Origin of the sequence: Arsenicicoccus bolidensis DSM 15745, from assembly GCF_000426385.1 — a bacterium.
Classification (GTDB): domain Bacteria; phylum Actinomycetota; class Actinomycetes; order Actinomycetales; family Dermatophilaceae; genus Arsenicicoccus; species Arsenicicoccus bolidensis.
This window is the reverse complement of record NZ_AUFG01000025.1, coordinates 1-55948: the sequence shown is the minus strand read 5'-3', so window position 1 is coordinate 55948 and position 55948 is coordinate 1. Positions and strand designations below refer to the sequence as shown.

49 protein-coding genes and 3 pseudogenes are annotated in these 55948 nt (G+C 70.4%); 36 read left to right on the top strand and 16 right to left on the bottom strand.

What is annotated here, in order from left to right; genetic code table 11:
- On the top strand, positions 1-193 hold a 193-nt coding region (locus K313_RS0113480; RefSeq protein ID WP_029212043.1), incomplete at its 5' end, for a 50S ribosomal L9 C-terminal domain-containing protein.
- 346 nt (positions 194-539) lie between these two features.
- Here K313_RS0113480 and K313_RS0113475 read toward each other — a convergent pair.
- The gene (locus tag K313_RS0113475; RefSeq protein WP_029212042.1) at positions 540-1280 is read right to left on the bottom strand and encodes a GntR family transcriptional regulator; all 741 of its coding nucleotides are present in this window, start codon (positions 1278-1280) and stop codon (positions 540-542) included.
- Between the two features lie 170 nt (positions 1281-1450).
- Between K313_RS0113475 and K313_RS0113470 the strand changes: the two genes are divergently transcribed.
- From K313_RS0113470 to K313_RS0113460, 3 genes are read left to right on the top strand one after another with little or no spacing between them, the layout of a single operon-like run.
- Positions 1451-2518, top strand: coding sequence for a transaldolase family protein (locus tag K313_RS0113470; protein WP_019286878.1), 1068 nt, complete (start codon positions 1451-1453; stop codon positions 2516-2518).
- Positions 2519-2543: 25 nt separating this feature from the next.
- On the top strand, positions 2544-4505 hold the full coding sequence (gene iolD, locus K313_RS0113465; RefSeq protein WP_029212041.1) for a 3D-(3,5/4)-trihydroxycyclohexane-1,2-dione acylhydrolase (decyclizing): 1962 nt from the start codon (positions 2544-2546) through the stop codon (positions 4503-4505).
- Between the two features lie 17 nt (positions 4506-4522).
- Positions 4523-5257, top strand: coding sequence for a sulfite exporter TauE/SafE family protein (locus K313_RS0113460; protein WP_029212040.1), 735 nt, complete (start codon positions 4523-4525; stop codon positions 5255-5257).
- Between the two features lie 188 nt (positions 5258-5445).
- On the opposite strand, the gene K313_RS0113455 is transcribed toward K313_RS0113460, so the two are convergent.
- Positions 5446-6438: a sugar phosphate isomerase/epimerase family protein gene (locus K313_RS0113455; protein WP_205621869.1), complete on the bottom strand. Its 993-nt coding sequence runs from the start codon at positions 6436-6438 to the stop codon at positions 5446-5448.
- 2 nt (positions 6439-6440) lie between these two features.
- Positions 6441-7661 carry a Gfo/Idh/MocA family protein gene (locus K313_RS0113450; protein ID WP_029212038.1) on the bottom strand — a complete coding sequence of 407 codons (1221 nt, stop codon included), beginning with the start codon at positions 7659-7661 and terminating at the stop codon, positions 6441-6443.
- Between the two features lie 122 nt (positions 7662-7783).
- On the opposite strand from K313_RS0113450, the gene K313_RS0113445 reads away from it, so the two are divergent.
- Positions 7784-8770 carry a LacI family DNA-binding transcriptional regulator gene (locus K313_RS0113445; RefSeq protein ID WP_029212037.1) on the top strand — a complete coding sequence of 329 codons (987 nt, stop codon included), beginning with the start codon at positions 7784-7786 and terminating at the stop codon, positions 8768-8770.
- A gap of 143 nt (positions 8771-8913) precedes the next feature.
- On the opposite strand, the gene K313_RS0113440 is transcribed toward K313_RS0113445, so the two are convergent.
- The gene (locus K313_RS0113440) at positions 8914-10251 is read right to left on the bottom strand and encodes a 6-phospho-beta-glucosidase (protein ID WP_029212036.1); all 1338 of its coding nucleotides are present in this window, start codon (positions 10249-10251) and stop codon (positions 8914-8916) included.
- Positions 10248-11012 carry a DeoR/GlpR family DNA-binding transcription regulator gene (locus tag K313_RS0113435; protein WP_029212035.1) on the bottom strand — a complete coding sequence of 255 codons (765 nt, stop codon included), beginning with the start codon at positions 11010-11012 and terminating at the stop codon, positions 10248-10250. Before K313_RS0113435 ends, K313_RS0113440 begins: the two co-directional genes overlap by 4 nt.
- A 155-nt stretch (positions 11013-11167) precedes the next feature.
- Between K313_RS0113435 and K313_RS0113430 the strand changes: the two genes are divergently transcribed.
- The 8 genes from K313_RS0113430 (at position 11168) to K313_RS23600 (ending at position 19562) form a co-directional block, all read left to right on the top strand.
- The gene (locus tag K313_RS0113430) at positions 11168-12286 is read left to right on the top strand and encodes a carbohydrate kinase family protein (protein ID WP_029212034.1); all 1119 of its coding nucleotides are present in this window, start codon (positions 11168-11170) and stop codon (positions 12284-12286) included.
- A 25-nt stretch (positions 12287-12311) separates the two neighbouring features.
- Complete coding sequence (locus tag K313_RS0113425; protein ID WP_029212033.1) at positions 12312-13673, top strand: extracellular solute-binding protein; 1362 nt, start codon at positions 12312-12314, stop codon at positions 13671-13673.
- Positions 13674-13676: 3 nt separating this feature from the next.
- On the top strand, positions 13677-14594 hold the full coding sequence (locus K313_RS0113420; protein WP_029212032.1) for a carbohydrate ABC transporter permease: 918 nt from the start codon (positions 13677-13679) through the stop codon (positions 14592-14594).
- Positions 14591-15391: a carbohydrate ABC transporter permease gene (locus tag K313_RS0113415; protein ID WP_029212031.1), complete on the top strand. Its 801-nt coding sequence runs from the start codon at positions 14591-14593 to the stop codon at positions 15389-15391. Before K313_RS0113420 ends, K313_RS0113415 begins: the two co-directional genes overlap by 4 nt.
- A gap of 30 nt (positions 15392-15421) precedes the next feature.
- On the top strand, positions 15422-18262 hold the full coding sequence (locus K313_RS0113410) for a sugar-binding protein (protein WP_029212030.1): 2841 nt from the start codon (positions 15422-15424) through the stop codon (positions 18260-18262).
- A 182-nt stretch (positions 18263-18444) separates the two neighbouring features.
- A complete protein-coding gene (locus K313_RS0113405) occupies positions 18445-18714 on the top strand; it encodes a hypothetical protein (protein ID WP_156911399.1) in 270 nt (89 codons plus the stop codon).
- 50 nt (positions 18715-18764) lie between these two features.
- Positions 18765-19265: a MucR family transcriptional regulator gene (locus tag K313_RS24900; RefSeq protein WP_084412836.1), complete on the top strand. Its 501-nt coding sequence runs from the start codon at positions 18765-18767 to the stop codon at positions 19263-19265.
- Positions 19266-19403: 138 nt separating this feature from the next.
- Positions 19404-19562: a hypothetical protein gene (locus K313_RS23600; RefSeq protein ID WP_156911397.1), complete on the top strand. Its 159-nt coding sequence runs from the start codon at positions 19404-19406 to the stop codon at positions 19560-19562.
- A 559-nt stretch (positions 19563-20121) separates the two neighbouring features.
- Here K313_RS23600 and K313_RS23115 read toward each other — a convergent pair.
- Together K313_RS23115 and K313_RS23595 are read right to left on the bottom strand one after the other, a co-directional pair.
- Positions 20122-20346, bottom strand: a pseudogene (locus K313_RS23115) (integrase core domain-containing protein); the annotation flags it as partial.
- A gap of 196 nt (positions 20347-20542) precedes the next feature.
- Positions 20543-20863: pseudogene (locus K313_RS23595) on the bottom strand (transposase); the annotation flags it as partial.
- Between the two features lie 814 nt (positions 20864-21677).
- Between K313_RS23595 and K313_RS0113375 the strand changes: the two are divergent.
- Positions 21678-23315 carry an IS1634 family transposase gene (locus K313_RS0113375; protein ID WP_029212027.1) on the top strand — a complete coding sequence of 546 codons (1638 nt, stop codon included), beginning with the start codon at positions 21678-21680 and terminating at the stop codon, positions 23313-23315.
- 517 nt (positions 23316-23832) lie between these two features.
- Positions 23833-24027 carry a transcriptional regulator gene (locus tag K313_RS24265; RefSeq protein ID WP_205621868.1) on the top strand — a complete coding sequence of 65 codons (195 nt, stop codon included), beginning with the start codon at positions 23833-23835 and terminating at the stop codon, positions 24025-24027.
- Positions 24028-24043: 16 nt separating this feature from the next.
- Here the strand turns inward: K313_RS24265 and K313_RS0113365 are convergent, their stop codons facing one another.
- Positions 24044-24784 carry a GntR family transcriptional regulator gene (locus tag K313_RS0113365; protein ID WP_029212025.1) on the bottom strand — a complete coding sequence of 247 codons (741 nt, stop codon included), beginning with the start codon at positions 24782-24784 and terminating at the stop codon, positions 24044-24046.
- A 144-nt stretch (positions 24785-24928) separates the two neighbouring features.
- Here K313_RS0113365 and iolC point away from each other — a divergent pair, with 144 nt between their 5' ends.
- The 4 genes from iolC to K313_RS0113345 all read left to right on the top strand — a co-directional run bounded on the left by iolC (position 24929) and on the right by K313_RS0113345 (position 29414).
- A complete protein-coding gene (gene iolC, locus K313_RS0113360; protein ID WP_029212024.1) occupies positions 24929-25939 on the top strand; it encodes a 5-dehydro-2-deoxygluconokinase in 1011 nt (336 codons plus the stop codon).
- The gene (locus K313_RS0113355) at positions 25939-26901 is read left to right on the top strand and encodes a Cgl0159 family (beta/alpha)8-fold protein (RefSeq protein ID WP_029212023.1); all 963 of its coding nucleotides are present in this window, start codon (positions 25939-25941) and stop codon (positions 26899-26901) included. Before iolC ends, K313_RS0113355 begins: the two co-directional genes overlap by 1 nt.
- Entirely contained in the window at positions 26898-27794 is an 897-nt protein-coding gene (gene iolB / locus K313_RS0113350; protein ID WP_029212022.1) for a 5-deoxy-glucuronate isomerase, read from the top strand. The genes K313_RS0113355 and iolB overlap by 4 nt, the downstream gene beginning before the upstream one ends.
- A gap of 120 nt (positions 27795-27914) precedes the next feature.
- Positions 27915-29414 (top strand): CoA-acylating methylmalonate-semialdehyde dehydrogenase, encoded by a 1500-nt coding sequence (locus K313_RS0113345; RefSeq protein ID WP_029212021.1) that lies wholly within the window; start codon positions 27915-27917, stop codon positions 29412-29414.
- A 612-nt stretch (positions 29415-30026) separates the two neighbouring features.
- Here K313_RS0113345 and K313_RS0113340 read toward each other — a convergent pair.
- Positions 30027-30896 (bottom strand): TIM barrel protein, encoded by an 870-nt coding sequence (locus K313_RS0113340; RefSeq protein WP_029212020.1) that lies wholly within the window; start codon positions 30894-30896, stop codon positions 30027-30029.
- Between the two features lie 367 nt (positions 30897-31263).
- Here K313_RS0113340 and K313_RS0113335 point away from each other — a divergent pair, with 367 nt between their 5' ends.
- From K313_RS0113335 to K313_RS0113320, 4 genes are all read left to right on the top strand, one after another.
- Positions 31264-32214, top strand: coding sequence for a TIM barrel protein (locus K313_RS0113335; protein WP_029212019.1), 951 nt, complete (start codon positions 31264-31266; stop codon positions 32212-32214).
- A gap of 70 nt (positions 32215-32284) precedes the next feature.
- A complete protein-coding gene (locus K313_RS0113330) occupies positions 32285-33289 on the top strand; it encodes a Gfo/Idh/MocA family protein (RefSeq protein ID WP_029212018.1) in 1005 nt (334 codons plus the stop codon).
- 44 nt (positions 33290-33333) lie between these two features.
- Positions 33334-34200, top strand: coding sequence for a sugar phosphate isomerase/epimerase family protein (locus tag K313_RS0113325; RefSeq protein WP_029212017.1), 867 nt, complete (start codon positions 33334-33336; stop codon positions 34198-34200).
- Positions 34197-35453, top strand: coding sequence for a Gfo/Idh/MocA family protein (locus K313_RS0113320; RefSeq protein WP_029212016.1), 1257 nt, complete (start codon positions 34197-34199; stop codon positions 35451-35453). The genes K313_RS0113325 and K313_RS0113320 overlap by 4 nt, the downstream gene beginning before the upstream one ends.
- Positions 35454-35565: 112 nt before the next feature.
- Here the strand turns inward: K313_RS0113320 and K313_RS0113315 are convergent, their stop codons facing one another.
- Together K313_RS0113315 and K313_RS0113310 are read right to left on the bottom strand one after the other, a co-directional pair.
- Positions 35566-35787 carry a hypothetical protein gene (locus K313_RS0113315; RefSeq protein WP_019286848.1) on the bottom strand — a complete coding sequence of 74 codons (222 nt, stop codon included), beginning with the start codon at positions 35785-35787 and terminating at the stop codon, positions 35566-35568.
- Positions 35788-35931: 144 nt separating this feature from the next.
- A complete protein-coding gene (locus tag K313_RS0113310; protein WP_019286847.1) occupies positions 35932-36153 on the bottom strand; it encodes a hypothetical protein in 222 nt (73 codons plus the stop codon).
- A 286-nt stretch (positions 36154-36439) separates the two neighbouring features.
- On the opposite strand from K313_RS0113310, the gene K313_RS0113305 reads away from it, so the two are divergent.
- The 4 genes from K313_RS0113305 to K313_RS0113290 all read left to right on the top strand — a co-directional run bounded on the left by K313_RS0113305 (position 36440) and on the right by K313_RS0113290 (position 39719).
- Positions 36440-36628, top strand: a complete 189-nt coding sequence (locus tag K313_RS0113305) for a hypothetical protein (RefSeq protein WP_029212015.1) — start codon at positions 36440-36442, stop codon at positions 36626-36628.
- Between the two features lie 141 nt (positions 36629-36769).
- The gene (locus K313_RS0113300) at positions 36770-37756 is read left to right on the top strand and encodes a substrate-binding domain-containing protein (RefSeq protein ID WP_034253185.1); all 987 of its coding nucleotides are present in this window, start codon (positions 36770-36772) and stop codon (positions 37754-37756) included.
- Positions 37757-37758: 2 nt separating this feature from the next.
- Positions 37759-38832 (top strand): ABC transporter permease, encoded by a 1074-nt coding sequence (locus K313_RS0113295; RefSeq protein WP_029212013.1) that lies wholly within the window; start codon positions 37759-37761, stop codon positions 38830-38832.
- The gene (locus K313_RS0113290) at positions 38829-39719 is read left to right on the top strand and encodes an ATP-binding cassette domain-containing protein (protein WP_029212012.1); all 891 of its coding nucleotides are present in this window, start codon (positions 38829-38831) and stop codon (positions 39717-39719) included. Before K313_RS0113295 ends, K313_RS0113290 begins: the two co-directional genes overlap by 4 nt.
- A gap of 123 nt (positions 39720-39842) precedes the next feature.
- Here the strand turns inward: K313_RS0113290 and K313_RS0113285 are convergent, their stop codons facing one another.
- Positions 39843-40661, bottom strand: coding sequence for a TIM barrel protein (locus tag K313_RS0113285; protein ID WP_029212011.1), 819 nt, complete (start codon positions 40659-40661; stop codon positions 39843-39845).
- Between the two features lie 117 nt (positions 40662-40778).
- Between K313_RS0113285 and K313_RS21105 the strand changes: the two genes are divergently transcribed.
- Positions 40779-42236 (top strand): sugar porter family MFS transporter, encoded by a 1458-nt coding sequence (locus K313_RS21105; RefSeq protein WP_240483981.1) that lies wholly within the window; start codon positions 40779-40781, stop codon positions 42234-42236.
- 664 nt (positions 42237-42900) lie between these two features.
- Here K313_RS21105 and K313_RS0113275 read toward each other — a convergent pair.
- Both K313_RS0113275 and K313_RS0113270 read right to left on the bottom strand, forming a co-directional pair.
- A complete protein-coding gene (locus K313_RS0113275; protein WP_029212010.1) occupies positions 42901-43686 on the bottom strand; it encodes an SDR family oxidoreductase in 786 nt (261 codons plus the stop codon).
- Positions 43686-44921 (bottom strand): phytanoyl-CoA dioxygenase family protein, encoded by a 1236-nt coding sequence (locus K313_RS0113270; protein ID WP_029212009.1) that lies wholly within the window; start codon positions 44919-44921, stop codon positions 43686-43688. Before K313_RS0113270 ends, K313_RS0113275 begins: the two co-directional genes overlap by 1 nt.
- A gap of 115 nt (positions 44922-45036) precedes the next feature.
- Here K313_RS0113270 and K313_RS0113265 point away from each other — a divergent pair, with 115 nt between their 5' ends.
- Positions 45037-46098, top strand: coding sequence for a LacI family DNA-binding transcriptional regulator (locus K313_RS0113265; protein WP_029212008.1), 1062 nt, complete (start codon positions 45037-45039; stop codon positions 46096-46098).
- A gap of 70 nt (positions 46099-46168) precedes the next feature.
- On the opposite strand, the gene iolG is transcribed toward K313_RS0113265, so the two are convergent.
- A complete protein-coding gene (gene iolG / locus K313_RS0113260) occupies positions 46169-47182 on the bottom strand; it encodes an inositol 2-dehydrogenase (protein ID WP_029212007.1) in 1014 nt (337 codons plus the stop codon).
- An 84-nt stretch (positions 47183-47266) separates the two neighbouring features.
- Here iolG and K313_RS0113255 point away from each other — a divergent pair, with 84 nt between their 5' ends.
- From K313_RS0113255 to K313_RS0113245, 3 genes are read left to right on the top strand one after another with little or no spacing between them, the layout of a single operon-like run.
- On the top strand, positions 47267-48292 hold the full coding sequence (locus tag K313_RS0113255) for a Gfo/Idh/MocA family protein (protein ID WP_029212006.1): 1026 nt from the start codon (positions 47267-47269) through the stop codon (positions 48290-48292).
- A gap of 40 nt (positions 48293-48332) precedes the next feature.
- A complete protein-coding gene (locus tag K313_RS0113250) occupies positions 48333-49721 on the top strand; it encodes a mycothione reductase (protein ID WP_029212005.1) in 1389 nt (462 codons plus the stop codon).
- A complete protein-coding gene (locus K313_RS0113245) occupies positions 49718-49930 on the top strand; it encodes a hypothetical protein (RefSeq protein WP_029212004.1) in 213 nt (70 codons plus the stop codon). Before K313_RS0113250 ends, K313_RS0113245 begins: the two co-directional genes overlap by 4 nt.
- Positions 49931-49982: 52 nt before the next feature.
- Here K313_RS0113245 and K313_RS0113240 read toward each other — a convergent pair whose 3' ends face one another.
- Positions 49983-51332, bottom strand: coding sequence for an MATE family efflux transporter (locus tag K313_RS0113240; RefSeq protein ID WP_029212003.1), 1350 nt, complete (start codon positions 51330-51332; stop codon positions 49983-49985).
- 660 nt (positions 51333-51992) lie between these two features.
- On the opposite strand from K313_RS0113240, the gene dnaB reads away from it, so the two are divergent.
- The 4 genes and pseudogenes from dnaB to K313_RS21095 form a co-directional block, all read left to right on the top strand.
- Positions 51993-53813: a replicative DNA helicase gene (dnaB, locus tag K313_RS0113230; RefSeq protein ID WP_084412834.1), complete on the top strand. Its 1821-nt coding sequence runs from the start codon at positions 51993-51995 to the stop codon at positions 53811-53813.
- A gap of 144 nt (positions 53814-53957) precedes the next feature.
- Positions 53958-54776, top strand: a complete 819-nt coding sequence (locus K313_RS21100) for a TnsA-like heteromeric transposase endonuclease subunit (protein WP_084412832.1) — start codon at positions 53958-53960, stop codon at positions 54774-54776.
- Entirely contained in the window at positions 54773-55639 is an 867-nt protein-coding gene (locus K313_RS0113220; RefSeq protein ID WP_156911396.1) for a hypothetical protein, read from the top strand. Before K313_RS21100 ends, K313_RS0113220 begins: the two co-directional genes overlap by 4 nt.
- Positions 55640-55764: 125 nt before the next feature.
- Positions 55765-55948, top strand: a pseudogene (locus K313_RS21095) (IS256 family transposase); the annotation flags it as partial.

Below are 55948 nucleotides of genomic sequence, written 5' to 3'. Positions count from 1 at the left end.
CGGCCGCCTCTACGGCTCGGTCCACACCGCGCAGATCGTCGAGGCGATCGTCTCCGCCGGTGGCCCCAAGGTCGACCGTCGCAAGCTCGAGGTCAAGGGCGCGATCCGCACCCTCGGCGCCTACGAGGCGACCGTGCGTCTGCACGCGGACGTCACGGCCAACGTCAAGCTGGACGTCGTCGCCGCCAAGTGACCTACTGGGGGTAGAGGCATCGACCGGCCTTCGTTCGCCAGGCTGATGCCTTTACCGGGGGTAGAGGCATCGACCGGCCTTCGTTCGCCAGGCTGATGCCTTTACCGGGGGTAGAGGCATCGACCGGCCTTCGTTCGCCAGGCTGATGTGACCAACCCAGGCTGATTCACCAGCCGTATGCCGAGAGGCCCGGCGCCACCCCGATCGGGGTCATGGCGCCGGGCCTCTCGTTGTCCCCGCTCGCACCCATCTTGCCGACTGGTCAGTGAGGGACGTCCCCGGTCGTCGGGAAGTGACCAGTCGGCGGTGGTCGGGAAGTGACCAGTCGGCGGGCGTCGCCGCGTCGTCAGGGGTTGCGGAGGGTGTTGTCCACGACGTACTGGTCGCCCCGGTACGCGTGGTCGCCGTACTCGATCGGGGTGCCGTCGGCGGCGTAGGACTGCCACAGCACCGTCAGCACGGCGTCGGCGCGCGTGAGCTGCAGCTGGCGTCGTTCGGTGAGGGTGGCCATGCGGGCCCCGAGGCGCTGGCGAGCCACGTCCGCGACCACGCCCCGGCGGCCCAGCAGCTCGTAGAGCCCGTGCTCGCTCAGTTCGGCCGCCGTCAGCGTCGCGAACTGCGGCGGCAGCCACGACCGCAGCACCACGAGGGGGCGGCCGTCGGACCAGCGCACCCGCTCGAGATAGACGAGCGGCACGCGTGGCTCGAGCCCCAGCGCCGTGGCGGCGACCTTGTTGCGGCGGGCGGGCACGAGGCGGACCACCTGCGTCTGGGGGCGGCGGCCCGTGCGGTCCAGCTCGTCATACAAGGGGGTGAGGTCGTCGCGCTGGTGCACGACCGGGGAGGCGACGCGGGTGCCGATGCCGCGGTGGCGCACGAGCAGGCCGTCGGCGACGAGCTGGGCGATGGCCTTGCGGACGGTCGGCCGAGAGACCTGGAGGCGGGCGGCGAGGGACAGCTCGTTCTCGAAGGAGTCGCCGGGCTGCAGGACGCCGTCGTCGATCGCCGCGCGCAGCTGGGCCGCGAGCTGGTCGTAGAGCGGGGTCGAGGCCGCCCGGTCCAGCGTGACGGGCAGCGGCGTGGGCACCCGTGCACAGTATCCGATCTCGCCGCGACGCCGGGTCCGATCCTCACCCAGACGCGATGGCGTAAATGTAAGGACAATAGGTTGACATGGGGTCACGACGCCGTTTGAATGGCAGTACCCCGCGACCGACCGCGACCCACCCGCACGCCGACGTGCACTGGAGGCATCTGATGAGCACCAACCTGAACTCGATGGTGGAGGCCAACCCGACCACCGTGCTGTGGAACGACTCCGCCGATCCCGTCGAGCTCAAGCAGTCGATCGAGTACGGCGCGGTCGGTGCCACGTGCAACCCCGTCATCGCCGTCACCTGCATCAAGGCGGACCTGCCCCGCTGGAGCGCCCGCATCAAGGAGCTCGACACCGAGATGCCCGAGGCCACCGAGTCCGAGATCGGGTGGAAGGTGGTCGAGGAGCTGTCGATCGACGCCGCGAGGCTGCTGGAGCCGGCGTTCGCGAAGTATGCCGGCCGCAACGGCCGCCTCTCGATGCAGACCGACCCGCGCCTCGCCCGCAGCGCCGCCAAGCTCGCCGACCAGGCGGAGTACTTCAACGGGCTGGCCGACAACATCATCGTCAAGATCCCCGCCACGCGTCGCGGCATCGAGGCGATCGAGGAGGCGACCTACCGCGGGGTCAACATCAACGTGACGGTGTCCTTCACGGTGCCGCAGGCCGTCGCCGCCGGGGAGGCCATCGAGCGCGGGCTGAAGCGCCGCGAGGCGGAGGGCAGGAGCATCGAGGGGATGGGCCCCGTCGTCACGATCATGTGCGGCCGCCTCGACGACTGGCTCAAGGAGTGCGTCGAGGCCGACGGCATCGACATCGACCCCGAGCACCTCGAGTGGGCGGGCGTCGCGGCGTTCAAGAAGGCCTACGGCATCTTCCAGGAGCGCGGCCTGCGAGCCCGCCTGCTGTCCGCGGCCTTCCGCAACACCAAGCAGCTGTCGGAGTTCGTCGGTGGGGACGTCGTGATCTCCCCACCGTTCAAGTGGCAGAAGCAGATCGTCGACGGCGGCGAGGAGCTGCCCGAGCGCATGAGCGCCCCCGTCGACCAGGCGATCGTCGACGAGCTCTATGCCAAGATCCCGGAGTTTCGCCGGGCCTACGACGTCGACGGCATGACGCCCGACGAGTTCGACACCTTCGGCGCCACCCGCAAGACGCTGCGCCAGTTCCTCGCCGCCGACGAGGAGCTCGACCAGGTCGTGCGTGACATCCTCGTCCCGGCACCCTGACGCGACCAGACCGAGGAGGACGTCGATGACCTCGACCTACCCGTATGCCGGAGCACCCACCGTGCGGCTGACCGTGGCCCAGGCGGTGGTGCGCTTCCTGGCCAACCAGTGGTCCGAGCGTGACGGCCAGGAGCAGCGGTTGATCGCCGGCTGCTTCGGCATCTTCGGCCACGGCAACGTGGCGGGGGTGGGCCAGGCGCTGCTGCAGGACGACGTGGCCGCGACCGCCGAGAGCGAGCGCGCGGGCTCCGAGTCCGCGCAGGCGACCCAGCACCTGCCGTACTACCTGGCCCGCAACGAGCAGGGTGCCGTCCACGCGGCCACGGCATACGCCAAGACCAAGGACCGGCTGCAGACGCTCGCGGTCACGACCTCCATCGGCCCCGGCGCGACCAACATGGTCACCGGCGCGGCCCTGGCCACGACCAACCGGCTGCCCGTGCTGCTGCTGCCGTCCGACCAGTTCGCGACCCGCTATCCGGACCCGGTGCTGCAGCAGCTCGAGGACCCGCGCAGCCTGGACGTGTCGGTCAACGACGCGTTCAAGCCGGTCAGCCGCTTCTGGGATCGCATCAACCGGCCCGAGCAGCTCATCCCGAGCCTGCTCGCCGCCATGCGCGTGCTCACCGACCCCGCCGAGACGGGCGCGGTGACGATCTGCCTGCCGCAGGACGTCCAGGCCGAGGCCTTCGAGTGGCCGGTCGAGCTCTTCGCCAAGCGCGTGTGGCACGTCGCGCGTCCCGTGCCCGAGCCCGCCGCCCTGCAGCGCGCGGTCGAGGCCATCAAGGCGTCGAAGCGCCCGCTGCTGGTGGCCGGCGGTGGCGCGATCTACAGCGGGGCGAGCGAGGTGCTGCGGGCGTTCGCCACCGCGACCGGCATCCCCGTCGCCGACACGCAGGCCGGCAAGGGCGCCATCAACTGGGACCACCCGCTGTCCGTCGGCGGCGTTGGTTCCACGGGAAACAGTGCCGCCAACACCCTCGCCCGCGAGGCCGACCTGGTGATCGGGGTGGGGACGCGCTACAGCGACTTCACGACGGCGTCGCACACCGTGTTCGCCGCGGACGACGTGCGATTCATCAACGTCAACGTCATGGCCTTCGACGCCGCCAAGCACAGCGCGACGATGGTGGTGGCGGACGCGCGCGAGACGCTGACCGCGCTCCAGGGAGCCCTCGAGGGCTGGACCACCGATCCGGCATACCTGCAGCGCGCCGCCGACCTGTGGGCCGAGTGGGACCAGGTCATCGACGAGTGCTACCACCGCGACCACCAGCCGCTACCGGCGCAGACCGAGGTGTTCGGCGCGCTCAACGAGCTCATGGGCGAGCGCGACGTCGTGATCAACGCGGCCGGCTCGATGCCCGGTGACCTGCAGGCCCTGTGGCGGGCGAAGACCCCCGAGCAGTACCACTTGGAGTACGCCTACTCCTGCATGGGCTACGAGATCCCGGCGGCCATGGGCGTGCGGCTCGCGCTCGACAGCGACGGCCACGAGGACCGGCAGGTGGTGGCGATCGTCGGCGACGGGACCTACCAGATGATGCCGATGGAGCTCGCGACCATCGTCTCGGAGGGGCTCAAGGTCATCGTCGTGCTCCTGCAGAACCACGGCTTCGCGTCGATCGGTGCGCTCTCGGAGTCGCGCGGGTCGCAGCGCTTCGGCACGAAGTACCGCATGCGCAACCGCGACTCCGGGCGCCTCGACGGCGAGAAGGTGCCCTTCGACCTCGCCGCCAACGCCGCCTCCTGGGGCGCGGACGTGCTGCGCTGCAACGGGATCGAGCAGTTCCGGGCCAGCTACGCCACGGCCGCCGCGGCGGACGGGCCGGTCGTGCTCTACATCGAGACCAACCTCTACGGCCCCAACCCGCCCGGGCACGCCTGGTGGGACGTGCCGGTCTCGGAGGTGTCCGAGCTGGAGTCCACGCAGCAGGCCTACGCCGAGTACGCCGAGGAGAAGAAGGCCCAGCGCCACCACCTCTGACCGGAGCAGGACGTCGTATGCCGGAGCTCAGCCTCCTCGCGTGGTCGCTGCTGGCGGCCGGTGCCCTCGTCGTCGGCTTCTCCAAGACGGCGATCGGCGGCGCCGCGATGGTGGCGGTCGGGCTGTTCGCGCTCGCGCTGCCGGCGAAGGAGTCGACCGGGACGCTCCTGCTGCTCCTGCTCGTCGGTGACCTGGTGGCCACGCGGGCCTACCGGCACACGGTCGATCGGGCGCTGCTGCTGCGTCTCGTCCTGCCGGTGCTGCTCGGTGTGGGGCTCGGCGTCGCCTTCCTGGCGCTCGTGGACGACCTGGTCCTGCGGCGCACGATCGGGGTGATCCTGCTGGTGCTGCTGGGAATTCAGCTGTGGACGACGCGACGACCCGTGTCGGGCAAGGGTTCTCGTGCTGCCGGTCGCGCGTATGGCGCCCTCGCCGGCTTCACGACGATGGTGGCCAACGCCGGCGGGCCCGCCATGAATCTCTATCTCCTGCGCGAGAACTACGAGAAGTGGACGTTCCTCGGCACCACCGCGTGGTTCTTCCTCGCGGTCAACCTCGTCAAGCTGCCGTTCATGGTGGGGCTGGGGCTGGTGACCGGGCGGGGCCTCGTCCTGCTGCCGCTGCTCGCGCCCGTGGTGCTGCTGGGCGCCTGGGCCGGGCGCCGGGTCGTGGCGCGCATCGACCAGGTGTGGTTCGCGCGGATCGTGACCGCGTTCGTGGCCGTCAGCGCGGTGCAGCTCGCCCTGCTCTGACGGCGGTCGCCGCGCCCTGCCCGTCGTCGAGGGGTCACGAACTCGCGCGACACGCCGTGCAGCGCGACATACGCGTCCCCTCGTCGGCGCCGCACGGGCGGCGGGCACCCCACCCCACGATCGTGAGGGTTTGGTCCAAGAATGTTGGAGAAAACACTCACGATCCTGGTGGGACGGGTGGGGCGAGCTCAGGCGCGGGCGGCGGCCTCGAGGAGGGTGGAGGCCGCCATACGCAGGCCGTCCATCGTCGACATGGCGGCGTCCTCGTGCTCGATGTTGATCACCATGTCCTCGTCCACCTCCTTGAGCGCGCGCAGCACCTCGACCCAGTAGTCCACGTCGTGACCGACGCCGACCGCCACGAACCGCCACGCGGGGTCCTGCGGCCAGGAGGCGCACCAGTGGTGGTAGCCGACGGGCACCTTGCCCTCCGCCTCGGGCGGGACGACGCCGAAGTCGACGTCGAGCACGCCCTTGGTCTTGACGCCGTCGAACAGCGCGACGTCCTTGGCGGCGGCGAAGAAGATGCGGTCGCCGAGCGTGCGGACCACCGTGGGGACGTCCATCTGCTGCCACATCAGGTGCGAGGTGTCCATCTCCACACCGACGTTCGTGGCGCCGGTCTCGTCCAGCAGCCGCTGGTAGGTCGTGGTGTTGAAGACCAGGTTGCGCGGGTGCAGCTCGAGGGCGACGCGCACGTCGTGGTCGCGGGCGAGCTGGTCGATCTCCTTCCAGAACTCCACGGCGATCGGCCACTGGTGGGCGAGGATCTGCTGGTCCTGGCCGTGCCAGGCGTTGACGACCCAGGTGGGGAGCGTCGCGCCGGGCTCCGCGCCGGGCAGGCCGGACATCGTGATCACGTGCTTGACGCCCAGCGCCGCGGCCAGCTCGATCGACCGGCGCACGTCCGACGCGTGCTTGGGGCCGTCGGACGCGTTGGGGGACAACGGGTTCCCGTTGCAGTTGAGGGCGGTGAGCTCCATGCCCTTGTCGGCATACACCCCGAGGTAGTCCTCGCGGGCCGAGGCCGAGGCGAGCAGCCCGTCGACGTGGATGTGCGGGGCGGGGATGAAGCCGCCGGAGTTGACCTCGACCGACGTCAGTCCGAGACCGCGCAGCGTGTCGAGCATCTCGGGGAGGGACTGGTCGGCCAGGCAGGCGGTGTAGGCGCCGAACTTCATGGTCAGAGCTCGCTTTCGGGGGCGGGGACGGCGACGGAGGCGCCGCCGGACTGGTGGGACCGCACGACGGCGTCGACGACGAGCATCGTGCGGTAGGCGTCGGTGAACGACGCGTTGGGCGGCGTGCCGTGGTCCAGGCCCGCCACCTGGTCGAGGAAGGCCCGGCACTCATAGGCGAACATCTCGGCGTTGCCGCCCCCGTTGCCGGCGGCCTGCATCGGGTAGCCGCCGTTGAAGTAGGGCAGGTGGGGGCCGGCGATGATGCGGCGCTCGCCGCGGGTGGTGGCGTCGGGCTGCTCGTCGTCGTAGGTGTACTCGGCGGGGCGGTGCCAGTCGACCGCCGCGCGCCCCTGCAGGCCGTAGACCTCGAGCCGCAGGCCGTTGGGCATCCCGAACGCCGTGCGCGAGCAGGCGAGCGTCGCGGCCACGCCGTTCGCGAAGCGCGCCGTGAACGTCGCGGTGTCCTCGTTGGTGACCTCGCCCGTCTCGTCCGAGACCGGCGCGGCGCCGTGGCCGACGACGAAGCCGAGCGGCTTGGGGCGCTCGGTGACGAGGGTCGACAGGGTGCCGCCGGCGACGGACTCGATGGGCCCGCAGACGAATTCGGCGAGGTCGATCAGGTGGGCCCCGACGTCCGCGAGGGCCCCGCTGCCCAGCGGACCGGTGAAGCGCCAGGTCAGGGGACCGCTCGGGTCGCACGCGTAGTCGCAGTCGTAGCGACCCTCGACCAGCGACAGCGGCCCCAGGTCGTCGTCCGCGACGTGCTGGGCGACGCGGGCCATGGCGGGGTTGCGGCGATAGGTGAAGCCGACGCCGGTCACGACGCCCGCCTCGCGCGCGGCGCCCTGCTCGAGCTCGGCCATGGCGCGCCCGTCCTCGAGCGTGCCGGCCAGCGGCTTCTCGCAGAACACGTGCTTGCCGGCGCGCACCAGGGCCTCGGCGATCGGGCGGTGCAGGTCGTTGCCGACGACGATCGAGACGATGTCGATGTCGGGGTCGTCGACGATCTCCTGCCAGCTGCCCACGGCCTTGTCGTAGCCGTAGCGCCGCGCGCAGTCCTCGGCGAGCGGGAGGTTGGCGTCGGCGATGGCGGCGAGCCGCACCGGCGGCAACCCTTCGAGGTCGAACATCGTGGTGGCCATGCGCCAGCCGTTGGCGTGGCTGCGCCCGGCCATCCCTGCGCCGATGACGGCGACGGACAGGGGCTTCGTGCGGTCGGTCATGGTGATGCCTCTCTGCATCTGCGGCCGGTCGATTCACCGAACCGGAACGTTCCGGTAGAGTCAACGCTAGGCCCCCACCACAGGCCTGTCAACAGATTGTCAGGACATGATGAGGAGGGCTTGTGGCAGCCGGACGCGTGACCATCGTCGACGTCGCCCGCGAGGCGGGGATCTCCGTCTCCTCCGTCTCCGTGGCCCTGCGCGGGGAGCCGGGCGTGTCCGACGCGACCCGCAGCCTGGTCCTGGCGGCGGCGGATCGCCTTGGCTACCAGCCGGATCGGCGCGCCCGTGGGCTGCGCGAGCGGCGCAGCCGGGTGGTCGGGGTGACCTTCGGGCTGCACCAGACCTTTCACGCGGCCCTGGTCGAGAGCCTGTATGACGCCGCAGCCGGCCAGGACCTCGACCTCGTCCTCAGCGCGACGACGCCCGGTCGTGACGTCGCCGCCGCGGTCGACAGCCTCCGCCACGAGCGGTGCGACGCGGTGATCCTGGTCAGCCCCGACGTCGACGCGGCCACCCTGGCCGACCTCGGGTCCCGGCAGTCGACCGTCCTGGTCGGCTCCGACCTCACGGCGCCCGGGGTCGACACGGTGCGGGCGGACGACGACGCCGGTATGGCGCTGCTCGTGGGTCACCTGCTCGAGCGGGGTCACCGCACGATCAGCTTCGTCGACGGCGGGGACGCCGCGATGGGTGCGACGCGGTGCGAGGGCTATCGCCGGGCGATGCGCGCGCACGGGCTCGAGCGCGAGATCGACGTGCTGCCAGGGGATCCCAGCGAGGACTCCGGTGTGCGAGCGGCGACCACGCTGCTGGCACGCCACACACCCCCGTCGGCGGTGCTCGCCCACAACGACTTGATCGCGACCGGGCTGCTGCTGACGCTGCGGTCGGCCGGGGTGGCGGTGCCGGAGGGGCTGGCGGTGGCGGGCTACGACGACACGCGGTTGGGGGCGCTGTCGAGCATCGACGTCACCACGGTGTCGCAGGAGCCGGCACGCCTGGCCGAGGAGGCGCTGCGGCTGGCGCTGTCCCGCGCCGAGGGGCGGTCGGCCGGCGAGGCGTCGGTCGTCGTGCCCCCGCGGCTCGTCATACGGTCCACGACCTGATCAGCCACAAAGCCCCAGAGCCCCCAGAGCCCCCAGAGCCCCCAGAGCCCCGTCAATGTGAGTGTTTCCTCCAAGGTTCTTGGACCAAACACTCACGATCGTGGGGCTATCGGGGAGGGGAGATGCGGGGGCTGTCGGGGAGGTCAGCGGAAGACGGCGTCCAGCGCCGGGATCCGCTCGCGATAGCCCGTGAGCAGCAGGCGCGCCGTCACGACCGAGTCGACCAGCGGGTGCAGCGCAAAGGCCTGCAGCGCCAACGACTCCGAGCCCTCCTGCGCCGCCCGGATCGTCAGCGACTCCACCGCCTTGACCTGCTGCACGAGCCCCAGCGGGTGCCCCGTGAGGGGCACGGCCGAGAGCGGCTGCGGCCCGGACGAGTCCACGATGCAGGGCACCTCGACGACCGCGTCGGCCGGCAGCCCGGGCAGGGCGGTGCCGTTGCGCACGTTGAGCAGCATGGACGCGCGCTCGTTGCGGGCGATCGCGGCCATCAGCGCCAGCGCCACGCCCTCGTAGCCCCCGCCCGCCACGTCGGTGGCGTCACGCTCCTCGCCCTCCTCGCGCGCCTCGGCCATGTAGGTCTCGTCCCGCTCGCGGCGCGTCCGCACCCACAGCTCGTGCGCCTGCTCCGGCGAGTCCCCCACGGCGCGATAGAAGTCCGCCTGCGAGCGCAGGAGGTACTCGCCGCGCGTCTCGGCCGACCCACGGATCCCGGCGACCGCCTCGCGGGTGAAGTAGTAGTAGTAGAGGTACTCGTTGGGGATGGCGCCGATCGCCTGCAGCCACTCGGGGCCGAAGAGTCGCCCCTCCTCGGTCGACAGCAGCAGCTCGGGCTGGGCGAGCAAGGAGGGCAGCACATCTCGCCCGTCGTGCACCAGGGTCTGCAGCCAGCCACAGTGATTCAGCCCGGAGTAGCCGAATCGCGTTGCGTCGCCGGGCAGCCCGAGCGCGTGGGCAGCACGTCGCCCCAGCCCGAGCGGCGAGTCGCAGATGCCCATCACCCGGTCGCCGAGGACGGTCTGCATGGCCTGCGTGATCATGCCGGCGGGGTTGGTGAAGTTGATGAACCACGCGTCCGGCGCCAGCCGCGCCACCCGGGAGGCGATGTCGAGCGCCACCGGGAGCGTCCGCAGCCCGTAGGCGAGCCCGCCCGGCCCGGTGGTCTCCTGCCCGAGCACGCCGAGGTCCAGCGCCACCCGTTCGTCGCAGGTGCGTCCCTCGAGCCCGCCGACGCGGATCGCGGAGAACACGAAGTCCGTGCCCTCCAGCGCCTCGTCCAGCGAGGTGGTCGCGGTGACCGTCGGCGCGTCGGGACGACCCGCCGCCATCTGCCGCAGCACCCGCTCGATCACCCCGAGCCGGCCGGCGTCGACGTCGTGCAGCACCAGCTCGTCGACGCGGCGCTCATGCCGGTCGCCGAGCAGCGCGCCATAGACCAGGGGGACGCGAAATCCCCCACCGCCCAGGATGGTCAGTCTCATGCCGTGATCACCTCCGTGCCGAGCTCCGCGAGGGTGGCGAGCACCTGCGGGTCGGCCTTGTCGTCCGTCACCAGGGTGTGTATGCCGTCCGCCCCGCACACGCGCAGGGTGCCGTGGCCGGGCAGCTTGCCGTGGTCGGCGAGCAGCACGACGCGGTCGGCGCAACGCATCATGGCCCGCTTGACCGGGACCTCGACGAGGGTGGTGTCGAGGACGTCGCCGTCGGCCGTGATGCCGCTCGTGCCGAGGAAGGCCGTGGTGGCCCGGACCTGGCGCAGCGCGTCCTCGGTCAGGACGCCGACCAGCGAGTGATAGGTCCGCCGCACGGTGCCGCCCAGGAGCACGAGCTCGACGGTGCGGTCGTGCCGCAGCTCGTCGAGGACGGCGAGCGAGCTCGTGATGACGGTGATGCGGCGGCCGCGCAGCTCGCGGGCCAGCAGCATCGTGGTCGTCCCGATGTCGAGGAGCACGACGTCGCCGTCGGACACCAGCCGCGCCGCGCGCCGCGCGATGGCGTGCTTGGGCCGGAGCTCATGGGTCGCCACCCGCTCGAAGGGCACGGGCTCGTCGCGCGCCTGGTCGTCGGGGGGCAGCTGCGCCCCGCCGTGGACGCGGACGAGCCGCCCCTCACGCTCGAGCTCGGCCAGGTCGCGACGGACCGTGGCGTGGCTCGCGCCCGCCCGCGACGCGAGGTCGTCGACGGTGGTCAGGCCGTGGGCGCGCAGGTGGCGCATCAGGGCGGCCTGGCGCAGCTGCTTCACCCGCCCAGACTAGCGCTCACAACCACGCAATCGCGAGCACGATCGTGCAACGAGTGCGCGTTCTTGCTTGCATTCCCCGCCCACCCCGGACGATCATGTGACCCATCGTCCGATTGGTCCTCTCAGCGACGCGAGGCAGACAGCGAGGCAGACACGTGACTGGCCAGACCGGTCCCACCGGCACGTCCTTCGACCCGCTCGCGGACGTCCGCCATCCGGGCGAGCCCGCGATCGACGTCATGCTGCACGGGATGGTCTTCCTCGACATCATCTTCAGCGGGCTCAGCCGCATCCCCGCCGGGGGCGAGGAGATTTGGGCCGACGGGATGGGCTCGTGCCCCGGCGGGTCGGCCAACCTGGCGGTGGCGAGCGCCCGCCTCGGGCTGCGGACGGGCCTGTCGGCGGCCTTCGGCGACGACGCCTACGGCGACTTCCTGTGGAGCACGCTGCAGGACCAGGAGGGGGTCGACCTCAGCCGGTCCCGCCGGTTCGCGCACTGGCACACCCCGGTGACGGTCTCGGTCTCGCACGAGGGCGACCGGCGCATGATCACCCACGGCCACGACGCCCCCATGTCGGCCAACGACCTCATCGGCACCCCGCCCCGCAGCCGGTCCGTGCTGTTCGACCTGCCCTCGGCCGACGACCCGGACGAGCTGCTGTGGATCGACAAGGCCCGCGAGCAGGGGTCGCTGCTCTTCGCCGACGTCGGCTTCGACGGCACCGGCGCCTGGGACCCCAGGGTCCTGGACCCCCTCGACCGCTGCCACGCGTTCACGCCCAACGTCGTCGAGGCGATGGCCTACACCCGCACGGACACCCCCTACGACGCGCTCTACGCCCTGGCCGACCGGGTGCCGCTGGCCGTCGTCACCAACGGCGCCCACGGCGCGCTCGCCATCGACGGCTCCACCGGGGAGGAGGCCACGGTCCCCGCCCTGCGGGTCGAGTCCATCGACCCGACGGGCGCCGGGGACGTCTTCTGCGCGGCCCTGTCCCTCGGCACCCTCGCCGGCTGGCGTCTCGACGACCGCCTCGCCTTCGCCGCCCTGTGCTCCGCGCTCGCGGTCCAGCAGTTCGGCGGCTCCCTCGCCGCCCCCGGGTGGGGCGACATCGCGGACTGGTGGCACGCCCAGCGCCAGTCCCCGTCGCCCACGGCGCTGCACAAGGCCGTGCTGCGTCGATACTCGTTCCTGGACGACCTGGTCCCCGACGTCCCGCCGAGCGCGGTCCGTCGGGCGGCTGCCACCATTGCCCGACGGTCCGACGTGTGACCGCGGCCCTCTCGAAGGAGTCAGCATGAATCGCAAGGCATGTGCGGCCGTGGTCGCGGTCGCCGGGACGGCCCTCGCGGCCTGCGCACCGGGCTCGTCCGGCTCCGGCGGGAGCACGGAGTCGTCCCAGAGCACCGAGCGCGCGGTCAAGACCGACGCCGCCCAGCTCGGCGACGTCACCCTCACGGTGTGGGACCAGGAGGTCCGCGGCGGCGGCAACGCCCAGATGACCAAGAACGTCGCGAGCTTCCAGGCGAAGTACCCCAACATCAAGATCAAGCGCGTCTCCCGGTCGTTCGACGACCTGTCCAAGACGCTGCGCCTGGCCCTGTCCGGCAACGACGCCCCCGACATCGTGCAGGCCAACAACACGCGCTCGCAGATGGGCCAGTTCGTCAAGGCGGGTCAGCTGATCCCGCTCGACCCGTGGATGAAGGCCTACGGCTGGGACAAGCGCTACAGCCAGTCGCTGCGCTCGGTCGTCTCCTACTCGCCGGACGCCAAGACCTTCGGCTCCGGCAACCTCTACGGCCTGCCGCAGGTCGGCGAGGTCGTCGGCGTCTACGTCAACAAGGACAAGCTCGCCAAGGCCGGCGTCCAGAAGCCCACCGACTGGGCGGGCTTCGAGTCCTCGCTGGCAACGCTCAAGGGCAAGGGCGAGGTGCCGCTGATGCTGGGCAACCTCGACAAGTGGCCGGCCGTGCACGTCTTCGGCGTCGTGCAGGGGCAGAACGTCAAGGCCGACGAGATCCGCAAGCTCGGCTTCGGCAACGCCGGCGCCTCGTGGACCTCCGACGGCAACAAGAAGGCCGCGTCGACCCTGGTCGACTGGGTCGACAAGGGCTACCTCAACCAGGGCTTCAACGGCCAGGGCTACGACCCGGCCTGGCAGGCCTTCACCAAGGGGCAGGGCGCCTACCTGATCGCCGGCACCTGGCTGCAGGCCGACATCTCCAAGGCCATGGGCGACAAGGTCGAGTTCATGCTGCCGCCGCCCGCGCAGGCCGGCGGGACGACCTACACCACCGGCGCCTCGGGCCAGCCCTTCGCGATCACCAACAAGGCCAAGAACCCCGACGCCGCAGCGGCGTTCATCAACCACATCACCACCCCCGAGGCGATGAAGGTCATCGCCGAGACCGAGAACCTGCCGGTCGTGGACACGGCGGCCCAGAAGGCCCCCAACGCCCTCGGCCAGCAGGTCTTCACGGCCTTCGACACGACGACCAAGAACGACGGCCTGCTGCCCTACCTCGACTGGGCGACGCCCACGATGAGCGACACCATCGGCGCCGCGCTCCAAGACATGCTCGCCAAGAAGGCCACCCCCGACCAGACCCTCGAGAAGCTCCAGAAGGACTACTCGGACTTCACCTCCAAGGGCTGATCGATGGCCTCGAGCTCCTCGTCCCGCAGGCTCTCCCGACGGTCCGGTGGACCGCCGGGAGAGCCGCGGGCGATCGCCTGGGCGTATGTCGCCCCCGGGTTGCTGGTGTACGCCGCGTTCCTGCTCTACCCGTTGGTGCGATCGATCCAGATCTCCTTCTACGACTGGGACGGGCTGACGCTCGGCACGTGGGTCGGGCTCGACAACTACGTCAAGGTCGTCCAGGACGAGGGGCTGCGCGCGGCGTTCACGCACGCCCTGGTGCTCATGCTCTTCTTCGCGGTGGTCCCGCTCGCCGTCGGGCTGCTGCTCGCGGCGATCCTCAACCGCGCCAAGGTCCGTGGCCTCGGGTTCTTCCGCACGGTCGTGTTCCTGCCGCAGGTCGTCGCGATGGTCGTCGTGGCCGTGGCGTGGCGACGCATCTACGCCCCCGACGGAACGCTGAACGCGCTGCTGCAGGCGGTCGGCCTGGACGGCCTGACCCGGGCCTGGCTCGGCGACTACGCCCTGGCGCTGCCCGCGGTGGGCTTCGTGGGCACGTGGTTCGAGACCGGCCTGGTCACCGTGCTGATGCTCGCGGGGATGGGCCAGATCGACAAGGAGCTCTACGAGGCCGCCCGCCTCGACGGCGCCGGCCCGGTCCGCGAGTTCTTCTCGATCACCCTGCCCGCCGTGCGCGGCGAGATCTCGGTCGCGCTGACGCTCACGGTCATCGCGGCCCTCAAGACCTTCGACCTCGTCTACGTCACCACCAAGGGCGGCCCCGGCAACCAGACCAGCGTCCCGTCCTACGAGGTCTACCACCAGGCCTTCGAGCTGGGGCAGGTCGGCCTCGCCAGCGCGATCGGGGTGAGCCTGACGATCGTCATCTTCGTCATCTCGTTCCTGATCACCCGTCTCGTCGAGCGAGGTGACGCATGAGGATCTCCCGCGGCGAGCAGATCGCCAACTACGTCATCCTGGGGCTGTTCTCGCTGTTCGCCCTCTATCCCATCCTCACCATCGTCGTGGCGGCGTTCGGCCATGACGAGGGCGCTCCCGGCGGGCCCGCCAACTTCGTCACCGCCTGGGACGTGGGGCACTTCGCGACATACATGCGCACCTCGCTGCTGGTCTCGCTGATCGTCGTGGTGGTGGCCACGCTGCTGTCGATCATGTCCGGCTATGCCCTGGGCGCCATGCGGTTCCGCGGGTCGACGGTGCTCTTCTACGTCTTCCTGCTCGGCATCATGATGCCCGCCGAGGCGATCGTGGTCCCGCTCTACTTCGACCTGCGCAGCCTGGGCCTGACCGACACGATCTGGGCGATCGTGCTGCCGCAGATCGCGCAGTCGGTGGCCTTCGGGACCTTCTGGCTGCGCACCTACTTCCGCTCCTCGAGCCGCTCCATCGTGGAGGCCGCGCGCCTCGACGGCGCCTCGACCTGGCGGATCCTGTGGCAGGTCCTCGTGCCCCTGGCCCGACCCGCCATCACCACCCTGCTCGTCCTCAGCTTCATGTGGACGTGGAACGAGTTCCTCATCCCGCTGGTCATGGTCACCGACGACGGGCTGCGCACCGCGCCGCTCGGCCTCGCGTTCTTCCAGGGCCAGTACACCCAGGGCTTCACCCTGCTCGCCGCCGGTGCCGTGCTCGTCGCGCTGCCGGTGGTCATCGCCTACCTCTTCCTGCAACGCCACTTCATCGCCGGGATGCTCGAGGGCGCCGTCCGCGAGTAGTCCGGCTCCAACCCCCAGAAGGAGCACGGCATGGCACCACATCCCGCGGGACGTCGACGAGGACGCGCCGCACTCACCGCCCTGGCCGCCGTCACGGCAGCCCTCACGGCCGGCACCACGGCCATCGGCAGCGCGGTCGCCGCCCCCTCGGACGACCACGCTGACGCTCGCTCCGACGCTCGCTCCGACGCTCGCAACGGCAGCCTCCAGGCCTTCGCCCGCGGCCCCGGCCAGCAGGTCCGGGACACGTCCATCGGCGCCCCGGTGGACCTCGGCCTCCTCTACGTCGGGGCCCACCCCGACGACGAGGCCGGCACCCTGTCCACGCTCGGGCTCTGGCGCCAGCGGTATGGCGTGAAGAGCGGCGTGGTCACCGTCACGCGCGGGGAGGGTGGCGGCAACGCCGCCGGACCCGAGGAGGGCCCGGCGCTCGGGCTCCTGCGCGAGGCCGAGGAGCGCAAGGCCGTCGGCAAGGCCGGCATCACCAACATCTACAACCTGGACAAGGTCGACTTCTACTACACCGTCTCCGAGCCGCTCACCGCCAAGGTGTGGGGGCACGACGACACCCTGGCCCGGACCGTCCGGGTGATCCGCCAGACCCGGCCCGAGGTGCTGATGACCATGGACCCGGCACCGTCGCCGGGCAACCACGGCAACCATCAGGAGGCCGCGCGCCTCGCCGTCGAGGCCTACCGCGCCGCGGGCGACCCCGGCCGCTTCCCCGAGCAGATCACCAAGGAGGGGCTCAAGCCGTGGGCGCCTTCGCGGCTGCTGACCCGATCCTTCGCCGGCACCTCGTCCACCGGCCCGACCTGCGGCTCGACGCTGGCGCCGCGGGACGCGACGCGTGACGTCTACGGCGTGTGGGGCGGCGAGCGCGCCCCCGACGGCCGCACCTGGGCCGCCGTGGAGCGCGAGGCCCAGCGGCAGTACGTCACCCAGGGCTGGGGCGGCTTCCCCGACGTGCCGACCGACCCGACCAAGATCGGCTGCGACACCATGACGCAGATCGAGTCGCGGGTGCCGATCCCCGAGCCGGGGTCCGCCGCCGCGACGGCCGCCGACGGCGCCATCGCCGGGGCGCTCACCCGTCCCGCCGGCGCCCTGCCGCTCGGCACCGGCGCCATCCTCACCACCGACCAGGCCGACATCCAGCCCGGCGGCCGGGTCACCGGCACGCTGACGGTGACCGCTCCGGCCAAGCAGGCCCTCACGGGTCTGCGGGCGCAACCGGTCCTCCCGGCCGGGTGGGCGGTGCAGGCCGGCACCGTGCCGGCCCGCGTGGCGGCCGGTAGGTCGGTGCAGGTGCGCTTCACCCTGACCGCGCCGAGCGGTGCGGCCACGGGCGCGCGCTCGCGCCTCGCGGTGCGCCTCACGTCGGCCCAGGGCAGCGGCTACGTCGACCGCTCGATCCTCGTCGCCCCGGCCGTCACCGCCCACCAGCAGTGGCTGCCCCAGGTCGACCAGTTCGAGGCCTGGACCCGCGAGGCCCAGGTGCCCCAGCTGAGCGGCACCGTCGCCCCTGTGCTCACCGTGGCCAGCGGCGGGCGGCGCGACATACCGGTCGTGGTCACCAACTCCTCCAGCAGCACCCAGTCCGGCCAGGTGACCCTCAAGCCCCCGGCAGGCTTCTCCGTCGCCCCGGCCGGCCGGGCCTACGGGCCGCTCGCACCCGGGGCCAGCGCCACGGTCACCTTCACCGTGACCAACACCGACGCGACCCTCAAGACGGGCGCGCCCGGAGGCGACTACGCCTACACCCTCGAGACGACCAGCTCGACGGGCACGGCCAGCACCCCGCAGGCGCTCGAGCTCGTCCCGCAGACCGTCGCGGCCAAGGCCAGGCCCACCCTCGACGGCGTCGTCACGCCGGGTGAGTACGGCGGACCGGCCCTGGACATCTCGCGCGTGTGGGAGGGCACGGCCTGCGACTCGGCCGCCGACTGCTCCGGCCAGGCCTGGGTGAGCTGGGACGCCGACACGCTCTACGTCGCGGCCAAGGTCGTGGACGACACCAAGGGCACGGCGCTCGCGACCAACGACTGCAAGCGCCACTGGCGCACCGACTCCCTGGAGATCGCGATCGACCCGCGCGGCACCTCGGAGAACACGTCGACGACCTTCAAGGCGGCGATCCTGCCGTTCACCGCGGAGGGGCCGGCGTGCGGTCTGCGCGACGCCGACAACCACCAGGGCCCGGCTGCCTCGACGGCTCCCGGGATGACGTGGTCCGTCAAGGTCAACGAGCCCTACACCGGCTACACCGCGGAGGTCGCCATCCCGATGAGCGAGCTGCCGTCCGCGATCGACCCGGCGCGCCTGGGGCTCAACGTCCTTCCTTACGACTCGGACACGCAGGACAAGACCGGTCAGACCCGCATCGGCTGGTCCGTCTGGGGCGGCGTGCAGGGCGACCCCTACCGCTGGGGCCAGGTCCGGCTCGACGGCTACGTGCCGCCGGCCGGTCGCTCGACCACGCCCAAGGAGCCGGTGATCCCGCTCGAGGCGCTGTCCTCGCTCGACTCGCCGCAGTCCGTGGCCCAGGCCGTCGTCGACAACGTCGCCCTCGCGGGTGGTCCGTCGGCGACCCTGCGCACCGGTGGCTGGATCGAGTCGGTGCGACCGGCGTATGGCGAGGCCGTGGTCACCGTGCGTGCGGCGCGCGCCGGCGTGGCCCACGTCTCGCTGATGGACGCCTCTGGCGTGCTCGGCCGCCGGACCGTCGAGGTGCCCGGTCGCGGGACGCTCGCGGTGCGGGTGCCGGTCACGCGCCCGGCTGTCGGCACGCCGACCGCGCTCGTGGGCTGGGACGGCCCGGGTGAGACCACCCTGTCGTCGTCCGTGACGCCCTCTCGGTCCGGCCGGTAGTCGTTTGTGGTGCAGGGGCACCCACCGATCGGTGGGTGCTCCTGCGCTACGACCAGCAGGGTCTGGACGCTACAACGAGCAGGCAAGTAGGCATGCGTCCGGTTCGCGTCGGAGGTGGATGGCATCGACTATTGCGCCGTAGCCCCCGCACAGTGTGGCGATGGATTGGCGGGGACACACCCGTGCCCGGCAGCGTTGCTGCCGAGGTCGAAACCTTGGAGGACTACACCGCCCGTGCCGTCGGCCGGGTCGTCGACGAGCTGCGCAGCGCTCGTGACCCGGGGCTGGCCATCTACGACGAGGCCGACCCCGAGTGGAGCGACCTGGTCGAGTCGCTGCAGTTCGAGCGGCCCGTGCCGGCCCGCTGGTGGCGGATGGTGGTGGCGCGGGCGGTGCACGAGGTGCCGGGCGTGCAGATCCGCTCCGTGCGCGACGTGCGGATTGATGGGTGATCACGCAGGTGCCAAACGCATCGGCAGGCAGCGCCCGGTCGTGGTGCCGGATGACTTGTGGGCCGCGATCGCCGCCATCGGCACCCGTGACGGCGTCTCTGGGAGCGTCGTCGTCCGGAACGCGTTGCGGCACTATGTGGAGCTCCCGGCCGAGCAGACCCGGCAGATCACCGATGGGCGGCACGCCACCTCGTGCACGGTGCCCGGGTGCGAGGGAACGCACGCCGCTGGCGGGCCTGTGCCGGCTGCACTACTCGCGCAAGCGCCGCGGTCGCGGCCTGACGGATGATCAACCGGCGCCCGGGTCGCCGTCTGGCCACGGCCGATACGGTCTCCTGGACGATGATGGCGACGCCGCCCTGTGCCTCGAGTGCGGTCTGCGGCGCGCTGCGCTCGGCTACCACGTGCAGGTCGCGCACCAGTTGACCGCGCGGGAGTACAAGCTCCGTCACGGGCTGCCTCTCGGCGCCGGTTTGACGTCGGCCGGCGTGCGCGAAGCGATGTCCGTGAGCGCGCGGGAGAGGGTTGGTACGCCAGGGTGGCGGCTATAGGCGGCCCGAGACCGTCAGGCGGCTAGCGCCGCCCGTGACGAGGAATCTCTGCGTTCACCCGCGACGCTGCGCCGGCCCGTCGGGCGCCGGGCGCGCGTGTAGTGCGACGCGTGTCTGTCGGAGGCTGGCCGTAAGGCTATGGAGCAGCATCACGTCGAGGCGGCCGCCGCCAGAGCCGGTCGAGACGCGCAGATCCTGGAGCTGTGGGAGCAGGGCCAGACGAAAGCGGAGATGGGGCGAACCGTCGGGATGACCGCTCAAGGCGTCGGATACGCGCTGCGCCGCCTGGGGCAGTGAAGGGGCCGTCCACGGACGGCGGTAGCTGTCGTGACCGCCACGGGGGGTGAGGTCCATGTGGGTGATTCTTCGTTTACCCTGGTTGACGGGTCTGGGATTGGTCTCAAAGGCTGGACCCGTGGGCTTAGGCGTTGCTCTCGCAGGAGGGTGCATCGCAGGAGTAGCCGCGGAAGGAATTGGCAACTACATCGATGGAGAAAGAACATCGGGAGGAGACTTCGCCTTGTCATGCGCAAGCGGTGCGGCTGCGGGTTTCATAGGCCGCGCGGTCGGAAAGTTTGGCAAGAGCACAGGAGGATACGACTAGACATGGGGGTTTTCCTAGTCTTGGCCGCCCTTGGGATTATGGTCATGTTCAAGGCGGTGATCTCCTGGAGCAACGACAAGTGGTCAGTATGGCCGGTGTTGGCTTCGATGCTATACACGAGCTTGATGCTGGTTGGATATTTCTTCACGCAGTAGCCCGCCAAAGTTCCTCGATTGTGCCCATGCCTCACCGGGTCACTTCAGCGTGCTGACGGCAAGGTGGGTGAACCGCCTGATGTCTTTGCCGCTCGCATGCGGGCTGCGGCTCGGGGTTGAGGGCAGCGTAGTGGGCGATCTCGTACTCGGTCGGGGGAACGTAGCCCAGCGCGCTGCGCAGGCGCCGGTGGTTGTAACAGCTGACCCATCCGGCGGTGGCATACTCGACGTTGCCAACGGTCTTGTACGGCCCGGCGTGGAAGATCGTCGTGCGGATCCACTCGGTCTTGTACAGGCCGTTGATGCACTCCGTCAGGGCGTTGAGTCCCCTATGTCAAGCAGCGTGCGGAAGGGTCTGCCCGGGTTTGGTTGACAGGTCAACCAAACCCGGGGCTGACCCCGGCACGGTCCAACTGGTCTGAGGTGTACTGGCAGCCGAGGTCGGCGTGGAAGATGACCCCGGTCGTGTCGCGGAGCCTGTCAATTTGTCTGTGTAAATGGAATGGTTCTCAATGGGTTTAGAGGTGGGCGGTGAAGCGGCCGGGGTAGATGAGGGCGAGCTCGCCCGGGGCGGCTTTCCAGTCGTGGACGGTGGATCCTTCGACGAGGCGGCCGCTGGCTTTGCGTTGGTCGCGGGGTTTGCCGGCTTCCTTGGCGCGTTCTCGGGCTCGGCGGTCCTCGATGTTGCGGATGGCCAGCTACAACAACTTGATGACGGCCGTGTCGGAGGGGAAGTGGCCGCGGGTCTTGATGATCTTGCGCAGCTGGTGGTTCAACGACTCGATCGAGTTCGTCGTGTAGATCACCTTGCGGACCGCCGGCCCGAACGCCACGATAGGGGCAATGCCTGATGTTTGAGATCACCGCGTTCGAACTGATTGTACTAGTGGCTGTTCTATCTGTGCTAGTAATTTTGATTCGATAGAGAATTGGCCACCTACGCTCACGGGACTCCACTGAAGTTGACACCACCCGTGTCGACAGAATCAATCGACAGTAGACCTAGATTCGAAAGTGGTCGCGTACACCTCAAATAGTCATCGAATTCAGAGAGTGTACGCGGCCACTCATTCCGGTGGGGGGGCTGCTGCACCTACCGCCCGGGCTCTCGGTTACGCTCACGGCCTTGCGTCTGGTCGCGCATCCGGTGGGCGTAGGTGCGTGTCCCGAGGTTCGTCGCGCGGGCTGTCAGGCCGCGCCGTAGGGCCGCGTGGGGTCCGTTCGGGTAACTCGCCGCCCTCCGTAATCCACCGGTCGCGAGGAGGGGCTTTTGGCTCACCAGCTCGCGCACGCCGACGCACGGTGCTGGGGGATGGGGTACACCCCATCGATACCGCCCCAGCGGCACCGCCGTTGCAGGGCAGATAGGGTCCACCTCGCATTTCCCCCACGGTGGGGGTCGCCTCTAGCGGCATAGGGCAGTCTGGGCAGGTCGTCGGGTACCCCCCGCGTGTCGAGGGCGGCGAGGGCGGTGGCGTTGTCGTTCGTGAACGGCGGCGCTGTCGTGGCAGACGACGTCATCGACCCTCAGCAACGGGGCCCTGACTTTGGACAGGTAGTGCGGGATCTGGAGGTGACGGACCGCTGACCTGTGGTGATTTCCTGGGGGTTGGGCAGTTTCACGCACTAACTGGGTGCGTCTAGCCTCCTGGTGTGGCGTTCATCAGGCGGGTGCGGACGAAGTCGGGGGCGACGGCCGTGCAGGTCGCCGAGTACGCCGCTGGGCGTCAGCGGATCCTCAAGCACGTCGGTTCGGCGCACACCGAGGCCGAGCTCGGGGTGCTGCTGGCCCGGGCCGGTGAGCTGCTGGATGACCGCGACCAGGGCGTCCTGGAGCTGGGGGTGGAACCGAGCCCGCCCTCGGCGGCGCTGGTGGCGCCGGCTCCTGAGCCGGTGCTGCTCAACCCGTCGCCTGCGTCTGGGCTGGCGGTACGCACCGGTCCGGGGCGGGTGGTGGGTACGGACAGCCGGGTGCTGTTCGAGGCCCTCGCCGCGGTGTACGCCCAGCTGGGGTTCGGCGTGCTCGAGGACGAGGTGTTTGCCGCCCTGGTGCTGGCCCGGGTCGTGGAGCCGACCTCGCTGCTGGACGCCGCCCGGGTGCTGGCCGATCTGGGTCAGGAGGCTGCCAGCTACAAGACGATGGGGCGCACCCTGACCCGCGCCAGGGAACGCGGATACCGCGACCAGGTCGCCACGGCCTGCTTCGAGCAGGCGGTGACCAGCGGTGACGTCTCGCTGGTCATGTACGACGTCACCACCTTGTACTTCGAGGCCGAGAAGGAGGACGACCTGCGCAAGGTCGGCTTCTCCAAGGAACGCCGGGTCGACCCGCAGATCGTCGTCGGGCTGCTGGTCGACCGCAACGGCTTCCCGCTGGAGATCGGCTGCTTCGAGGGCAACAAAGTCGAGACCTCCACGATCGTGCCGATCATCGAGGCGTTCCAGGCCCGGCACGACCTGGCTGACATGGTCGTGGTCGCCGACGCTGGGATGCTCTCGGCGACCAACCTGTGCCAGCTCGACGAGGCCAACCTACGGTTCATCGTCGGCTCCCGGGTGACCAAGGCCCCGATCGACCTCGCCTCCCACTTCCGCTGGCACGGGGACGCATTCACCGACGGGCAGGTCATCGACACCACCACGCCGCGAACCGGCCGCAACAGCGACAACGATGTCAAGGTCCGCGCCGAGCCCTCGTGGGACCCCGACGAGCACGCGGCCTCCTGGCGGGCGGTGTGGGCCTACTCGGCCAAGCGTGCCGCGCGCGACCACAAGACCCTCACCCTGCAGGAGAACCGGGCCAAGGCCGTCATCGCCGGGGAGAAGGCCGCCCGCACGCCACGATTCGTGAAGAAGAAGAACGGCGGGGCCACCGTGCTCGACGAGGCGTCCCTGGCCAGAGCCCGGCGGCTGGTCGGGCTGAAGGGCTACGTCACCAACATCCCTGCCACGGTCATGCCTGCCGGCGAGGTGATCTCCTCCTACCACGACCTGTGGCACGTCGAGGCCTCGTTCCGGATGTCCAAGACAGACCTCAAGGCCCGGCCGCTGTTCGCCAGGAAACGTGACGCGATCGAGGCGCACCTGACCATCGTCTTCACCGCCCTGGCGGTGTCGCGCGAGGTCCAGAACCGCACCGGCTTGGCCATCCGCGACGTCGTCCGCCAGCTCCGCCGGCTGCGCTCAGCCACCATCGCGATCAACGCCACCAGCCAGACCTTCCCGCCCCAGATCCCCGCCGACAAGCAGGCCATCCTCAAGGCCATCCACCGGGGCGGGCTCACGCACTAACGAAATGACCAAACTCGGGTCGTGGCAGACGACGTCATCGACCCTCAGCAACGGGGCCCATGACTGAAGATTGTCGTCAGGCGCGACACCCCGCCAGGGTTCGTCTTGGGGAGCTTTGCTATTCACTGCGCATGATCTTTGGACCGCAGGACGCTACAAGATGGTGGTTCGCGGATCATAGGCGTGGCCGGTCTCGTTCTGCTCTTCGTCGCTGCTGCGATCCGCAACTCCGCCGATCCCTCCGACAATGCGTCGATGCTCCGGGTGAGGCCACCGACCTCTCCGTCTGCCTGATTGTCCTCAGTGGTGGGAGACCAGCCTTGATCATGGGCGAGCTGTTGGCGGGGGATGCCGAGGATGACCCCGCGACTGCACGGCGGTCCAAAACAGTCATGTGCGGCACGATCACCTGTTCCATCGTTGCAGCAGTAGTCGTGAGTCTCTGACATCGGACGTGAGGGGGGGGCGAGCCACCCGCTCATCCGGTCTTCGATCAGACGGGAGCCAGGTCATGGAGGTGACCGCCGAAGTATCCAGGTCCGGCGCCTGGTGGGCGGTCGAGGTGCCTGAGGTGCCGGGTGCGTTCACCCAGGCCGAGCGCCTCGATCAGGTCGAGGCCGCGGTGGTCGACGCGGTCCGGACGAGGCGTGAGTGTGACGACCTCGCCGTCACCGTGACGGTGGCGCACTGGTCGACGCGAGCGCGATCCTGAGGTGCGGCCCCGCGGGTCAGCGTTCGTGCACGGTGATGTCGAAGGCGTACTGGTCGGCGCGGTAGCAGTGGTCGCCGAACTCCACGGCCACGCCGTCGCCGGCATACGCCTTGCGGGTCATGGTGAGCAGGGGGTCGGACTTGGCGAGCTCGAGCAGCTTGCGCTCGCGGCCGCCGGGGGAGCGGGCGCCGATGGTCTGCTGAGCGACGACCATCTTGGCGCCGCGGTCGCGCAGCAGCTCGTAGAGGCTGTGCTCGGTCAGCTCGGCCTCGGTGATGTCGGCGAAGCGCGGCGGCAGCCAGTTGTGGAGCAGCGCCAGGGGGATGTCGCCGGCATAGCGCAGCCGCTCGATGGAGAGCATGGGCGTGTCGGAGGGCAGGCCGAGTGCCTCGGCCGCGCGCTCGCTGTAGGCCTCTGCGTCATACGAGAGCACCTTGGTGATCGGGGCCCGGCCGGAGCGCTGGAGGTCCTCGTAGAGGGAGGTGAGCTCGTCACGGCGGTGGATGACCTCGTTGGCCACCGTCGTGCCGATGCCGCGGCGGCGCACCAGCAGGCCGCGGGCGACCATCTCGCCGATGGCGCGGCGCACCGTGGGGCGGGACAGGTCGAGGCGCTCGGCGAGGGACAGCTCGTTCTCGAACGCGTCGCCGGGCTTGAGCGCGCCACCCTCGATCGCCGCCGTGAGCTGTTGCGCGAGCTGGTGGTACAACGGCACCGGGCTCGTGCGGTCGATCATCACGGGGAGCTGAATGGTCACAGTCCGTGATGGTAATAGCAATATGTCAAAGTGTCACCAACTCACTAAAGTCCGTTTGTCCTAACAAACCTTGACAGGGTTGCGAGCGCTGAGGCAGGCTGGGCGTGTTCCCACCGACGTGACACCGACGCACAAGGGATTGTGATGGCTGACGCACCCTCCGACGCGACGAGCGCCGAGCGGCCCCAGCGGGCCGACGGGCCCGAGCCGTTCGACGTGCTGACCATCGGACGGGTCGGCATCGACATCTATCCCCACCAGATCGGGGTGGGGCTGGAGGACGTCGAGACGTTCGGCAAGTTCCTCGGCGGCAGCGCCACCAACGTGGCCGTGGCCGGCGCCCGGCACGGCCACCGCTCCGCCGTCATCACCCGCACCGGGGACGACCCCTTCGGGCGGTTCGTGCACCGCGAGCTGCTGCGCCTCGGCGTCGACGATCGCTTCGTCACCCCCGTCGAGGGCCTGCCGACCCCGGTGACCTTCTGCGAGATGTTCCCGCCGGACGACTTCCCGCTCTACTTCTACCGCTACCCCCAGGCGCCGGACCTCGTGATGCAGGCCGACGAGATGCCGCTCGACGCCATCACGGACGCGCGCATCTTCTGGGCCACGGTGACCGGGCTGTCGCACGAGCAGAGCCGCGACGCCCACCACGCCGCCTGGGCTGCCCGCGACCGGCGCACCCACACCGTGCTCGACCTCGACTACCGCCCGATGTTCTGGCCCGACGAGGCCACCGCCACGCGCGAGGTCGAGGCCGTGCTCGACCGCTGCACCGTCGCCGTCGGCAACCGCGAGGAGTGCCGGGTCGCGGTCGGCGAGGAGGACCCCGAGCGCGCCGCGGACGCCCTGCTCGAGCGCGGCATCGAGCTCGCCGTCGTCAAGCAGGGACCCAAGGGCGTGCTGGCCAAGACCCGCGACGAGCGCGTCGAGGTCCCGCCGATCCTCATGGACGTGGTCAACGGGCTCGGGGCCGGCGACGCCTTCGGGGGCGCCTTCTGCCACGGACTGCTCCAGGGCTGGGGGCTCGAGCGCATCCTGCGGTTCGCCAACGCCGCGGGCGCCCTCGTCGTCGGACGGCTCGAGTGCTCCACCGCCATGCCCACGCCCGCCGAGGTCGAGCAGCTGCTCGCCGAACGCCGAGGAGGCCAGTGATGGACCGCGTCAGCGTCGACGTCCGCGCCCTCACCACGACCCGCCTGCGCGAGCCCGAGCGCATCGACCACCTGTGGGCCGCCCGCCGGCGCCGCCCCCTCGTCGGGGACGACGGCCGCCTGCTCCTGGTCGCCTGCGACCACCCGGCTCGCGGCGCCCTCGGGGTCCGCGACGACGGTATGGCGATGGCCAGCCGCTCCGACACGCTGGAGCGCCTCGCCACGGCCCTGTCACGCCCCGGCGTCGACGGCGTGCTCGGCACCCCCGACGTCCTCGAGGACCTGCTCCTGCTCGGCCTGCTCGACGACGTGGTCGTCGTCGGCTCCATGAACCGCGGTGGCCTGCAAGGCGCGTCGTTCGAGCTCGACGACCGGTTCACGGCCTACGCCGCCGCCGACCTGGCCCGACGCGGGCTGGACGGCGGCAAGATGCTGACCCGCGTCGACCTCGCCGACGAGGGCACGGCGGCGACCCTGACGGCCAGCGCCCGCGCCGTGACGGAGCTCGCCGACGCCGGGCTCATGGCGATGGTCGAGCCGTTCTGGTCCTCGCGGGGCGCGCACGGGCGGGTGGTCAACCACCTCGACCCCGACTCGGTGATCCGGTCCGTCCACGTCGCCGCGGGTCTGGGCGCCACGAGTGCCCGCACCTGGCTCAAGCTGCCGGTCGTCGACGACATGGCCCGCGTCCTGGACGCCTCGACCATGCCGGCGCTGCTCCTCGGCGGTGACCCCACCGCCGACCCCGAGCAGACCTACGCCACCTGGGCGGACGCCCTCACCTGCCCCAGCGCGGCCGGCCTCGTCGTGGGCCGCGCCCTGCTCTACCCACCCGACGGGGACGTCGCCGCCGCGGTCGACGTCGCCGCGCACCTCGTCCACGGCGACCCCGCCCGCAGCCACCCCGCCCCTGGAAGCAACCCTGTCCCCGGCAGGCACGCACTCACTGGAGGAGCACGATGAGCGACTGGTTCAAGCCCGCCACCACCACCGGTGACGACGACTACCACGTGCGGATCCGACCGGGCGACCCCGGCTGGACGCACACGGGTCTGCTCGTCGCCGACCTCGAGCCCGGCGAGTCCCGCGAGGTCGCCACCGGCGAGCACGAGTTCGTCGTCGTGCCGCTCGCCTGCGAGGCGGCGGTCGTCGAGACGGGCGGTTCGGCATACGAGCTGGAGGGTCGACCCTCGGTCTTCGCCGGACCGGCGGACTGCCTGTATGTCGGGCGCGACGCCACCTTCACCGTCACCGCGCCGCAGGGTGGGCGGATCGCCCTGTGCCACGCGACCGCGCGGACGTCGTTCCCCGTGAAACATCTCCGCAAGGCCGACATCCCCGTCGAGCTGCGCGGGGCCGGGCAGGCCAGCCGTCAGGTGCAGAACTTCGGCACCCCGGACGTCCTGGACGCCGACTCGATCATCGCCTGCGAGGTCGTCACGCCCGCCGGCAACTGGTCGTCCTACCCGCCGCACAAGCACGACGAGGAACGCTCGGGCAAGGAGACGGCGCTCGAGGAGATCTACTACTTCGAGATGCAGACCGAGCGTGGCGGCGGCCCGGGCCGTGACGGGGGCGCAGGCGCTCCGGACCCGATCGGCTACCAGCGCGTCTACGGCACCGACGACCGCCCGATCGACGTGCTGGCCGAGGTCCGCTCCGGCGACGTGGTGCTCGTGCCGCACGGCTGGCACGGGCCGGCGATGGCACCGACCGGCTACGACATGTACTACCTCAACGTCATGGCCGGGCCCGGCGACGAGCGCGCCTGGCTCATCTGCGACGACCCCTCCCACGCCTGGGTGCGCGGCACCTGGGACGCCCAGTCCGTCGACCCCCGCCTCCCCTACTCCTGACCTACCCCCGGTAAAGGCATCGACCGGCCTTCGTTCGCCAGGCTGATGCCTTTACCCCCGGCGGGTCTGCACCCCGCACCCAGCTTCCCGTCATACGGCATCGAGCAAAGGACCACTCCCATGACCACGCGCATCACCCACCTCATCGGCCACTCCTCGTGGGAGGGCACGGCCGAGCGCACCTCCGAGGTCTACAACCCCGCCACCGGCGAGGTCACCGGCACCCTCGACCTGGCCAGCAAGGCGCTCGTCGACGAGGTCGTCGCCCAGGCCGCCGAGGCCGCCAAGGAGTGGGGCCAGACCTCCATCGCCAAGCGCACCCGGGTGCTGTTCGCCTTCCGCGAGCTGCTGGAGTCGCGCAAGGGTGAGATCGCCAAGGCCATCGTCGCCGAGCACGGCAAGACCTATCCGGACGCCGTCGGCGAGATCAACCGCGGCCTCGAGGTCGTCGAGTTCGCCTGCGGCATCGGCCACATCATGAAGGGCGGCTACTCCGAGAACGTCTCGACCAAGATCGACGCCTACTCGATCCTGCAGCCGCTCGGCGTCGTCGGCGTCATCAGCCCGTTCAACTTCCCGGCGATGGTGCCGCTGTGGTTCGTGCCCGTCGCGATCGCCTGCGGCAACGCCGTCGTGATCAAGCCCTCCGAGAAGGACCCGACCGCCACCGGGCTCATCGCCGACCTGTGGCGCGAGGCCGGCCTGCCCGACCACGTCATGAACGTCGTCCACGGCGACAAGGAGGCCGTCGACGCGCTGCTCGACAACACCGACGTGAAGTCGATCTCCTTCGTCGGGTCGACGCCGATCGCGCGCTACGTCTACGAGCGCGGCGTCGCGGCCGGCAAGCGCGTGCAGGCCCTCGGCGGCGCCAAGAACCACATGCTCGTCCTGCCCGACGCCGACCTCGACCTGGCCGCGGACGCGGCGGTCAACGCCGGTTTCGGTGCGGCCGGTGAGCGCTGCATGGCGATCTCGGCGCTGCTGGCCGTCGACTCGGTCGCGGACGAGCTCATCGCCAAGATCAAGGAGCGCATGGCCACCCTCACGACGGGTGAGGGCAACGGCGAGGGCGTCGACATGGGGCCCCTGGTCACCAAGGCGCACCTCGACAAGGTCCGCGGCTACGTCGACGCGGGGGTCGCCGAGGGCGCCGAGCTCGTCGTCGACGGGCGGGACGGCGAGTGGGTCGGCGGGAGCAAGGACGGGTTCTTCCTGCTGCCGACGCTGTTCGACAAGGTCACGCCGTCGATGTCGATCTACACCGACGAGATCTTCGGCCCCGTGCTGTCGGTCGTGCGGATCGAGTCGTATGACGAGGGCCTGCAGCTCATCAACGACAACCCGTTCGGCAACGGCACGACGATCTTCACCAACGACGGGGGTGCCGCGCGGCGCTTCCAGAACGAGGTGCAGGTCGGGATGGTCGGCATCAACGTGCCGATCCCGACGCCGATGGCCTACTACTCCTTCGGCGGGTGGAAGAACTCGCTGTTCGGCGACACGCACGCGCATGGGATGGAGGGCGTCCACTTCTTCACCAAGACCAAGGCCGTCACGGCGCGCTGGCTCGACCCGTCGCACGGCGGCCTCAACCTCGGCTTCCCCCAGAACGACTGACCTACCTCAGGCAGTCACATCGACCTGGGTTGGCACCCCAGGTCGATGTGTCCAACCCAGGCGGATCCTGCCGCTCATGCCGTATGCCGAGGCGCCCGACCCCACGCGGGGCGGGCGCCTCGCGCGGTGCGGGATCCCGTCGCCCGACACGGGCCAGAGCACCGCAGGACCAGAGCGCAAGAGGGCGCAGCGCCAGAGTGGTCGCAGATCCGACATCAGCGGCGGTCTGATGTCGGATCTGCGACCACTCTGGCGGCCCGTCCTCGGGGACCCGCTGAGCGCCCCGGCACTGGGGAGGTTCGGTGTCGCCAGGGCAGCACCAAACCTCCCCAGCGATGGGGTGGCCCCGCGCAAGGGAGCGGGACCGAGATCGGGGCGGGTTCTGGTGGTCAGGGCAACCAGAAGTGGCCCCGATCTTCGCTCGCCCTCCGCCATTGGTCACCATTGGCGTTGTGGATCGTTCAACAGGGCCGCCCTGACGCCATTGGTGACCAACGATCGGGGTTCGGGGAACCCTTGACGCCATTGGGGCCAACGGTCGGGGTTGGGGGAGCCCCTGACGCCATGGGTGACCAACGGCGGGGGTGGGGGTGACCGGACTGGTGGCGGGGGTCAGGCGAGGAGCTTCTCGACATACTCCCGGTTGATGCGGGCCGCGTCCTTGGGGTGCTTGTGCGTGGTGTCCTGCTCGAGCACGATCCACCCGTCGTAGCCGTGGTCGCCGAGCCACCGCACGACCCCCGCGATGTCGACGAGGCCGTCCCCGAGCTCGGGGAAGATGATGCCGCGCAGCGCGTCGCCGAAGCTCCACTGCTCGTCCTGGGCGCGGCGCAGCACCTCGGGGTCGACGTCCTTGAGGTGGACGTGCGCGACGCGGTCGCCATAGGTGGGCAGGAAGTCGAGGGCGTCGCCGCCGCCGTACTTGAGGTGGCCCACGTCGAGGCACCAGCCGACCTTGGCGGGGTCCGTCTCGTCGAGGAAGCGGCGCGTCTCGGCGGCGGTCTCGACATAGGTGCCGACGTGGTTGTGCAGGACGACGCGCATGCCCATGGGCTCGAGCAGATCCGCGAGGTGGGCGAGGCCGTCGGCGAGGTTGCGCCACTGCTCGTCCGTCAGGCCGCGAGCCTCGTCGACGTGACCGGCCTCGGCGTCCCGGCGGTCGTCGCCGAGCTCGGCCGCCACCAGGATCGATCCGCCGGCGGCCTTGACGCGCTCGGCCACGGCCAGGGCCGCGGCGTCGGCCTCGTCCCAGCGCTCGCGATCGCGGTAGCCCAGGCGCACGAACGCCCCCACCATCTCCAGCCCCCGCCGTGACATCTCCGAGCGCACGACGGCGGGGTCGTCCGGCATACCGGGGCCCCACTCCGTCGCGACGTAGCCCGCCTCGACCATCTCGTCCATCATCTGGCCGGGCGCGGTGTAGGGCCGGAAGTCCGGGATGTCCCCGTTGTTCCAGTTGCAGGGGGCGGTGGCGATCCTCATCGATGCGCTCCTTGGTCGGTCGGGTCGAGTCGAGCTGGCCGTATGGCGACTTTGCTCTGACATTCTGACATCACGTCGTCCTCGCGTCGATGCCACCCCCCTGCCGAGGGATCCGTGGGTCCAACTCGGGCGGATGTGCCTACCTGAGGTAGGTCTATCGCCTGGCGTGCCAACCCGGGCCGATGTGACTACCTGAGGTAGGTCTGTCGGCCTGGCGTGCCAACCCGGGTGGATGTGACTACCTGAGGTAGGGGTTTGATCTATTGACAGGACATAGGCGCCTGGCTAGCGTGAGGCGCACGGGTGCGAGACGGCGCCCGCGTCAACGACGACACGACACCGGGCCGCATCCCGGGGAGGACAGCTCATGGCCGAGAACCCGTCCCGCACCGACAAGTCGCGCAACACCAGCGACCCTCGCTACTCCAGGCTCACCATCGGCGTCTGCCCCGACCAGTGGGGCGTGTGGTTCCCGGAGGACCCCAAGCAGATCCCGTGGGAGAAGGCCCTCGACGAGATGGCCGAGGCCGGCTTCTCGGTGATGGAGACGGGGCCGTTCGGCTACTTCCCGACCGACCCGAAGCGTCTCGCCGACGAGATGGCCAAGCGCGGCTTCCGCGTCGTCGCCGGCACGGGCTGGGGGATCCTGCACAAGGCCGAGGCCTGGGCCGACACCGAGCGGACCTTCCGCGCGATCGGGGAGACGCACGCCGCCGTCGGCGCGGAGTATGTCGTCCACCTGCCCCCCATGTTTCGCGACGAGAAGACCGGCAACTTCACCGACGAGCGCACCCTCACGGGCGAGGCGTGGGACCTCTACGTCACCAACGCCGACCGCCTCGGCCGGATGATGAAGGAGGACTACGGCCTGCAGATGGTGCTGCACCCGCACGGCGACTCCCACATCGAGACGCCGCAGGACATCGACCGCATCTTCCAGGCCACCGACCCGAGCTATGTCGGCTTCTGCCTCGACACCGGCCACATCGTCTACGGCCAGGGCGACTGCGTCGACCTCATCAACCGCTACCCCGAGCGCATCTCCTACGTCCACAGCAAGGCGATGGACCCCGAGATCGTCAAGCAGGCGCACGACGACGACTGGCCGTTCGTGGCCGCCGTCAACAAGGGCGTCTCGGTGGCCCCGCCGGAGGGCGAGCCGCACATGCCGACCCTGATCGACGCCCTCGCCGGCCTCGACAAGGACCTCTACGTCATCTGCGAGCAGGACATGTACGGCTGCGACCCGTCCTACCCCCTGCCCAACGCCATCGCGACGCGCGAGTACCTCGCGTCCTGCGGCCTCGGCCTCAGGTAGCGCGCACCAGAGCTGCAAACCAGACCCGCGAGCCAGACAGCGAATCACCAGCAGAGAGAGACGACTTCACATGACTGTGCGCATCGGCATGATCGGCCCCGGCGGCATGGGGCAGGCCCACATCGACCGCATCCGCAGCGTGATCGCGGGCGGCGAGGTCGTGGCGATCTCCGACATCGCGGAGGACAACGTCAAGACCGTGGCCAGCACGTATGGCGTCAAGGGGTACACCGACAGCGCCGAGCTCATCGCGGACCCCGACGTCGACGCGGTGATGATCTGCTCGTTCGGGCCGGCCCACGAGGCCGACGTCATCGCCTGCATCGAGGCGGGCAAGCGGGTCTTCTGCGAGAAGCCGATGACGCCCGACGCCCAGGGCGCCCTCACCATCATGGACGCCGAGCAGCGGGCCGGGCGCAAGCTCGTCACCGTCGGGTTCATGCGCCGCTTCGACGAGTCCTACCGCCAGATGAAGGCGATCCTCGACTCCGGCGAGGTGGGGGAGACGCTCATCGTCCACAACCGGCACCGCAACCCCACGGTGCCGGAGCGCTACACGTGGGACATGGCGATCAACGACACCGGCATCCACGAGATCGACACGATGCGGTGGCTCACCGGCGAGGAGATCGTCCGGGTGCGCGTGGACACGCCCAAGAGGACGACGAAGCGGTTCGAGCACCTGCAGGACCCGCTGATCCTCATCATGCACACCGAGTCGGGGATCTGGATCGACGACGAGATCTTCGTCAACAACCAGCACTCCTACGACATCCAGTGCGAGGCCGTCGCCGAGACGGGCACCATCCGCCTCTCGGACCAGCACCTGATCGAGCGCACCGGGACGGTCGGCCGCTCCAACGCGCTGACGATGGACCACAACGAGCGCTTCGGCGGCGCCTTCGTCCGCGAGGTGCAGGAGTGGATCACCGCGGTCTCCCGGGACGAGCACACGGGGTCCAGCGCGTGGGACGGCTACGCGGCGGCGTGCGTGTGCGACGCCGGCGTGCGGGCCCTCACCGAGGATGGTGAGGTCGCCGTCGAGATGATCGACAAGCCCGCCCTCTACGCCTGACCGCCACGCGATCGTCATACGGTCACGACCCCTGGGAGACAACGATGGTCAAGATCCTGCTGGACCCGTCCATGTATCACCCGCACCTCACGGTCGCGGAGGAGTGCCGCAAGGCCGCCGACCTCGGCTACGAGTTTCTCGAGCTGTCGCCGCGGGCGGACTTCCACGAGTGGCACCACTATCCCAAGGTCGACGACGCCGAGATCGCCAAGGTCAAGCGGGCCATGGCCGAGACGGGCGTCCAGATCTGGACGTTCAACCCGGTCTACAACTGGTCGGCGCCGGACGAGCAGGACCGCCAGCACGCGGTGCGCTGCTTGCGGCGGCTCCTCGAGATCGCCGACGACCTCGAGGTGCCGATGATCGCGACCGAGCTGTCCGGCGACCCGAACGACCCGCTGCGCAGCGAGGCCCAGTTCTACAAGAGCATCGAGGAGCTCGTCCCCGACTTCGAGCGGCACGGGATCGAGTGCACGATCGAGGCGCACCCCTACGACTTCGTCGAGACCAACGAGCGCGCCGTGCAGATCGTCCGCGGGGTCAACAAGCCGTGGTTCAACTACGAGTTCTGCTGCCCCCACATGTTCCACCTGTCCCAGGGGGCGGGGGACGCGCGGGCGATGATGGCGTATGCCGGGGAGCGGCTGCGGCACGTGCACGTCGCCGACGTCTACAACCACCTCGCGAACGTCGGCAACCGCTACATCGTCAACCCGCCCGGCGTGGACGCCCGCATCCACCAGCACAACGAGATCGGCAACGGCGAGGTGCCGTGGGACGAGGTCTTCGGCTACCTGCGCGAGACCCGTTATGACGGACCGGTGTCGGTCTGCGTCTTCGGCTGGGAGGAGCAGATGGACGAGGTGCACGTGCGGATGCGCGAGCGGATCGAGAAGGAGCTGGACGCGTGACCGAGGCACCCATCGAGGCCCGCCCGGACACGCCGGCGGTCGACAACTCCGGCTCCGCGCCGTCGCCGATCCGCGAGCTGGGCATCGGCGTCATCAGCTTCGGGTGGATGGGGCGGCTGCACACGCGGGCCTACGCCTCGCTGCCCGAGCGCTACCCGGAGCTGCGGGTGCGCCCGCGGCTCGTGGCCGTGGCCGACCCCGTGCAGGGGGCGCGGTCGGCCGCGGTCGAGCAGTTCGGCTTCGCCGGGTCGTATGCCGACTACCGCGACCTGCTGGCCGATCCCGCCGTCGAGGCGGTGTCGATCTGCGCGCCCAACTTCCTGCACCGCGAGATCGCCCTCGCGGCCGTGGCGGCGGGCAAGCCCTTCTGGATCGAGAAGCCCATGGGCGTCTCGGCCGAGGAGTCCCGTGAGATCGCCTGCGCCGCAGCCGAGGCCGGGCTCGTGACCGGCGTGGGGTTCAACTACCGCCAGGCGCCGGGGGTGCAGTTCGCGCGGCAGCTGATCCGCGACGGGCGGCTCGGGCGGGTCACCAACGTGCGCGTCTGGCTGATCGCGGACTACGCGAGCGACCCGGACGGGCCGCTGACCTGGCGCTACGACCGCGGCCGGGCCGGCGCGGGCGTGGTCGGTGACCTCATGTCGCACGGCATCGACCTCGCGCAGTTCCTCGTGGGGCGCGTCGCCGAGGTCGCCGCCATGACCGACACCTTCATCACCGACCGCCCCATCCCGCTGGAGCAGGGCATCGGCCACGCCAGGGTCCGCGTCTCGGACGAGCGCGGCCCCGTCGGCAACGAGGACTACGTCGGGATGCTCGCCCGCTTCGACTCCGGGGTGGTCGGCACCCTCGAGGCGTCGCGCGTGGCCCGGGGCCCGCGCGCCGAGTACGTCGTGGAGGTCTACGGCACAGGCGGATCCGTGCGCTGGAACTTCGAGGACATGTCCAAGGTGCAGGTCCTGCTCGGCGACGGCGGGGACGTGCACGGCTACACCACCGTCATGGCCGGGCCGCAGCACGGCGCCTACGCCCGCTTCCAGCCCGGCCCCGGCCAGAACCTCTCCTTCGACGACCTCAAGGTCGTGGAGGGGCGGGACTTCGTCGAGTCGGTGCTGTCCGGCGAGCAGGTCGCCCCGTCCGCGGCGGACGCGTGGTCCGCGGCCGAGGTCGACGAGGCGGTCGTGCGAGCTGCGGCGAGCCGCGCGTGGGAGTCGGTGCCGCCGGTGAGCGGGCGGACGACATACGACGCCTGAGTCCGTCGGCGGAGGCTCCGTGTGTGCGACTCCCCGGCCGACCACGGTCCGCGCCAGGACGACGTGAGCCCCCTCTCCCGGGTCGGGAGAGGGGGCTCACGGGAGCGGCCGGTCAGGCGTGGCTGAGCTCGCGGGCGTTCCAGGTCAGGAAGAGCGCGACGGTGCCGGCGAGCGGCAGCAGGGCGCTGAGCAGGATCGGGGCGGACGCGAGCACGCCCCCGACGACCGTCAGGACGACGGCGAGGGTGGCCAGCAGGGCGGCCTGCACGGCCAGGGCGTTGTGGGTGGTCTGCGTCTGCGCGGTGCGGACGTCGGCGACGTGGGTGTTGGTCATGAGTCCTTCTCTCTGCCGGAGGACGAGGAGGCCCGAGGGCCTCGGTCCTGCACGGCCGTCGTGTCGTGCCAGCGGGTGCCGGCACATCAGGTCTGGGGCGCCGTTCGCCTGGTCAGCGGGCGTATGGCGGGGGCGGGGTCGCCGTCAGATGCGAAAGACGCCCTGGTAGCTCGCGACGCCCGCGAGCACCACGGTGCCCACGACGGGCACGATGGCGGCGACGATCAGCTGGGGGGAGGCGAGCAGCGTCCCGGCGACCACGAGGGCGATGGTGATCAGGGCCAGCGTGACGGCCAGGCTCAGGGTGGACGGGGTCGCGGCCCTGGCCTCGTCGTCGATCTGCGCGGGGGCGGTCAGGTCGGTCATGTGGCGGGGCAACTCATCCTGCTCTCCGCCGCGCACGAGCGGATCCCGATGGGCTCGCCCTGCACGGCCATCGTGGGTGCCAGCTCATGTGCTGACAAATATAAGTCTACGCAAGACCCCCCACGCTTGGCAAACGTATGACGAATCCCGTCGTCCGTGCTGGATGACGCGTCTCGATATCGTCAAGACCTGTAAATGTCCGGACAAAGTCTTGACGTGGCCCGGGTCACTCGGTGAAGGTGGTGCCAGCCCGGGTGAGCCCTCGCCCACGTCTCGAAGGAGAGACATGCGCATCGCAGTCATCGGCGTCAGCCGCATCGGTCGCATCCATGCCGCGAACCTGCGCGACCTCCCCGAGGTCGAGGAGGTCGTCCTCGCCGACGCCGTCCCCGGGGTCGAGCGCCCCGTGGCCTGCGACCTCTCCCGGCGCCGCGGGGCGCCCGTCCGCCTCGAGGAGATCCCCGACACGAGGTGACGACTCGCCAACGGTTCGGTCCGACCCGCCACCCTGACGACCCGTCGGCAGGACAAACGCATAGTTTGTCACCAACCACATCACCACCCGCACCACCCGCCCGGAGCGCGACGACGCTGCTCCGTCACGAGAGGCACCACGATGAATCGCACCGTCAAGACCACCCTGACACTGGCGCTCGCCACGTCGACGGCCCTCACCATGGCGGCCTGCAGCTCGACCGGTGGCAAGCAGACCACCGAGTCCGCGGCCGGTGGCGCGGCCAAGGCCAAGACCATGACCGTCGCGATGGTCACCCACGCCGCCGCCGGCGACACCTTCTGGGACCTCGTGCGCAAGGGCGCCGAGGACGCCGCGGCCAACGACGGCGTGACCCTGACCTACACCTCCGACCCGGACGGCGCCAACCAGGCCAACCTCGTCAAGCAGGCCGTGGACAAGAAGGTCGACGGCATCGCCGTCACCCTCGCCAAGCCCGAGGCCATGGCCGGCAACGTCAAGGCCGCCACCGATGCCAAGATCCCGGTCGTCGCCCTCAACGCCGGCAGCGACGCGTGGAAGGCCATGGGCGTCACCAGCTTCTTCGGCCAGGACGAGAAGGTCGCGGGCCAGGCGGCGGGCGAGCGGCTCACCAAGGAGGGCGCCATCAAGGTCCTCTGCGTGATCCAGGAGCAGGGCCACGTCGGGCTCGAGTCCCGCTGCGACGGCGTCAAGGCCGGCTTCCCCCAGACCGAGAAGCTCTACGTCAACGGCACCGACATGGGCGACGTCCAGTCCAAGGTCACCGCCAAGCTCCAGCAGGACAAGGACGTCACGCACGTCATGATGCTCGGCGCACCGTTCGCCATGACGGCGATCAAGTCGATCGAGGAGTCCGGCAGCCAGTCCAAGCTCGTGGCCTTCGACATGAACAAGGACATCGTCGCCCAGATCAAGGCCAACAAGGTCACCTGGGCCGTCGACCAGCAGCCCTACCTGCAGGGCTACCTCGCCGTCGACTCCCTGTGGCTCCACAAGACCAACGGCAACGAGATCGGCGGCGGCCAGGCCGTCCTGACGGGCCCGTCCTTCGTGGACAGCAGCAACGTCGCCGCCGTCGAGAAGTTCGCCGCCAACGGGAAGCGCTGACCATGTCGACCTCCACCACCACCCCGTCCACGGCACCCGAGCCGGCGACCCAGGCCCAGGCCGGCGACGACCGCGTCGGGCGCCGGTCCCCGGTCAACCTGCTGCTCCGCCGCCCCGAGATCGGCTCCCTCATCGGCGCCCTCGCCGTGTTCGCGCTGTTCGTGGCCATCGCACCGGCCTTCCGCAACATCAGCAACGTCGGCACCATCCTCTACGGCTCCGCCACGATCGGGATCATGGCCGTGGGCGTCGCCGTCCTCATGATCGGCGGCGAGTTCGACCTGTCCACGGGCGTCGCCGCCACGACGTCCGGGCTCACCGCGGCCCTGGCCTCGTGGAACTTCGGCCTCAACGTGTGGGTCGGCGTGATCCTCGCGCTCGTCGTCTCCCTGGCCATCGGCGCCTTCAACGGCTGGCTGCTGATGCGGACGGGCCTGCCGAGCTTCCTGGTCACCCTCGGCACCTTCTTCGTGCTGCAGGGCGCCAACCTCGGCATCACCCGACTGGTCACCGGCAACGTCGCCTCGACGTCGATCACCGACATGCAGGGATGGGACTCCGCCAAGGCCGTGTTCGCCACGACCTTCACCATCGGCACGGTCAGCATCAAGATGCTCGTGCTGTTCTGGATCGTGCTGACCGCGATCGCGGCATACGTGCTGCTCCGCACCCGCGTCGGCAACTGGATCTTCGCCGTCGGCGGCGACGCCGCCGCGGCCCGCGCCGTCGGTGTCCCCGTCACGGCAGTCAAGATCGGGATGTTCATGTTCGTCGGGTTCTGCGCCTGGATGCTCGGGATGCACCTGCTGTTCGAGTACTCCGTGGTGCAGTCCGGCGAGGGCGTCGGCAAGGAGTTCATCTTCATCATCGCCGCGGTCGTCGGCGGCTGCCTGCTCACCGGCGGCTACGGCTCCGTGGTCGGGGCCGCGATCGGCGCGCTGGTGTTCGGCATGACCCAGCTGGGCATCAACTACGCCAACTGGAACCCGGACTGGTTCCGGACCTTCCTCGGGGTGCTGCTGCTCGTCGCCACCCTGGTCAACATGTACGTCAAGAGAAGGGCGGACGCGGCATGAGCGCGACCAAGACCGCACCGACGCACGAAGGCGGCCCCACCACGGCCATCCTGGAGATGCGCGACTGCGGCAAGAGCTATGGCAACATCCAGGCGCTGCGAGGCGTCTCGATGTCCGTCCGTCAGGGCGAGGTCACCTGCGTCCTCGGCGACAACGGCGCCGGCAAGTCCACGCTGATCAAGATCATGGCGGGGCTGCACGACTACAACGTCGGCGAGATGTTCGTCAACGGCGAGCAGCGGCACTTCTCCTCGCCGCGCGAGTCGCTGGGCAGCGGCATCGCCACCGTCTACCAGGACCTGGCGCTCGCCCCGCTGATGTCCGTGTGGCGCAACTTCTTCCTCGGCAACGAGCTCAAGAAGGGCTTCTTCGGGATGGACATCCCCACCATGAAGCGCGTCTGCGGCGAGGAGCTCACCAAGATGGGGATCGTCATCCCCGACCTGGACCGCCCCATCGGCAGCCTCTCGGGAGGCCAGAAGCAGTGCATCGCGATCGCCCGCGCCATCTACTTCGGCGCCAAGGTGATCATCCTCGACGAGCCCACCGCGGCGCTCGGCGTCAAGCAGTCCGGCGTGGTGCTGAAATACATCATGAAGGCGCGTGACGCCGGCCTCGGCGTCGTCTTCATCACCCACAACCCGCACCACGCCTACCTCGTCGGCAACCACTTCGTGATCCTCAAGCTGGGCCGCGTGGTCCTCGACGCCCACCGCGACGAGGTCACCCTGGACGAGCTGACGGAGGAGATGGCGGGCGGCAAGGAGCTCGCCGACCTCTCGCACGAGCTGCGCGCGGCGGACCCCGGCAAGGTCGTCGACCCGAGCACCGTGAAGCACGGTGGGATCGACGCGCCCACGGTCGACATCCCCAAGGTCCGCGACTAGGGCCGCGCGGGGAGGTTCGCGCTCGTCGAGAGGCGACAGATGGGGGTCATCCGAGCCGGTTGACCCCCATCTGTCGCCTCTCGACGCGTGCTCGCGGCTCGCCCTGGCGGCGGGGCGGCTGGGTCAGAGGGTGAAGGCCTCGCGGAAGCGCTCGAGCGCCACCTCGCTGTCGCCGGACGCCCACCCCTCGAGGGCGACCACACCGGCATACCCCATCTCGGCCAGGGCCCGCGCCACACCCGGATAGCTGATCTCACCCGTCCCCGGCTCGCACCGCCCGGGCACGTCGGCCACCTGGATCTCGCCGATGAGATCGCCTGCGCGGCGGCACAGCTCGATCAGGTTCCCCTCGCCGATCTGCGCGTGATAGAGGTCGAGGTTCATGCGCAGCGCCGGCGACCCGACCGACTCCAGCAGGGTGATCACGTCCGCCGCCCGGGCGAACGGCACGCCGGGGTGGTCGACGTCGAGGTTGAGGTTCTCCAGCTGGAAGGTCACGCCCTCGCTCTCGCCCAGGGCGGCCACGCGACGCAGCGTCCGCTCGGCGGCGAGCCAGTCGCGAGGCGTCACGACCGTCTGCGGGCGGTTCGGCATACCACCCTCCCCGAGGCCCGTGCCGTGCAGGTTGAGGTGCGGGTCGCCGAGGCGATGGGCCACGGCCACCGACTCCCGGGCGGTGCGCAGCAGCTCGTCCGCGCCCGCGGGGTCGATGAGCTCGCCGTGCGTGTAGCCCGTCATCGAGGTGAACCGGGCGCCCGTCGCCGCGAGCGCGTCGATGTCCTTGGTCGTCCAGTCCCACAGCTCGACCGCGAAGCCCAGCTCGTGCAGCCGGCGCACACGGTCCAGGTGGGGCAGGTCGAGCAGCTGCATCTCGGAGCACACCGCGAGGTCGAACCCCGGGTGCTGCGAGGCGCCCGCGAGCGGTGCTGAGGTGGTGGTCATGCCGACTCCTTCGTCCTCAAACGGTGTGAGGTCAAATGTAAGGACAATCTATTGACATTGTCCACGCCTGCGCCTTCACTTGTGATAGCGATACGAGCAAGGACGCTACGAATCCGCGTGCTGCGGAAGGCAGAAGGAGACGAGGATGTCCCACGGCAGTCCCACCAGCAGTCCCAGCGGGGTGACGCTACCGCCCTCCGACCGGGCCCGCACCAGCGGCGCCTGGACCTGATCGCCGTCGTCGCGACGTTCGGCGGTCTGCTGTTCGGCTACGACACGGGCGTGATCAACGGCGCCCTCGAGCCCATGAAGACGGACCTCGGCCTGACCACCGTCACCGAGGGTCTGGTGACGGCGTCGCTGCTCATCGGCGCCGCGGTCGGAGCGCTCGTCTCGGGCGTGCTCAACGACAACCTGGGCCGCAAGAAGACCCTGACCCTGATCGCCGTCGTGTTCTTCGTCGGCACGCTGGGCTGCGTCTTCACGCCGGGGCTCTCGATCATGCTCGTCTCTCGCTTCGTCCTCGGCCTCGCGGTCGGCGCGGCGTCGGCCACAGTCCCCGTCTATCTGTCCGAGCTCGCCCCCACCGAGCGCCGTGGCACCCTCAGCGGGCGCAACGAGCTCGCGATCGTACTCGGGCAGATGCTGGCCTTCATCATCAACGCGATCATCGCCAGCGTCTGGGGTCAGCACGAGGGGGTCTGGCGCTACATGCTCGCGGTGTGCGCCGTCCCCGCGGTGTTCCTGTTCTTCGGGATGCTCCGTATGCCGGAGTCCCCGCGCTGGCTCATCTCGAAGGGTCGCTACGACGAGGCGCTGCAGGTGCTCCTGGAGGTCCGCAACGAGGACCGCGCCCGCGCCGAGCTCGGCGAGGTGGAGCAACTGGCCGATGAGGAGGCCGAGTCCCACAAGGGCGGCTGGTCCGACATGGCCGTCCCGTGGATCCGTCGACTGGTGATCATCGGCTGCGGCCTGGCCGCCGCGCAGCAGGTCACGGGCATCAACTCGATCATGTACTACGGCACCCAGCTGCTCACCGAGGCGGGCTTCTCGGCCAGCGCGGCGATCATCGCCAACGTCGCCAACGGGGTCCTCGCGGTCGTCGGCACCGCGCTGTGCTTGTTCGTGGTGATCGACAAGGTCCACCGCCGCAAGCTCATCATCATCGGGTTCTGCGCCACGACGACGATCCACGGCCTCATCACCCTCGCGGCGACGATCCTCCCGGCGGGCACCACCCGCGCCTGGGTCATCCTGGTGCTCTGCGTGACCTTCGTGTTCTTCATGCAGTGCTGCCTCAACGCGCCGGTCTGGGTCGCCCTGTCCGAGATGTTCCCGCTGCGGATCCGGGGCTTCGGGATGGGGATCTCCATCTTGTGCATGTGGCTGGTCAACGCCGCGCTGACCTTCTCCTTCCCCGTGATCGTGGGCAAGGCCGGCCTGCAGGGGATGTTCGGCCTGTTCTTCGTGATCGGCCTGGCGGCGATCTTCTTCCTGTGGAAGATGCTGCCCAACACCAGCGGTCGCTCCCTCGAGGAGCTCGAGGAGAGCTTCTCCCGGGGCGAGTTCGTCTGAGCCGTATGACGAGAGGCGGGGTGTCGGTGATCCGGCGGCCCGCCTCTCGCGTGCCCACCGCGAGCGCGCCGGCCTCCCGCGTGGCTGGTGTCATCGATCTGCGTGCAGGAGGTGACCCGTCGGGTCGCGGCGAGCTCTCAAACGGCGGGCTAACCGGACGGGTGCGCCCCGAGGGGTCAGTTGCTGTCGAGTGTGGGCGGGTTAGCGGGCTCGGTGCGCCCCGAGGGGTCAGTTGGTGTCGAGTGTGGCGCCCGGCCCCGAGCCCGGCCTCTCGCGTGCCCGCGGTGAGCGAGTCGGGTGCAGGAAGTGACCCGTCGGGTCGCGGGGGGCTCTCGAACGTTGGGTCAAACGATCGGGTGCGCCCCAAGGGGTCAGTTGCTGTCGGGTGCGGCGGGGTGGAGTGGCGGTCGGCGTCCCGAGGGGTCAGTTGGTGTCGGGTGCGGCGGCCCGGCCCCCGAGCCGGGTCTCTCGCGTGCTCGCCGTGAGGCGAGTCGGGTGCAGGAAGTGACCCGTCGGGTCGCGGGGGGCTCCCGAACGTCGGGTCAACGGCCGGGTGCGCCCCGAGGGGTCAGTTGTTGTCGGGTGTGGGCGGGTTAGCGGGCTTGGTGCGCCCCGACGGGTCACTTGTTGTCGGGTGCGGCGGGGACGGGGTGGGTGGGGGACGTCAGTCGTGGGCGCCGGGGACGGTCTGGTCCCAGTCGATGACGGAGCCGGTCACGACGCCGCTGCGGTCGGACAGCAGGTAGACGACCATGTCGGCGATCTCGTCGACCTGCCCCAGCTTGCCCATGGGGAGGGCGGCGGAGGCTTCCTCGAGCCACCCGTCCTGCGCACCGTGGAAGCGCCGCTGCACCTCGTCCTCGCCCGGCGTCTCGGTCCAGCCGATGTTGAGGCCGTTGATGCGGATCCGGTCGAAGCGGTGGGCGTACGCCGCGTTGCGGGTCAGTCCCGCCAGCCCGGCCTTGGAGGCGACGTAGGGCGCGAGGTAGGGCTGGCCGCCGTGGGAGGACATGGTCAGCACGTTGACGATCGTGCCGGGGGCGCCCCGGCGGCGCATGTCCTCGACGGCCGCCTGCATCGTGAAGAACGGCGCCACGAGGTTGACCGAGAGGTGCTGCTGCAGCAGCTCGGGGGTGGTGTCGAGCAGCGACCCGCGCGAGGTGAGGCCGGCGGCGTTGACGAGCCCGTCGACCCGGCCGAAGCGCTCGACCGTCGCGGTGACCGAGGCGCGTGCCTGGTCCACGTCGGCCAGGTCGGTCTGCACGAACTCCACGCGGTGCGAGCCGTGCTCGCGTGCCAGCTCGTCGGCCGCCGCCGACCCGACGTCCGCGCGGCGCCCGGTGACGACGACGTGTGCGCCCTCGCGCAGGGCGGCCCGCGCCACGGCGGCGCCCACGCCCTGGGTGCCGCCACTGACGAGGACCACCCGGTCCTGGAGGAGCTCGCGCATCAGGCCGCGCCCCCGGTCGTGGGGCCCGCGGCCGTGGCGGCTTCGGTCGCCGCGCTCGCGAGTGGACCGGTCGACGCCGCGTCGGACGCCGAATCGAGCTCGGTCACCGGGAGCCGAGCGGCCAGCGCCGAGCGCACCCGGTCGGCCTGGCTGGGTGGCGCCATCCCGTCGACGGGCTGCTCGGCGTCCAGGTCGGCGGGGAAGGCGTAGCCCTCCGCCGACGCGGCGATCGCGTCGTGGAGGCGGGCGGTCGGCATACCGGCGTCCTGGCGGGAGAGCAGGACCGGATAGACGGCCTCGACCACGCGGCGCCGGTCGACTCGCTCCATGGCCCGGCCGAATGCCGAGGAGATCTGCAGGAGGTTGGCCATGCGGCGGATGTCGGTCGAGTGGTTGGTGCCGGCGGCGTGGAACAGCGCGGGGTTGAAGAACACGGCGTCGCCCTTGGCGAGGGGCAGCTGCACGTGGTGGTCGCGGAAGTAGTCCTGGAACTCCGGCAGCCAGTAGGCGACGTAGCCGGGCTCGTAGCGGTGCGAGTGGGGGAGGTAGAGCGTGGGGCCGCTCTCGACGGGCATGTCGACGTGGGCCACGGCGCCCTGCAGGGTCAGCATCGGCGACATGAGGTGGACGTGCCGGGGGTAGCGCTCGCTGACCTCCGGCCCGAGGAACCCCAGGTGGTAGTCGCGGTGCACGGTCTGGCCCGCCCCGCCCGGGTTGACCACGTTGACCTGCGAGGTGACCTGGTAGCCAGGACCCAGCCAGGCCGTCGCCGCCAGCGCCACGAGGTCGTTGGCGTAGTAGTCGACGAACGCCTCGGGGTCGGTGACGGCGAGCTTCTCGAGGGCGTTCCAGACGCGGTCGTTGGCGCCGGGCTTGGCGAAGTGGTCGCCCGCCACGCGGCCGGAGGCGCGCTGCTCCTCGATGATCGTGCGGAAGCCGTCGCTGACCCGGTCGACCACGTCGTGCTCGAAGGCGCCCTGCAGCACCACGATCCCGGGCCCCTCGGACAGGGCGCGGGCCAGCTCGGTCTGCACCTCGCGGGCGGCCTCGGGCCCGCCGCCGAGGGCCCCGCGCAGGTGGTCGGCGCGATAGAGCAGCACCTCCTGCTCGACGGCCTGGGCGTGCGGGTATGCCGTGACGTCGGTGCGGGCCTCGAGCACTGCGCGCAGTTCCTCGAGGCGGCAGTCCTGCGCCGTCCAGGTCGGGCTGGAAGCCGGGCGGGTCGTGGTCGGCATGGCGTCTCCTCGTCGTCGTGGTCCGTCCCTTCCATGGTGGCTCGCGGACTGGCCGTCGGCTGGGGTCAAAGACCTCAGATAGACCTCAGTCGCGGTCGGGGCCTACCGTCGGGGGATGAGGCCGCCGCACCCCCTCAAGGACATCGCCGCCCAGGCCGGCCTGTCCGAGGCCACCGTCGATCGCGCGCTGCATGGGCGCAGCAACGTGAGCGCCGCGGCCGTGCGGGCCGTCGAGCAGGCCGTGCTCGAGCTCGACCGGCAGCAGTCGCAGCTGCGGCTCGGCGCGCGCACCGTGCTGGTGGACGTCGTGATGCAGGCGCCGGCGCGGTTCACCAGCGCCGTGAGGACGGCGCTCGAGGCCGAGCTGGCGTGGGTGCGGCCAGCGGCCGTGCGGGCGAGGTTCCACCTGCGCGAGCGGGCCGACGTCGAGGAGCTCGTGGAGACGATCGACCGGGTCGGGTCGGGTGGCCGCACCTCGCAGGGGCTGCTCCTCAAGGCGCCGGACGACCCGGCCATCGCGGCGGCGGTGGACCGGGCGGCCGGGCGCGGCATACCGGTGGTCACCCTGGTCACCGACGTCCCGAGCAGCAGGCGGGTGGCGTATGTCGGACTGGACAACCAGCAGGCGGGGGCGACGGCAGCCTTCCTGGTGTCGCGCTGGCTGACCCCTCGAGGCGTGGGTGAGGGCGAGGGGCGGCGGGTGCTGGTGACGATGAGCCGCTCGACCTTCCTGGGGGAGCACGAGCGGGTGCGGGCGTTCGAGGACGAGCTGGCGGTGCTGCGGCCGGAGGAGCCCGTGCTCGTCGTGTCGGACGCAGACGGGCTCGATGCCGCCACGGGCGACCTGGTCGGGGCGGCGCTCGACGAGGAGCCGGGCGTGTGCGCGGTCTACTCCGTCGGTGGTGGCAACCGCGCCACCCTCGCCGAGCTGCGGCGACGGGGGCGACGCGTGGAGGCCTACGTCGCGCACGACCTCGACGAGGACAACGTCGCGCTGCTCCGCTCGGGGGCCATCGACGCGGTGATCCACCACGACCTGCAGAGCGACTGCCGTCGGGCCGTCCGTCAGGTGCTGCGGCACCACCGGCTGGTGTCGGGCGCCCCGCTGACCGTGCCGGCGTCGTTGGAGATCATCACGCGCTACAACCTGCCGACGCGCTGGATCGACCCGGCCTGACCGGACGGGTCAGCCCGGGTCCGACAGCGCGTCGGACCCGGGCTGCTCAGCAGCGGGTTCGGGTGACGGGTCAGGCGTCGAGGTCGACCTCGACGACGCGCCCCTCGGCGGCGGACCGGGCGGCGGCGTCGGCCAGGACCAGGGCGGCCCAGCCGTCGTGGAAACCCACCGGCACCGGCGCGTCCTCGCGGATGGCGGCGACGAACGCCGCGAGCTCGCGCTGGTAGGCCGCGGCATACCGCTCGAGGAAGAAGTTCTGGTAGGGCTCGCGCACCTCGACCGCGTCGGCGCTCCACCGGCGCACGACCGTGTCGGTGACGTTGCCGGCCTCGAGCAGCCCCTCCGAGCCGAAGGCCTCGAGCCGCTGGTCGTAGCCGTAGGCCGCGTGCCGCGAGTTGGTGATCGTCACCTGCTGGCCCTCGCGCCCGGTCAGGACCACCACCACGGAGTCGTAGTCGCCGAGACCCGCGATGTCCTCGCTGAACTGTGCCGTCCCCGAGGCGAACACGCTCACGACGTCCGGCACGAAGTGCCGCGCCATGTCGAAGTCGTGGATCGTCATGTCGCGGAAGATCCCGCCTGACACCGCGAGGTAGTCCGTCGGCGCGGGCGCGGGGTCGCGGCTGATGATGGACAGCTGCTCCAGGCGGCCGATCTCGCCCGAGGCGACCCGCGCGTGCAGCGCCGAGAAGTGCGGGTCGAAGCGACGGTTGAAGCCCAGCATGATCGGCGTGGTCGCGGCCGAGGCCTTGGCCCGCAGCGCCTCGACCCGGGCGATGTCCAGGTCGATGGGCTTCTCGCAGAGCGCGGGCTTGCCAGCGTCGATCGCCGCGTCGATGAGGTCGACGTGCGTGGCGGTGGGGGAGGCGATGATGACGGCGTCGACGTCGTCGGACGCCAGCACCTCCTCGGGGGTGGCGGCGACGCGGGCGCCGTGCAGCTCGCCCAGCGACTCGGCGGCGGCGGGCACGGCGTCGACGACGGTCGAGAGCTCGGCCCCGGGGGCCGCGGTGACGCTGAGGGCGTGGACCCGGCCGATGCGGCCGCAGCCGATCAGACCGATGCGGACGGGCTGCAGGGACATGCTCGATCTCCTTCGTTCGGCAATTGTTAGTACTATCTGACATGTCCTGGCCACTGTCCAGCCACAGTCCGAGGAGCGACACCGATGTCCTTCCCCCACAGCCTGCCCGAGCCCCGCCTGCCCGATCCCACCGGGGGTCCCGTCCTGCGCTGGGGCGTCATCGGGACGGGGTGGATCGCCGAGCGGTTCGTCGCGTCCGTCCTTCGGCATACCAACCACCAGGTGGCCGCGGTCGGGTCCCGGTCCGAGGAGGGCGCCCGCCGGTTCACCGGGCGGCACGGGGGCGAGCCCCTCGGGTCGTATGCCGAGCTGGTCGCCCACCCGCGCGTGGACGTCGTCTATGTCACGAGCCCACACCCGCAGCACGTCGAGCACGCCCTGCTGGCCATTGCGGCGGGCAAGCACGTGCTGGTCGAGAAGCCCATCGCGATCGACGCCGCCGGGGCGCGGCGGATCGCCGAGGCCGCCCGTGCCGCAGGCGTCTTCGCGATGGAGGCCATGTGGTCGCTGTGCCTGCCGAAGTTCCGCGTGATCAGCCGGCTGCTCGACGACGGCGTGCTCGGCGACCTGACGCTCGTGTCCGCCGACATCGGCGAGTACTTCCCCGACCGTCACCGCATCCACGACCCGGCGCTCGCGGGCGGCGCGATGATGGACCTCGGCACCTATCCGCTGACGCTGGCGACGTGGGTGCTCGGGGCGGCCACCGAGGTCGCCGCGCAGGGCGTTCGCGGCCCGACCGGCACGATGGCGCAGACGACGATGACGCTGCGGCACGGCGAGGCGCAGTCGGCGCTGCACGCGAGCGCCCTCGTCGAGACCCCCACCGTCGCCGCGATCAGCGGCTCCGACTCCTGGGTGTCGCTGGACGGCCCGTGGTACCAACCGGGTTCGTTCACCATGCACGGACGCGGCGGGGGACAGCTGCGTCACCTCGAGGCGGCGACCGCCCACGACGGGCTGTTCTGGGAGGCGCTCGAGGTCGCGCACTGCCTCGGCGAGGGGAGGACCGAGAGCGTCATACGGCCCCTCGACGCGACGATCGCGACCCTCGAGGCGATGGACCAGGTGAGGGCCGTGACCGACGACCGACTGGCCGGGGAGTCCTGAGGGCAGCCTGTGCTCAGCCTGCACGTCTAGGCTCGAGCGCATGGCTGACCGTCACTTCGACCTGATCATCATCGGCACGGGCTCGGGCAACTCGCTCATCACCCCCGAGCTGGCCGACCAGGACATCGCGATCCTCGAGCGGGGCACCTTCGGCGGCACCTGCCTCAACGTCGGCTGCATCCCCACCAAGATGTACGCCTACCCGGCCGACGTCATCACCTCCGCGCAGCACCTCGACCGCCTGGGCGCGTCCTTCCCGTGCGACCCGCAGGTGCGGTGGCGCGAGATCCGCGACCGGATCTTTGCCGGGCGGATCGACCAGATCGCCGCGGGCGGCGAGCAGTACCGCCGCCAGGACCCGCACATCACGGTGTTCGACGGGAGCGCACGGTTCGTCGGACCCAAGGAGATCGACACCGGCACCGGCGCGACCATCACGGCCGACCAGATCGTCGTGGCCGCCGGCTCGCGCGTCTCGATGCTCGACGTCGACGGTCTGCGCGAGGCGGCCCCCGCGCTGGGCGTCCACACCAGCGACACCGTCATGCGCATGGAGGAGCTGCCGCGCCGTCTGACGATCGTCGGCGGCGGCTTCGTGGCGGCGGAGTTCGCCCACATCTTCGACGCGTTCGGCGTCGAGGTGACCTGGCTCCAGCGCAGCGGCAGCCTGCTGCGCAAGGAGGACGACCTGATCTCGGGGCGGTTCACCGAGCTGGCGGCCGAGCGCTACGACCTGCGGCTCGGCACCCAGATCAGCGCGGCCGAGCGCCGGGACGGCGCGTGGCACCTCACGACCACCGGGCCCTCCGGGTCGGGCGAGGTCGTGGCGGACGCCGTCCTCGTCGCCACCGGGCGCGTGCCCAACGCCGACCAGCTCGGTCTCGCCGAGGTCGGCTATCGGATGGACGGACCCCGCCTGTGGGTCGACGAGCAGCAGCGCACCAGCGTCGAGGGGGTCTGGGCGCTCGGCGACATCAGCAGCCACTGGCAGCTCAAGCACGTCGCCAACCATGAGGCGCGGGTCGTCGCGCACAACCTCGCCCACCCCGACGACCTGCGGTCCAGCGACCACCGCTACGTCCCTGCCGCCGTGTTCACCCACCCGCAGATCGCGTCGGTCGGCCTGACGGAGCGCGAGCTGCAGGCGGCCGGGCGCGACTACGTCGTCAAGGTCCAGGACTACGGCGCCACGGCATACGGCTGGGCCATGGAGGACCAGGTGGGCGTCGTCAAGCTGCTCGCCGACCCCGAGACCCGGCTGCTGCTGGGCGCCCACCTCATGGGCTACCAGGCCAGCAACCTGATCCAGCCGCTGATCCAGGCGATGTCGCTGGGGACGACCGTGCCCGAGATGGCGCGCGGGCAGTACTGGATCCACCCCGCGATCATGGAGGTCGTCGAGAACGCCCTGCTGGGTCTCGAGCTGTGATCCTCGGCTTCGTCGCCTCGGTGGTCGGCATGCTCCTGTATGCCGTCGCCTCCGTCTCGCAGGGCTACGCCGCGTCCCGGGCCACCGGGGCGGACGTGGTCCGGCACCCCGCCTATGTGCTCGGGCTCGGCTGCGACGGTCTCGCGTGGGTGGCCTCGCTGGTGGCGCTGCGGTCGTTGCCGCTCTTCGGCGTGCAGTGCTGGCGCTGAGCCCGACCCAGGAGGCCGTGGGCGCCTGATCCTGGGTCGGGTCGGGCTGGGGTCAGCGGGTGGCGCCGGTGACGAGCCAGGCGTCGGAGCGGGCGCGCAGGCCGAGCGCGATGCCGCGCAGGGTCATGAAGATGCTGAACCCGACCCAGAGCCACACCACGGCCGCGGGGTCGTCGAGCGGGCCGGCGACGTGCCGGACGACCAGCACGACGGGGAGATAGGCCACGAGGAGCGCGAGCTGCGCCCACGCCAGCCAGCGGGTGTCGCCGGCGCCGATCAGCACCCCGTCGAGGACGAAGACCCACCCCGAGATCGGCTGCGACAGCGCCACCACGACCAGGCCGGCGGCGAGGGCGGCCTGGGTCTCGGGGTCGCTCGTGAACAGGTGAGGCAGCACGGTGTGCAGCGCGAGGACCAGGGCGCCGAGGACCGCGCCGCCGATGAGGCCCCAGCGGATCATGAGGGTGGTGGCGGCGCGGGTGCCTGCGGTGTCCCCGGCGCCGAGGGCCTTGCCGGTCAGGGCCTGCGCGGCGATCGCCAGCGCGTCCAGGGCAAAGGTGAGGAAGCTCCACACCGTCGCGCTCACCTGGTAGGCGCCGAGCGGCACGTCACCCAGACCCGCCGCGACCCACGTGGTCAGCAGCAGGACCGTGCGCAGGGCCAGCGTGCGGATGAGCAGCGGTATGCCGCCCCGCGCGGCCACCAGCACCCGTCCCGGATGCGGGCGCAGGGAGGCGCCGAGCCGCCGCGCTGCCCGCACCACGACGAGGATCAGGGCGATCGCCATACCCCACTGGCTGATGACCGTGCCGATGGCCGAGCCGACGATCCCGAGGTGCAGGCCGTAGACGAGCAGGACGTTGAGGACGACGTTGCACGTGAAACCAGCGACCGACACCACCAGGGGCGTGGTGGTGTCCTGGACGCCGCGGAGGATCCCGGTGGCGGCGAGGACGATCAGCATCGCGGGGATCCCGGCGGCGCTCGCGCGCAGGTAGTGCTCGGCGTGGACGAGGGCGTCCGGGCTCGCGCCGAAGGCGGCCACGAGGGGGCGGGCGAAGGTCGCGACGAGCACGCTGGTGACGAGGCCGAGGGCGGCGGCGAGCCAGACGCCGTCGAGGCCGTTGGCGACGGCACCGCGCTCGTCACCGGCACCGACGTGGCGGGCCACGATGCTCGTCGTGCCGTAGGCGAGGAAGACGAAGATGTTGGCGGCCGTCAGGAGGGCGGCGCTCGCGACGCCGAGGCCGGCGAGCTGCGGGGTGCCGAGGTGGCCGACGATGGCGCTGTCGGCGAGGAGGAAGAGCGGCTCGGCGACCAGGGCGAGGAAGGCCGGGACGGCGAGGCGGAGGATCTCGCGCGCGGGGGACGTCGGCTTCTGGGTCTCCCGGTCGCTCGCCACCCGGCGAGGATAGTCGCCGCGACGCCGGGCTCCCAGCGCGTGTCACCGCGCGATGCCAAGCGCTGGTGAACGACCGGTGACCTGCGGGTTTCGGGCGTGTCGTTGTCCACAGATGTGACTCCTGTGGCGAGCTGGTGTGGAAACCCGCAGGTCAGGACCCCGAACGATGCCTGTGAGTGACATGGCGGTGACAGGGAGCGAGATCTGGTGCTCGAGGGCGGGGGTCGGCGTGTCGCGGATGAGACGGTTTGTCCACACCGCGTCCAGCGCGCCCCAGATGGCGTAACTCGGTCGACAAATCTTCCGTGCACAGGTGGCGCTCGGCATACGTGCTGGTCACAGGGCCGGTGAAGCGGTAGGTCACGGGAAAGTCACACGCCCTCCACAGGCTTGTCCCCAGGCTTGCCCACACGTCACGGCGTGTTGTCCCCAGGTTGTCCACAACCCCCGTTTGCCCGGGCCTCCTCCCGGCCCATACCGTGGCGCAGCAGCCCGTCCGGGTGACGTGATGCGCCCAGGCCTACCAAAGTTATCCACAGGTTTGTCCACACGCGCGCGAGACCCCTTCGGAGGTCAGTGGTGGGGCAGGTATGTCAGTGGTCGGTGGTGGACTGAGACCGTGCAGGGACGGGCCGAGCAGGGCTAGACGAGGGAGCAGACGTGTCGATCGCGGAGCTGGACGACCGTCGGGACTACGGCGCCGAGCGGGGTGGACCCGGCGGCGGTGGGAGTGGCGGCGACGACCGCGTGCCGCCGCAGGACGTGCACGCGGAGCAGTCCGTCCTCGGCTCGATGATGCTGTCCAAGGACGCGATCGCCGACTGCGTCGAGACGCTGCGCGGGCTCGACTTCTATCGCCCCGCGCACGAGACGATCTACGAGGCGATCATCGACCTCTACGGTCGCGGCGAGCCGGCCGACGCCATCACCGTCGCCGACGAGCTCACCAAGCGCGGCGAGATCCAGCGCATCGGCGGCCAGGCCTACCTGCACCAGCTGATCGACGCCGTGCCGACGGCGGCCAACGCGGGCTACTACGCCGAGATCGTGCAGGAGCGCGCCGTCCTGCGCCGCCTCGTCGACGCGGGCACGCGCATCGTGCAGATGGGCTACGGCCAGGGCGGCGACGTCGAGGACATCGTCAACGCGGCGCAGGCCGAGGTCTACCAGGTCGCCGACAAGCGCGGCGGCGAGGACTACATCGCCGTGGGCGAGGTCCTCGAGGCCACGATCGACGAGATCGAGCACGCGTCGGGCAAGAACGGCGAGATGGTCGGCGTGCCCACCGGCTTCACCGAGCTCGACCAGCTCACCAACGGCCTGCACCCCGGCCAGATGATCGTGATCGCCGCGCGACCTGCCGTCGGCAAGGCGCTCGCGCTCGACACCCCCCTCGTCACGCCGACCGGCTGGACGACGATGGGTGAGGTCCAGGTCGGCGACGAGGTCATCGGCGCCGACGGCCGCCCGACGCGCGTGGTCGCGGCGACCGAGGTCATGACCGACCGGCCCTGCTACGAGGTCGCCTTCTCTGACGGCTCGACGATCGTGGCCGACGCCCAGCACCAGTGGGTCACCTCTGCGGACGGCGACGAGCAGGTGCGCACCACCGAGGAGATCGCCGGCTCGTATGACGCCGGCGGCGCGCAGCACCTCGTCCGGTCCCGTCGCGACGAGGCCGAGTGGACCATCGTGCGGCTATCGCCCGCGTCCTCGGTGCCGGTGCGTTGCATCCAGGTCGACAACGACGACCACCTCTATCTCGCGGGCCGGTCGATGATCCCGACCCACAACTCCACGCTTGCGCTCGATATCGCGCGCTCGGCGGCGATCCACAACCAGCAGGCCACCGTCCTGTTCAGCCTCGAGATGAGCAAGACCGAGATCACCATGCGTCTGCTCTCGGCCGAGGCGTCCATCCAGCTGCAGAAGCTGCGCAAGGGCGAGCTCGCCGACGACGACTGGACCAAGATCGCCCGCACGACCGGCCGGCTCAGCGAGGCGCCGTTCTTCATCGACGACTCGCCGAACATGTCGCTGATGGAGATCCGCGCCAAGTGCCGGCGGCTCAAGCAGCGCAACAACCTCAAGCTCGTGGTCATCGACTACCTGCAGCTGATGAGCTCCGGCAAGCGCGTCGAGTCCCGCCAGCAGGAGGTCTCGGAGTTCTCCCGTGCCCTCAAGCTCCTGGCCAAGGAGATCGAGGTGCCGGTGATCGCCCTGTCGCAGCTGAACCGTGGCCCCGAGCAGCGCACCGACAAGAAGCCGATGGTCTCCGACCTGCGCGAAAGCGGATCGATCGAGCAGGATGCCGACATGGTCGTCCTGCTGCATCGAGAATCCATGTACGAGAAGGAATCTCCCCGCGAGGGCGAGGCCGACGTGATCGTGGCCAAGCACCGTAACGGCCCGACCGGCACGATCGTGGTGGCCTTCCAGGGGCACTACTCCCGCTTCACCAACATGGCGACGAACTTCTAGGTGTCGAGATCGCTCCTACTTTGCACGATTGCCTACCTATGTTGCATAGCGTCCCGTCGGCGTGTCGGTTGGACCATTCGCCGTTCATGTCTCATAATCCGCCGGTCCCCGGCTGGCCGGGGGGTAACGTGCCCGTAAACAGCAGTGAGGGCGCCCCGTTGCAGCGGGACGCCCTCGGTGACAGCAAGCCTGATCAGTCCGTTTTCAGAGCAGGAGAGATGTCGTGAGCAGTGTAGTTCTCTCCGTCGTACCCAAGCTGGGTTCCACCGTGGGGTGGCAGGTCAGGGTCGATGGCGTCCCCGTGAAGTGGGACTGACCGATGGCCAGCCGGCGGTGGAGCATCTCGGGCCGGTGCGGCGGGTGCGGTCCAGCGCGTCCTCACGGCATGTCCCTGTGCGGGCGCTGTGCTCGACCACGAACACGGCGCTGCTGGTCGAGTCGGGCTTGGAGTACGAGCTGTTGACGTGGTTGGACCACCGGCGGGACATCACCTGGGTTGCCGCTCAGCCTGTAGAGCTCTCCTGGAGCGACAAGGTGCGGCACACCCCTGATCTGCTGAGTGTGGATGTGCGGGGCGCGGTGACCCTGTGGGATGCCCGCAGCAAGGAACGGCAGGACGACGACTTCTGGTTGAAGGCACGGCGCACGGCCAAGGAGTGCGAGCGTGTCGGCTGGGGCCACGAGGTCTTCGAAGGCCTGTCGGAGATCGCCGGCCTGAACCTGCGGTGGCTCGCGGGGGCTCGCCGTGCGCCGCAGTGGCTCGATGCCGTTCGCCCGCAGCTGCTGGAGCAGCTCGCGGATGGCCCGCGCACGTTGGGGGAGCTCATGGCCCTGGATGACGGGCGGGGTTTTCAGACGTCCTGCCTGTGGCACCTGATCTGGACTCAGGAGCTGGTGGTCGATCTCGATCATCTCTGGGACCAGGACACGGTGTGCCGGCGTGGCCAGGCGGTGGGCGCATGAGGCTGGAGACGGGGCTGGTGACCACCCTGGCGCCTGGGCAGCTTGTGCTGTTGCAACAGGGGCCGCGACTGATCACGGAGCTGACCGCTCGCGGGGTTCGGGTCGCAACGATGGATGGCGTGGTCGAGGACGTCCCCTGGGTCGAGCTAGAGGTCGCTCGCAACGTGTATGACGGGCGGGTTGACGCCGTCGCGAAGTCTTTGGAGGCAACTTTTCAGGGGTTGAGTGCCAGCGCGCAGGAGCTGGCGCTGGACCGGCAGGAGGTCGTGCTGACGATCCTGACGGGATTCAGGACGGGTTATGCGGCGACCGCTGGCCCGCGAGAGCCGCTGGCGGTGTTCGACCCGGCGAACGGCGTCTCCTTGTCGCGGCGGTGTCATGAGATGGCCCGGATCCTTGAAGACGAGGCCAGCGTGGACCGTCGCCGGCAGCGAGCTGCGCGAGGTGCGAAGAGGACGCCCACGGATCGGCTAGGGGCGGTCAGCGCGCGGACGTTGATGTCGTGGGTGAGCGACTATCAGGACCCGGTCAATGGGGGGGTGCTGTCCTTGATCGATGGGCGCAGCCGCCGCGCCCACCGAGACTTCGGCACGCTGGACCCGGAGCTCACTCGGGCTATCGACCAGTTGATGGAGCAGTTCGACGGCACCAACTCCATCAAGTCCGTCGACGAGCTCATGCGTCGGCTGCGAATTTCGCTGACGGTGCAGGGCCTGGGTGACATGCGGATCCCGGAGCAGACGGCTCGCCAGTACATCTCGCACCAGTTCCAGAAACGAGGGCGCACGACCAGGTCGCACACCACGAGGAAGCTGCGCGGTGTAATGGCCATGACGTCCTACCCAGCGATCCGAGAGCAATGATCAGAACCTGTGGATGGTCCTCGGCGGGGTGAACGCGATGGAGCGCACCTTCCCGGGGAAGATCTCGTAGTCACAGAACTCTGATCTGGACCGGCGTTGGCGCGCTGGTTCGGGAAGGTGCGCTCATGCTCAAGGTAGTCCACGACGTCGAGGTGTCCAACGAGTCGGCCGGTGGGTCGCTGCTTGATGAGATCGTCCGGGACGGCGCTCGGCAGATGCTTGCCGTCGCGTTGCAGGCCGAGGTCGCCGCCTACATCGACGCGTTCGTCGACGAGCTCGACGAGGCGGGTCGGCGGCTGGTGGTCCGAA

Bases quoted from the DNA above. Each gene is read 5' to 3' on its own strand.
- K313_RS0113470 (WP_019286878.1), top strand. From the start codon at position 1,451: ATGAGCACCAACCTGAACTCGATGGTGGAGGCCAACCCGACCACCGTG.
- iolD (WP_029212041.1), top strand. From the start codon at position 2,544: ATGACCTCGACCTACCCGTATGCCGGAGCACCCACCGTGCGGCTGACC.
- K313_RS0113460 (WP_029212040.1), top strand. From the start codon at position 4,523: ATGCCGGAGCTCAGCCTCCTCGCGTGGTCGCTGCTGGCGGCCGGTGCC.
- K313_RS0113455 (WP_205621869.1), bottom strand. From the start codon at position 6,438: ATGAAGTTCGGCGCCTACACCGCCTGCCTGGCCGACCAGTCCCTCCCC.
- K313_RS0113450 (WP_029212038.1), bottom strand. From the start codon at position 7,661: ATGACCGACCGCACGAAGCCCCTGTCCGTCGCCGTCATCGGCGCAGGG.
- K313_RS0113440 (WP_029212036.1), bottom strand. From the start codon at position 10,251: ATGAGACTGACCATCCTGGGCGGTGGGGGATTTCGCGTCCCCCTGGTC.
- K313_RS0113425 (WP_029212033.1), top strand. From the start codon at position 12,312: ATGAATCGCAAGGCATGTGCGGCCGTGGTCGCGGTCGCCGGGACGGCC.
- K313_RS0113420 (WP_029212032.1), top strand. From the start codon at position 13,677: ATGGCCTCGAGCTCCTCGTCCCGCAGGCTCTCCCGACGGTCCGGTGGA.
- K313_RS0113415 (WP_029212031.1), top strand. From the start codon at position 14,591: ATGAGGATCTCCCGCGGCGAGCAGATCGCCAACTACGTCATCCTGGGG.
- K313_RS0113410 (WP_029212030.1), top strand. From the start codon at position 15,422: ATGGCACCACATCCCGCGGGACGTCGACGAGGACGCGCCGCACTCACC.
- K313_RS24900 (WP_084412836.1), top strand. From the start codon at position 18,765: ATGACTTGTGGGCCGCGATCGCCGCCATCGGCACCCGTGACGGCGTCT.
- K313_RS23600 (WP_156911397.1), top strand. From the start codon at position 19,404: ATGGAGCAGCATCACGTCGAGGCGGCCGCCGCCAGAGCCGGTCGAGAC.
- iolC (WP_029212024.1), top strand. From the start codon at position 24,929: ATGGCTGACGCACCCTCCGACGCGACGAGCGCCGAGCGGCCCCAGCGG.
- K313_RS0113355 (WP_029212023.1), top strand. From the start codon at position 25,939: ATGGACCGCGTCAGCGTCGACGTCCGCGCCCTCACCACGACCCGCCTG.
- iolB (WP_029212022.1), top strand. From the start codon at position 26,898: ATGAGCGACTGGTTCAAGCCCGCCACCACCACCGGTGACGACGACTAC.
- K313_RS0113345 (WP_029212021.1), top strand. From the start codon at position 27,915: ATGACCACGCGCATCACCCACCTCATCGGCCACTCCTCGTGGGAGGGC.
- K313_RS0113340 (WP_029212020.1), bottom strand. From the start codon at position 30,896: ATGAGGATCGCCACCGCCCCCTGCAACTGGAACAACGGGGACATCCCG.
- K313_RS0113335 (WP_029212019.1), top strand. From the start codon at position 31,264: ATGGCCGAGAACCCGTCCCGCACCGACAAGTCGCGCAACACCAGCGAC.
- K313_RS0113330 (WP_029212018.1), top strand. From the start codon at position 32,285: ATGACTGTGCGCATCGGCATGATCGGCCCCGGCGGCATGGGGCAGGCC.
- K313_RS0113325 (WP_029212017.1), top strand. From the start codon at position 33,334: ATGGTCAAGATCCTGCTGGACCCGTCCATGTATCACCCGCACCTCACG.
- K313_RS0113315 (WP_019286848.1), bottom strand. From the start codon at position 35,787: ATGACCAACACCCACGTCGCCGACGTCCGCACCGCGCAGACGCAGACC.
- K313_RS0113310 (WP_019286847.1), bottom strand. From the start codon at position 36,153: ATGACCGACCTGACCGCCCCCGCGCAGATCGACGACGAGGCCAGGGCC.
- K313_RS0113305 (WP_029212015.1), top strand. From the start codon at position 36,440: ATGCGCATCGCAGTCATCGGCGTCAGCCGCATCGGTCGCATCCATGCC.
- K313_RS0113300 (WP_034253185.1), top strand. From the start codon at position 36,770: ATGAATCGCACCGTCAAGACCACCCTGACACTGGCGCTCGCCACGTCG.
- K313_RS0113295 (WP_029212013.1), top strand. From the start codon at position 37,759: ATGTCGACCTCCACCACCACCCCGTCCACGGCACCCGAGCCGGCGACC.
- K313_RS0113290 (WP_029212012.1), top strand. From the start codon at position 38,829: ATGAGCGCGACCAAGACCGCACCGACGCACGAAGGCGGCCCCACCACG.
- K313_RS0113285 (WP_029212011.1), bottom strand. From the start codon at position 40,661: ATGACCACCACCTCAGCACCGCTCGCGGGCGCCTCGCAGCACCCGGGG.
- K313_RS0113275 (WP_029212010.1), bottom strand. From the start codon at position 43,686: ATGCGCGAGCTCCTCCAGGACCGGGTGGTCCTCGTCAGTGGCGGCACC.
- K313_RS0113270 (WP_029212009.1), bottom strand. From the start codon at position 44,921: ATGCCGACCACGACCCGCCCGGCTTCCAGCCCGACCTGGACGGCGCAG.
- K313_RS0113265 (WP_029212008.1), top strand. From the start codon at position 45,037: ATGAGGCCGCCGCACCCCCTCAAGGACATCGCCGCCCAGGCCGGCCTG.
- iolG (WP_029212007.1), bottom strand. From the start codon at position 47,182: ATGTCCCTGCAGCCCGTCCGCATCGGTCTGATCGGCTGCGGCCGCATC.
- K313_RS0113255 (WP_029212006.1), top strand. From the start codon at position 47,267: ATGTCCTTCCCCCACAGCCTGCCCGAGCCCCGCCTGCCCGATCCCACC.
- K313_RS0113250 (WP_029212005.1), top strand. From the start codon at position 48,333: ATGGCTGACCGTCACTTCGACCTGATCATCATCGGCACGGGCTCGGGC.
- K313_RS0113220 (WP_156911396.1), top strand. From the start codon at position 54,773: ATGAGGCTGGAGACGGGGCTGGTGACCACCCTGGCGCCTGGGCAGCTT.